This is a genomic window from Shewanella violacea DSS12 (assembly GCF_000091325.1).
In the GTDB taxonomy this organism is placed as follows: Bacteria; Pseudomonadota; Gammaproteobacteria; order Enterobacterales; family Shewanellaceae; genus Shewanella; species Shewanella violacea.
The window spans coordinates 634,388-692,058 of the sequence record NC_014012.1 but is presented as its reverse complement, the minus strand read 5'-3'; the positions used below and the strand labels follow the sequence as shown (position 1 = coordinate 692,058).

General features: G+C 44.9%; 40 protein-coding genes and 1 pseudogene (2 of these 41 running past the window's edge). 23 read left to right on the top strand and 18 right to left on the bottom strand.

All coding sequences use genetic code 11. The annotated features are described in order from the left end of the window. The 7 genes and pseudogenes from SVI_RS02765 to SVI_RS02745 all read right to left on the bottom strand — a co-directional run. Positions 1-832: the start of a hypothetical protein gene (locus tag SVI_RS02765; RefSeq protein ID WP_013049864.1), read on the bottom strand. It extends 914 nt beyond the left edge of the window; only the first 832 of its 1,746 coding nucleotides appear in the window; the start codon lies at positions 830-832; its stop codon lies beyond the left edge, outside the window. Between the two features lie 246 nt (positions 833-1,078). Then, the gene (locus SVI_RS02760) at positions 1,079-2,056 is read right to left on the bottom strand and encodes a Gfo/Idh/MocA family protein (RefSeq protein ID WP_013049863.1); all 978 of its coding nucleotides are present in this window, start codon (positions 2,054-2,056) and stop codon (positions 1,079-1,081) included. 820 nt (positions 2,057-2,876) lie between these two features. After that, a pseudogene (locus SVI_RS21790) lies at positions 2,877-2,990 on the bottom strand (phosphoadenosine phosphosulfate reductase); the annotation flags it as partial. Positions 2,991-3,007: 17 nt separating this feature from the next. Beyond that, positions 3,008-3,163, bottom strand: coding sequence for a hypothetical protein (locus SVI_RS21335; protein ID WP_408005164.1), 156 nt, complete (start codon positions 3,161-3,163; stop codon positions 3,008-3,010). After that, a complete protein-coding gene (locus SVI_RS02755) occupies positions 3,139-3,909 on the bottom strand; it encodes a phosphoadenylyl-sulfate reductase (RefSeq protein WP_041419608.1) in 771 nt (256 codons plus the stop codon). Before SVI_RS02755 ends, SVI_RS21335 begins: the two co-directional genes overlap by 25 nt. Continuing rightward, the gene (gene cysI, locus SVI_RS02750; RefSeq protein ID WP_013049861.1) at positions 3,902-5,635 is read right to left on the bottom strand and encodes an assimilatory sulfite reductase (NADPH) hemoprotein subunit; all 1,734 of its coding nucleotides are present in this window, start codon (positions 5,633-5,635) and stop codon (positions 3,902-3,904) included. The genes SVI_RS02755 and cysI overlap by 8 nt, the downstream gene beginning before the upstream one ends. 115 nt (positions 5,636-5,750) lie before the next feature. After that, positions 5,751-7,553: an assimilatory sulfite reductase (NADPH) flavoprotein subunit gene (locus tag SVI_RS02745; RefSeq protein ID WP_013049860.1), complete on the bottom strand. Its 1,803-nt coding sequence runs from the start codon at positions 7,551-7,553 to the stop codon at positions 5,751-5,753. A 144-nt stretch (positions 7,554-7,697) separates the two neighbouring features. Here SVI_RS02745 and SVI_RS02740 point away from each other — a divergent pair, with 144 nt between their 5' ends. Beyond that, positions 7,698-9,206 (top strand): MipA/OmpV family protein, encoded by a 1,509-nt coding sequence (locus tag SVI_RS02740; protein WP_231847764.1) that lies wholly within the window; start codon positions 7,698-7,700, stop codon positions 9,204-9,206. Positions 9,207-9,346: 140 nt separating this feature from the next. Here the strand turns inward: SVI_RS02740 and SVI_RS02735 are convergent, their stop codons facing one another. The 3 genes from SVI_RS02735 to SVI_RS02725 form a co-directional block, all read right to left on the bottom strand. Further along, positions 9,347-10,912 (bottom strand): flavin monoamine oxidase family protein, encoded by a 1,566-nt coding sequence (locus SVI_RS02735; RefSeq protein ID WP_013049858.1) that lies wholly within the window; start codon positions 10,910-10,912, stop codon positions 9,347-9,349. 223 nt (positions 10,913-11,135) lie between these two features. Beyond that, positions 11,136-12,218, bottom strand: a complete 1,083-nt coding sequence (locus tag SVI_RS02730) for a rhomboid family intramembrane serine protease (protein ID WP_041419607.1) — start codon at positions 12,216-12,218, stop codon at positions 11,136-11,138. 12 nt (positions 12,219-12,230) lie between these two features. Beyond that, entirely contained in the window at positions 12,231-12,818 is a 588-nt protein-coding gene (locus tag SVI_RS02725; protein ID WP_013049856.1) for a hypothetical protein, read from the bottom strand. A gap of 333 nt (positions 12,819-13,151) precedes the next feature. Here SVI_RS02725 and SVI_RS02720 point away from each other — a divergent pair, with 333 nt between their 5' ends. After that, positions 13,152-13,415: a hypothetical protein gene (locus tag SVI_RS02720; RefSeq protein WP_013049855.1), complete on the top strand. Its 264-nt coding sequence runs from the start codon at positions 13,152-13,154 to the stop codon at positions 13,413-13,415. Positions 13,416-13,485: 70 nt separating this feature from the next. On the opposite strand, the gene SVI_RS02715 is transcribed toward SVI_RS02720, so the two are convergent. After that, a complete protein-coding gene (locus SVI_RS02715; RefSeq protein ID WP_041419606.1) occupies positions 13,486-13,971 on the bottom strand; it encodes a TetR family transcriptional regulator in 486 nt (161 codons plus the stop codon). A 433-nt stretch (positions 13,972-14,404) separates the two neighbouring features. Beyond that, on the bottom strand, positions 14,405-15,229 hold the full coding sequence (locus SVI_RS02710; protein ID WP_013049853.1) for a hypothetical protein: 825 nt from the start codon (positions 15,227-15,229) through the stop codon (positions 14,405-14,407). A 243-nt stretch (positions 15,230-15,472) separates the two neighbouring features. Here SVI_RS02710 and SVI_RS02705 point away from each other — a divergent pair, with 243 nt between their 5' ends. The 15 genes from SVI_RS02705 to SVI_RS02635 all read left to right on the top strand — a co-directional run bounded on the left by SVI_RS02705 (position 15,473) and on the right by SVI_RS02635 (position 36,785). Further along, positions 15,473-16,399, top strand: coding sequence for an LpxL/LpxP family Kdo(2)-lipid IV(A) lauroyl/palmitoleoyl acyltransferase (locus tag SVI_RS02705; protein ID WP_013049852.1), 927 nt, complete (start codon positions 15,473-15,475; stop codon positions 16,397-16,399). Between the two features lie 176 nt (positions 16,400-16,575). Continuing rightward, entirely contained in the window at positions 16,576-18,015 is a 1,440-nt protein-coding gene (locus SVI_RS02700) for a M16 family metallopeptidase (protein ID WP_013049851.1), read from the top strand. Beyond that, positions 18,012-19,685, top strand: coding sequence for an insulinase family protein (locus tag SVI_RS02695; protein WP_041419605.1), 1,674 nt, complete (start codon positions 18,012-18,014; stop codon positions 19,683-19,685). Before SVI_RS02700 ends, SVI_RS02695 begins: the two co-directional genes overlap by 4 nt. 345 nt (positions 19,686-20,030) lie before the next feature. Continuing rightward, positions 20,031-20,660, top strand: coding sequence for a response regulator transcription factor (locus tag SVI_RS02690; RefSeq protein WP_013049849.1), 630 nt, complete (start codon positions 20,031-20,033; stop codon positions 20,658-20,660). Between the two features lie 350 nt (positions 20,661-21,010). Continuing rightward, on the top strand, positions 21,011-21,313 hold the full coding sequence (locus SVI_RS02685) for a hypothetical protein (protein ID WP_013049847.1): 303 nt from the start codon (positions 21,011-21,013) through the stop codon (positions 21,311-21,313). A 197-nt stretch (positions 21,314-21,510) separates the two neighbouring features. Further along, entirely contained in the window at positions 21,511-21,828 is a 318-nt protein-coding gene (locus SVI_RS02680) for a DUF192 domain-containing protein (RefSeq protein ID WP_041419604.1), read from the top strand. 112 nt (positions 21,829-21,940) lie between these two features. Continuing rightward, positions 21,941-22,447 carry a hypothetical protein gene (locus SVI_RS02675; RefSeq protein ID WP_013049845.1) on the top strand — a complete coding sequence of 169 codons (507 nt, stop codon included), beginning with the start codon at positions 21,941-21,943 and terminating at the stop codon, positions 22,445-22,447. Positions 22,448-22,489: 42 nt separating this feature from the next. Beyond that, positions 22,490-23,170 (top strand): hypothetical protein, encoded by a 681-nt coding sequence (locus tag SVI_RS02670; RefSeq protein WP_041419603.1) that lies wholly within the window; start codon positions 22,490-22,492, stop codon positions 23,168-23,170. 180 nt (positions 23,171-23,350) lie between these two features. Then, the gene (locus SVI_RS02665; protein ID WP_013049843.1) at positions 23,351-24,898 is read left to right on the top strand and encodes a hypothetical protein; all 1,548 of its coding nucleotides are present in this window, start codon (positions 23,351-23,353) and stop codon (positions 24,896-24,898) included. A gap of 207 nt (positions 24,899-25,105) precedes the next feature. Further along, positions 25,106-26,986 carry a hypothetical protein gene (locus SVI_RS02660; RefSeq protein WP_013049842.1) on the top strand — a complete coding sequence of 627 codons (1,881 nt, stop codon included), beginning with the start codon at positions 25,106-25,108 and terminating at the stop codon, positions 26,984-26,986. A gap of 57 nt (positions 26,987-27,043) precedes the next feature. After that, positions 27,044-28,486: an OmpA family protein gene (locus SVI_RS02655; RefSeq protein ID WP_041419601.1), complete on the top strand. Its 1,443-nt coding sequence runs from the start codon at positions 27,044-27,046 to the stop codon at positions 28,484-28,486. A gap of 92 nt (positions 28,487-28,578) precedes the next feature. Further along, positions 28,579-29,721 (top strand): cell division protein ZapE, encoded by a 1,143-nt coding sequence (gene zapE, locus SVI_RS02650; RefSeq protein WP_013049840.1) that lies wholly within the window; start codon positions 28,579-28,581, stop codon positions 29,719-29,721. 140 nt (positions 29,722-29,861) lie between these two features. Next, the gene (locus SVI_RS02645; protein WP_013049839.1) at positions 29,862-31,949 is read left to right on the top strand and encodes a methyl-accepting chemotaxis protein; all 2,088 of its coding nucleotides are present in this window, start codon (positions 29,862-29,864) and stop codon (positions 31,947-31,949) included. 1,452 nt (positions 31,950-33,401) lie between these two features. Continuing rightward, positions 33,402-35,645 carry a DUF6351 family protein gene (locus tag SVI_RS02640; RefSeq protein WP_013049837.1) on the top strand — a complete coding sequence of 748 codons (2,244 nt, stop codon included), beginning with the start codon at positions 33,402-33,404 and terminating at the stop codon, positions 35,643-35,645. A 348-nt stretch (positions 35,646-35,993) separates the two neighbouring features. After that, entirely contained in the window at positions 35,994-36,785 is a 792-nt protein-coding gene (locus SVI_RS02635; RefSeq protein ID WP_013049835.1) for an ABC transporter permease, read from the top strand. 67 nt (positions 36,786-36,852) lie between these two features. On the opposite strand, the gene SVI_RS02630 is transcribed toward SVI_RS02635, so the two are convergent. Together SVI_RS02630 and SVI_RS02625 are read right to left on the bottom strand one after the other, a co-directional pair. Continuing rightward, positions 36,853-37,470 (bottom strand): isochorismatase family protein, encoded by a 618-nt coding sequence (locus SVI_RS02630; protein WP_013049834.1) that lies wholly within the window; start codon positions 37,468-37,470, stop codon positions 36,853-36,855. A gap of 85 nt (positions 37,471-37,555) precedes the next feature. Beyond that, positions 37,556-38,230 carry a pirin family protein gene (locus tag SVI_RS02625; protein ID WP_013049833.1) on the bottom strand — a complete coding sequence of 225 codons (675 nt, stop codon included), beginning with the start codon at positions 38,228-38,230 and terminating at the stop codon, positions 37,556-37,558. Between the two features lie 154 nt (positions 38,231-38,384). On the opposite strand from SVI_RS02625, the gene SVI_RS02620 reads away from it, so the two are divergent. Next, positions 38,385-39,272 carry a LysR substrate-binding domain-containing protein gene (locus SVI_RS02620; protein ID WP_013049832.1) on the top strand — a complete coding sequence of 296 codons (888 nt, stop codon included), beginning with the start codon at positions 38,385-38,387 and terminating at the stop codon, positions 39,270-39,272. A gap of 202 nt (positions 39,273-39,474) precedes the next feature. Here SVI_RS02620 and SVI_RS02615 read toward each other — a convergent pair whose 3' ends face one another. The 4 genes from SVI_RS02615 to glnE form a co-directional block, all read right to left on the bottom strand. After that, positions 39,475-40,293 (bottom strand): porin family protein, encoded by an 819-nt coding sequence (locus tag SVI_RS02615; RefSeq protein WP_041419600.1) that lies wholly within the window; start codon positions 40,291-40,293, stop codon positions 39,475-39,477. 243 nt (positions 40,294-40,536) lie between these two features. Then, positions 40,537-41,292: a DUF4347 domain-containing protein gene (locus SVI_RS02610; protein ID WP_013049829.1), complete on the bottom strand. Its 756-nt coding sequence runs from the start codon at positions 41,290-41,292 to the stop codon at positions 40,537-40,539. 202 nt (positions 41,293-41,494) lie between these two features. Further along, on the bottom strand, positions 41,495-49,915 hold the full coding sequence (locus SVI_RS02605) for an Ig-like domain-containing protein (RefSeq protein ID WP_013049828.1): 8,421 nt from the start codon (positions 49,913-49,915) through the stop codon (positions 41,495-41,497). A gap of 178 nt (positions 49,916-50,093) precedes the next feature. Further along, positions 50,094-52,958 carry a bifunctional [glutamate--ammonia ligase]-adenylyl-L-tyrosine phosphorylase/[glutamate--ammonia-ligase] adenylyltransferase gene (gene glnE, locus SVI_RS02600; RefSeq protein WP_408005163.1) on the bottom strand — a complete coding sequence of 955 codons (2,865 nt, stop codon included), beginning with the start codon at positions 52,956-52,958 and terminating at the stop codon, positions 50,094-50,096. Positions 52,959-53,226: 268 nt separating this feature from the next. Between glnE and SVI_RS02595 the strand changes: the two genes are divergently transcribed. The 5 genes from SVI_RS02595 to SVI_RS02575 all read left to right on the top strand — a co-directional run. Continuing rightward, positions 53,227-54,186 carry a hypothetical protein gene (locus SVI_RS02595; protein WP_013049826.1) on the top strand — a complete coding sequence of 320 codons (960 nt, stop codon included), beginning with the start codon at positions 53,227-53,229 and terminating at the stop codon, positions 54,184-54,186. 13 nt (positions 54,187-54,199) lie between these two features. Further along, positions 54,200-55,099, top strand: a complete 900-nt coding sequence (locus SVI_RS02590) for a DUF350 domain-containing protein (protein ID WP_013049825.1) — start codon at positions 54,200-54,202, stop codon at positions 55,097-55,099. Between the two features lie 67 nt (positions 55,100-55,166). Continuing rightward, complete coding sequence (locus SVI_RS02585) at positions 55,167-56,915, top strand: polyamine aminopropyltransferase (RefSeq protein WP_041419599.1); 1,749 nt, start codon at positions 55,167-55,169, stop codon at positions 56,913-56,915. A 58-nt stretch (positions 56,916-56,973) separates the two neighbouring features. Further along, on the top strand, positions 56,974-57,387 hold the full coding sequence (locus SVI_RS02580; protein ID WP_041419598.1) for a YjfI family protein: 414 nt from the start codon (positions 56,974-56,976) through the stop codon (positions 57,385-57,387). An 83-nt stretch (positions 57,388-57,470) separates the two neighbouring features. Continuing rightward, positions 57,471-57,671, top strand: the start of a protein-coding gene (locus SVI_RS02575; protein WP_013049822.1) for a PspA/IM30 family protein. Its footprint extends 486 nt past the window's final position; only the first 201 of its 687 coding nucleotides appear in the window; its start codon is at positions 57,471-57,473; the stop codon falls past the right edge of the window.

Here is a 57,671-nt window from a genome sequence, read left to right as displayed (position 1 = left end):
ACTCAGGAGTACGAAGCTCCAACAGTGGGTCTTCTCCCACTTGAGCGAAAATAGCCGTCACCTGGCGCGCCAGTAAATTACCATCTTGGGTGGTGATGGCTTTAACTAACTCTTGGTGATTGACGAAGCCAACGGCTTCATTGCTAAAACCATGGGCTTTAATGATATCTTGTAATACCTTTGAATCCGCAAGGGAAGGCGTCACAGGATTGATGCCAAGAGCCGTTTCAAGCGTCTCTTCGGCAAGCATAGATGCATTCAAGGTGATCGTTAACAAGCCATTTTGCTGTGAAACAAGTAACTCGATTGGCTCGGCATCACCTGCATCGGTTAAGGTATATGAACGATAAGAGAGACCCTTCAAGGTCTTCATCTGGTGACTGAAGCCACTGTCCTTTTCCGCCTTATCCAACAGGGCCCATATGGCCTCAGGCTTCTGGACATCGAGTTTGAGTACAGGTAACAAGCCTAAAGTGTAGAAATAGCTTTTGATATCATCGGCTAAACCAAAAGTAGTCACGAACTTTTGACCGCTATCCAGACTATCCATATAGGCCTTACTCAAGCTGACAAAAAACTTGGCCTTAGCATCATCAGACTGCTCTAACTCGGCAAACATCTCCTTTGGATAGGTCTTGTAACTTTGACTCATTGAGTTGATATAAGACTTGATAGGGAAAGGCTTTAGCTGTCCCGAAAAAATAGGCGTGTCTGCGGGTACCGAAGCCAATACTTCATTAGACTGACTTACTCCCTCTTCAGACTGCTGATTAAACCAATACCCGCCAGCACCGACGGCAACGACAGCCGCTGCGATTAGTATTTTTTTCATTCATTAAACTCCATTTTATAGACCGAAATTAGTATTTGCTGGATGTTGAAAACGCCCTGACATTAAAGTACCTAATATACTATATCTGTAGGAAAAAAGGTGTTCAAAACTCACAAGACAGGCTATCGCTTCGCACACGGCTACGCCTATTCGACAGGCTTAGCCGTGATAGCACAGCGTCATCCTCTCTATACGAGGGGGTTGAGCCCCGGTTAAAGCCGGCCCAACAACTAACACAAGCGGCCTTTAGCAGCTTGAATTTAAGGTCTGTTCCACGACAACTTGAACGGCTAAAGCCTCCCTGAAACTAGCCAGTTTATGAGGTTTCCCCCTCATCATCTTAGCAACTTCATCCAACTGTAATAAAACTGAGCTCCCCACTTGACCTATGTCTACATCCCACCAAGATTCCTGAGTTCCCATGCTCAATTTATTCCAATCTGAGTATCGAATGGCGCGCCTGTCAGTGAATAAGGTCCACTCGTTAGTGTCCGGTGCGACTCCACCAATACCACCACAGACTCTGACGGGAAGAGAGCCACAAAGATATTGGGCCATCACATAAGTTTCGCAGCCCCCAGCGGCAAAAGAGATCTGACAATTCGTCAGCTTCATCTCACCAAATAGGCGATGCTGTAAAAATACAAAATGAGAGAACACCTCACGAAGAAAGCCGCCCTGCTCCCTGGAACTTAACCAGCTGGCTGCGCCAACCTGCCAATGCCTCGGCCACTCACTATAGTGAAACCTCATCTCTACTTGCTGAGCTGCGCCATGCTCTTCTTCCATTGTGAGTGACACTAGTTTATCTAAAATTGGGCTGCTGGCTAATGACAGATTCACGGCAGACACGAGTCCAGAAGCCTCAAGCTCTTCGACTAACTTCTTAGCAGCCATAAGATCGACACTTAGGGGCTTCTCACACCATATAGCCTTCCTCTGAGCCAGGGCCAGACGACAATATTCGATGTGTGTTGCAGGAGGTGTAGCGATATAAACCAGATCAACTTGTTGGTATGCAACCAGTTCATTAGCCGAGGCCATCAAGCTTATGTGTCTATATTTTTCTGCGGACATAAACTCAGCAGATACAGATAATAAGCTGGGGTCAAAGATAGCGACCACCTCAAACTCATTGTGTGCCAGCGCACCATCTACTACATATTTACCTATAGTACCAAAGCCAATCACTCCGATACGTATTCTCTTATTATCGACAGCCAAAAATTACTCTCCATGTATAGCAACAGGTCCTTGAACCTAGTCTTTGGAATAGATTAACAAATATAGGCCTAACAAACAGATGAGATGTTTAGGGCAAGATCTAGATATGGGCTGTGGTGATTTTTATCGTTGGCAAGCTAAGCCTGAATAGCCGCATCGGGCTATTCAGGGGAAACAGCTTTTGATTAAGCAGGCGCTAACAAGCCAACCAAAACTACATATCGCCTCCAATAAGACAGGAAACGAGAGTTGAACAGGCTCTGAGGCCGTCTGCGACTTGAGTATCATCACAAGGGTGACAACAAGCTCAAGCAAGATCTAAAAGTCATTGAGTCCAAGAATTATTGGATAACCCTAACAATAGACACTTATACAGAACGACATTCCAAAACCATCTACGGGAACTCCTGACTATAGACTAGTTCCTTTGCCTGTGCATAAGTTTGTGCGTAAACTTGTATTAATCTTTATAAAATACTACCTAAGTATAATGTTCGGCTTGTTTTCCTCATTATATTAGATAGATAAAATCAGCGGCTATGATGCAGAAGCTAGAAAGCAATATTGACGCAGCAGAACATAAATATGGACAAACTGATCAGTCACCTTGAAAAAAGCAGACATAATAAGAACCAGATCATCTGGCCCTCATTCTGTTACCGACTAAAGTTAGCACTAGAGCCTCTGGCCTATATCTCGAAATGCAGGCCACACTCACGCTTAAGAGCATTGAAACGAGTATCTTCTTCACTCATACCTAGCTCTAATGGCTTACTGGAATGCGTATCGCCGCTAACGAAACCAATGCATAACCTAGCTGCTATATCTCGAAATGCAGGCTACATTCACGCTTAAGGCCGTTGAAACGAGTATCTTCTTCACTCATACCTAGCTCTAATGGCTTACTGGAATGCGTATCGCCGCTAACGAAACCAATGCATAACCTAGCTGCTATATCTCAAAATGCAGGCTACATTCACGTTTAAGGCCGTTGAAACGAGTATCTTCTTCACTCATACCTAGCTCTAATGGCTTGCTGGAATGCGTATCGCCGCTAACGAAACCAATGCATAACCTTGCTGCTATATCTCGAAATGCAGGCCACATTCGCGTTTGAGGCCGTTGAAACGCGTTTCCTCTTCACTCATACCTAGCTCTAATGGCTTGCTGGAATGCGTATCACCAACAGATACATAGCCCTTCTCCCAAAGTGGGTGATAAGGCAGATCATGCTCAGTTAAGTATTCATGCACATGCTTATTACTCCAATCCAAAATTGGTAAGATTTTATAGCGTGATCCATGAATCGCTAAGATAGGCAGAGCCTCTCGGGTACTTGATTGACTGCGACGCAAGCCCGCAAACCAGGTACCAACATCCAGCTCATCCAGAGCTCGCTGCATTGGCTCGACCTTGTTCATACGATTATATTGGTCTAAACCCTCTAGACCTTTGTCCCATAACTGGCCAAAACGCGCCTCCTGCCAGGCAGGGGTCATAGGTGAGGCAAATATCTTAAGGTTTAACGACAAACGCTCACTCAGCTCATCGATAAACCGATAGGTTTCCGGAAAAAGGTAACCGGTATCGGTCAAGATCACCGGGATATCCGGCTTCTCAGTGCTAACCAGATTCAACATCACCGCGCCTTGAATACCAAAGCTCGATGATAATGCGTGGTTACCAGGGAGATACTTCAACCCCCAGGCCACTCTTTGCCTAGGAGTCAGTTCTTCGAGGAAGCCATTGATACGCTCAAGCTCGCTTTTCTGCTCGACTGCCGGCGCGCTTAACAGGGCTAACAGCTCTTGTGCAGATACCACCGATTCAACCTGAGTGTTTAATTCAGGCATTACTACTCTGTCCATGAAAATCCTTAGCGGCATCAATTACCGCTGCCACGACGCCTATGCGTACCGTGAAATTACCAAAGGTTTCGCCCTCTTCCCGTTCACCCACATATCTGGCGAACAAGGTATCAAGCTCAGATAAGATCTCTGCTTCTTGAATATTCTCGCGATAGAGTTTATTTAAACGTGTACCTTCGAAGCTCGCGCCCAGATATAGGTTATAGCGACCCGGCGCCTTACCTACTAGGCCAATTTCGGCCGCGAAAGGTCTGGCACAACCGTTAGGACAACCTGTCATACGGATGACAATGCCTTGATTCAAGAAGCCATGCTTCTCTTGCAATGACTCTACTTTCGTCAGGAAGTCCGGGAAATAACGCTCGGCTTCAGCCATGGCGAGGGCACAAGTTGGCAGTGCAACACAAGCAATTGAGCGGCCTCTTGTTTCTGTGATCAATTTCCCCATCAGACCATGGCTACGGGCTAAGGCTTCTATCTCGGCCTTATCCTCTGCAGCAACACGGGCTATGATCAGGTTTTGATTAGAGGTCATGCGGAAATCGCCCTTATGTATCTTGGCAATCTCCCTTAATCCGGTTTGTAACGGCTGACCGGGTAAATCCTTGATGCGCCCGCCTTCGATAAATAGCGTCAGGTGCCACTGATTATCTACACCTTTTATCCAGCCATAACGATCACCGCGATCGCCGATGACCACATCACGTTTGGGCTCAAATTTAACCCCGGCACGCTTCTCTACTTCGGCCTTAAATACCTCATAGCCATATTTGACTATGGTGTACTTTAGTCTCGAAAGTTTACGATTAGAGCGGTTACCCCAGTCACGCTGAACTTTTAATATGGCCTCGGCAAACTTCAATGTATCTTCGGCCTTAATATAGCCAAAATCATCGGCTAGACGTGGAAAAGTCTGCACTTCACCATGGGTTGAGCCCATACCGCCACCAGCCACCAAGTTAAAGCCGATAAGCTCGCCCTCTTCCGCTACCGCGATAAAACCCAGATCATTGGTGTATACGTCTACATCATTATCTGGCGGTACGGCAACGGCCATCTTAAACTTACGCGGCAGATACGTCTTACCATATACAGGCTCGACATCATCACCTTCACTGGTGGCAAGCTTGTCATCTCCAAGCCAAATCTCTGCATAAGCCTTAGTGCGTGGCAAATAGTTATCCGACAATTTCTTGGCCCAGTAGAACGCCTGCTCGTGTAAGCGAGACTCTACTGGGTTTGGATTACACATGACATTACGGTTGACGTCACCACAGGCGGCAATCGAATCCAGCGCCTTACTGTCCAGACTCTGGATCAAGGCTCTTAGGTTACGCTTAGAGATGCCGTGATACTGAAATGTCTGACGTGTGGTCAAGCGTATGCTGTTAGAGCTGGTCAAGGTTGACGCTATTTCATCGACACCCAGCCACTGATCCGGAGTACACACACCACCGGCAACACGTGCCCGTAGCATAAAGCTATAAAGCGGCTCTAGTTTCTGTTCTTTACGCTCATTTCTTAGATCGCGATCATCTTGCTGGTAAAAACCATGGAATTTGATCAACTGCTGATCGCCTTCACTAAAAGATCCTGTAACAGCCGTATCTAAGCCTTCCTGAATCGTGCCTCTCAGAAAATTACTGTCGGTTTTAAGATGCTCATTAATTGATAATGGCTCTGCTTGTTCTGCATTTTTATTTTCTGACATGGCTATCGCCTCACTCATCTCTCGTGCGACGCTCTAAATAGGCATCGCATCTTATATTAGGTTTAAACAGAAGATCTCATTACCGGATATTCAGATCCGGCAAGGCTTCTAAATATCAATAAACGTCTTTCTGATAACGCTTGTCACTGCGTAATTGCTCAAAGTAGGCCTCGGCCTCCTCCTCGGTTTTACCGCCAAACTTCACCGCAATATCCAACAAGGCCTGATGCACATCTTTCGCCATACGCTCGGCATCACCACAGATGTAGAAATGCGCGCCTGATTCGAGCCATTTCCATAACTCTTCACCTTGCTCGGCAATTCTGTGCTGCACATAGATTTTATGGGCTTGGTCTCTTGAGAAAGCTAAATCTATGCGCGACAGGGAGCCATCTTTCAGATATTGCTGCCACTCTGTTTGATAGAGGAAATCCTGCTCAAAATGTGGATTACCGAAGATAAGCCAGCTATTGCCTTCGATGCCTTGAGCTGCACGCTCCTGCATAAAGGCTCTAAACGGTGCAATACCTGTACCCGGCCCTACCATGATCACGGCAGTCTCTGGATTTTCAGGTAGTCTGAAATGCTTGTTAGGTTCGACGTAAACCTTAACTTCAGCGCCCTCTTGCGCTTGAGACAGGAACTGTGAAGCGCCACCAAATCTTGCGCCTCCTTCTCTTTCATCCTCGACTAAAGCAACGGTCAAGTGTACCTCGGACTCGACCTCTGACTGACTCGATGCTATGGAATACAAACGAGGTGTAATAGGTCGAAGCATGGCTAACAGCTGGGTAGAGGTTACTTCTGCGCTGTAATTTGTGACTAGATCAGCTAGCTGATGATTCAGTACAAACTGACGAGTCAGGGCTTTGTCATCGCTGATGCTCAGCAGCTCGGCATTACCGCTAAGTGCGGCCCAATCTTTAACCAGACCGGGATAAAGCTGAGTCAGCTCTTTCTTCTCGATTAACGCTTGCTTGAGAGACAAGGTATCCTTGCCCACGGTTACGGCTTCATCGCCGTCCAGGGATAATTTAGTCAATAACTCTTCGACTAAGGTTTCTGTATTGGTAAACCATACCCCCAGAGCATCACCGGCTTGATAGCTCAGTCCTGACTCACCTAAGTCGATTTCGACATGGCGTACATCACGATCCGATTCACGACCGGTTAACTTCTGACTCACGAGAAGTTCGGCAGTGTAAGGTTTCTGCTTAGTGAACTCACTCGCTGCAGCGCCAGGAATACCGGAACCGGACAGTGAAACGACACTCGCACCTGAGGTTTCGATGAGCGGCTTAACGGCTTCTAACACGCTCTCTTGCCACAATTCAACGGCAGATTCATAGTCGACATCACACTCAACCAGAGTCTGGAGTGGTTTAGCGCCTAATGCAGATAGGCGATCATCGAAGTCTTTACCTGTCTGACAGAAGAATTCATAACTCGAATCCCCCAGAGCCAACACCGAATAGTTTAAGTTTTCTAATTTAGGCGCTCGCTTAGATGCCAGGAATTTATGCAATTCGATAGCATCATCGGGCGCTTCGCCTTCACCGTGAGTACTCACGACAGCCAGTAATATGGTTTCTTGCTTCAGTTGACGGACCTTGTAATCCCCCATAGAAGCTAGGTTAACGGCGTACCCTTGAGCTTGGGCCTTAGCGGCTAATTCGCTTGCTACTCCTCGACCGTTACCAGTTTGGCTACCGTATAGAATTGTAATGGTCTGTGCCGGATCGCTTTGAGCTGCGGTTTCGCTACCAAGAAGATTGGTCCCTTGCTCGGCAGTAGCAGATAAATATCCACTTACCCACGCAAGTTGCACGGCACTCAGCTCAGCGGTGAGCTGCTTTAACTTATCCACCTGCCCTGACGACAGTGGCGAAGCGAATGATGAAAGCTCTTTTAACAACATGGGTACGGCCCTATATCAGTGTAATGTCAGTTAGCTTAGCGCCTATAAAGAAAAGCAAAAAAGAATAAAATCTGATTTTTAATACCTTTTTGGAATATAGAGCGGTTTTTATTTGAACACAGAGACTAGAAAATAGATTAAACAGTGATTGCATTCAGCACAGATACAGATAAGTTAAGAGAGAATATTTTTTTTACTTTCTGTTTTCATTTTGATGCTAGCCAGATAAAGACCTCTAAAAAATCTATGAATAATCATTGTTTACTCCTATCGTCTTCACCTATGCGTTCTCAGCCTCTGGCCTTATTTCTCGCGCTGTTTAGCGGACTGGCACAATCATCCCAGAGCATTGACCCAGAAGCGATTCAGCCAGATGCCCCCCAGCCTAAGATCTATGCCACACAATTCCAGAGCGAAAATTGGGGGCTGGGAATTGGTGTAAGAAAAGGCGATATTCCTTATGCTGTAGACGATGACGAAGTGTACGATGTGCTACCACTGATAAAATACCGTAACGATTATGTCTTCATCAATGGGATGGAAGCTGGGGTACATCTTTGGAACAATGATGAGCATCAGGTTAACCTCTATACTCGCTTTCGTTTCGTCGACATACCTCAGGAGCTACAGAATAAATCTCAATCTCAGGCTTTCGACTTTGGCATCCAGTATAGATTCCTCCATGACGCCTGGGAGTTTGATACCGCCTTCATGTCTGACTCGAATAAACGTAGCTATGGCTATACCCGAACTCAATATCATTGGGAGACCAGAGACTGGTATCTTAATCCCTATGTTGAGTTGCATTGGAAGAGCGCCGATTTTAGCCAACACTATTACGGCTTAGATCAATATGAGGTCGGTGCAGGTATTGAATTTAATATGGGAGTTAAAGCTAGGTATCACCTCTATAGCAACCTGTATCTACTTGGACAGTTTAATCTAGGCCGCATCGATAACGAAACAGCTAACCTGCCGACCTTAGATACTCAATATCAATTTGAATCCTTTCTCGGTTTAGGTTTCTTTCCTGACTTCAGTAATAAAAGCATTAAGAATAAGACGACTAAGTCCGAATCAAGAGCCTCTGATGCTAGCGATGGTGAGTTTATACAGCTTGCACATGGCTGGGCCACGCCTTCGAACCTGAGCGCGATCTTCTCTTGGCAGACCCAGACAGATCCTTACAATAATCAACTCACCTCAGTTTTCTACGGTACCCGTCTCACCGACAGCCTATTTAACTTTCCCATAGAGCTCTACTTCACTCCTGGCTTAGTGTGGCACCACGACTCTCAAGTACAGAATAATTTGGCCGAAGGTGTTGTTGCCATTAAGGCCTTCTATACCTTTGAATTAGGCCCAAGATGGCGTCTGGGCGTAGCTGAGGGTCTATCCTATACTTCTAGTGTCACCTATATAGAAGGCTCTGAGCTGGAAGAGAAAGGTTATAGGCCATCCAAACTACTCAACTATCTGAATTTTTCCTTAGATGTGAATATGGGTGACCTGTTTAATCGCCGCGCCATGGACAAGATGTGGATGGGTTACAGCATACACCACAGATCTGGCATCTATGAGAAGAGCTCAGCCTTTGGCCGAATCGGTGGCGGCAGTAACTATCAGGCCTTATACCTACAGTGGCACTTCTAATAGTTGCTAATAGATAGTCATAACTGATTGAAACGAAAAAGAGCTAGTGCGATTTTATCGCCCTAGCTCTTTTTCGACATCTAACTCATGACACTATAAACACTTATTCAAGGCAACGAACCTCAAACCAAGTGAAACATTTATGCCTCGAGTAGATCATCAATAACCAGGTGGACTGAGTTCAGGGCACCTTCCACAAATCCGTGATAATCGGAATATGCCTCACCACAAATATGAACGTTATTGCGGCCCGAGCCAAGAGAGAAGCTTTTTAGCGTTTGCTGGACCTTCCATGACTGCACATTAGGTTTCCAACCATGATTCGCTGCACCAAAAGGCTCACAAGCCCAGTCATGAATACCATAGGTAATAATCGAGCGACGAATCATCTCAGCCGCCTCATCCAATGTTGCATTGGAGAAAAGCTCTATGGCATAAGGTGTCAGATTCAGTGGCTTGCCACTGTCATCAGAGGTGAGTTCATGCTTAACATCCCGAGCAATAAATTTAGCAAACTCATTGACCAGTTCGTTATTCTTGTCCATTTCTGCGCGATCATGATTATTTTGATCGACCACATAATGTCGCCAAAACTCGGTCGCTGGCCTGTCGGTGTAAAGCATAACCATACCGTAACCATCGCTTTCTTCTGCGTTGTCACGGCGATAATAATGCAACTCTCGAGTGGGCATTCTATTAGAGTATTGTTGTGGTTTTTGGTCGTAATTCCACCAAGGGGTGTCGGTGACAAAAAAGATTTTCAGCATGGCAAAACCATTTACGGTATCAAGCAAGTCCTCGACATGTGGCGGAAGTGAGCGACCCAGTTTTTTCAATGGCAGTTGCGGCAAGGCCAAGATCAACCTATCTGCGTAAGCCTTCACTTTTTCCCGGCGGTGGTTAAAAAACAGTTCAATATATTGCTGCTGTTCATGACATTCATTAAATGAAAGCAGCTCATATCCTTGAAATATATCAACATTAGGCATGGCTTGTAGCTTAGACAACAAGGTATCGGTTATTTTTGCTGTGCCGCCTTTTATACTGACTAGGTCTTGGCCCACAGTTTTCAATGCACGCATCCACCAAATTATCCATTCTATTGCATTGAGATTTTCCGGGATCATATGGTAGAAAGTGCCCGTGTCTCTCACCTTCATTAGCGCCTGATGGCTGAGTACCCCATCGGCACTTAATGCATTCCAAAAGCCCATTTGCCATAAATTCCGGCCTTTTAATTTCTGATGTTTTCTCCAGCGTCGATAATCGTCTTCCGTTTGCTTATCTATCCAATCCTGATCGTTTGGCTCTTGCCCCATGATAAGCATGATGCCTCTTTTTAAAAGTGTCAGGGCGTCCATGTCACTTTCTTCCGGGAGTACGTCGTACTTAGGAAACTCCATTTTTTCAGCTGTTGGGCCAACAAAGTCTATATATTCGATATCCAGAGACTTAATCAGGTTATCAAAGGTAGGTTGCAATGTGGGCTCGAAACGCATTGGACCAAATTCGGCGGTAAACCCTTCCAACTCTATGGTTTCAATTCTTCCTCCAATGCGGTCAGGAGAAGCTTCCACTAATACAACTCTCTTACCTGCTGCTCCTAATTTCCATGCGGCATAGAGGCCGGAAACACCACCACCAACAATCACAGTAATAGGCTCTTCTGCACTCTTTTGCGACCAGAGGCATTCTTTCATATCCATATTTTTTGCATACCTTTATAAGACTATGGCTCGTTGCTTATCAGCATAAACAAGCTCTTTAATCAAAACTCAACCGGAAAAATAATCGGGAATTCAATCAGAAAATCACTATTAAAGTAACTGTCCATAGTGGCAGTGTAAAAACAAGACTCGAAACCAGTAATAGAAAAGGCTGCAACTGCAGCCTTTTCTATTACTTAGAGTGTCCCGTCCTGAAATATGTTTATCTGGTCACTTTAACTTCAGGTTCGTTGAGCATGGCCAAGATAGGATTAGTCTCCATAACCTTATGTTTCATCAGTAAGCCTATGACAAGCCCGGCAGCAAAACCGCCGATATGCGCCCAATAGGCCACGCCTTCTCCAGCCATCAGCATACCGAGAATGTTAAAGGCTAGCCAAATGGTAAAAAATGCCATGGGACTCAATTTCTTCTGATAGATAACAAACATGAAAGTCAGGCTGGCATGACGGAACCACAGTAGATACATGCCAAATAAACCAGCGATAGCCCCGCTTGCACCTACCATATAGATACCCGAAGTCGGATCAGCCATAATCTGGGCTGCCGCAGCGGCAAAACCACATAAGAGATAAAGCCCTAAGAATCGCATACGGCCTAAAGAATCCTCTAAGTTGTCACCCACCACATAAAGAAAATACATGTTGCCAGCCAGATGCATCAAGTCACCATGGAGGAACATATGACTCAACAAGGTCCAGACATGATTACCGTCGACAATATCGCTGGCTCGCATGGCAAAGTTATCGAATACGCGATCTGTCATCTCATAATTGAAGCCATAGGCGGCAAAAATCATGATATTCAAGGCAAGTAAAAGGTAAGTTATTACTGGGCGGCGCTTAGGTTTAATATTAAATTCAACCGGCATCTGCGAAAGAAACTGAAACAGCCAGGTCTTAGTGCTAATTTTTGCATCCAACTCGGATAATAGGGCTTTCACTCTGGGTGATTGCACCACTTTAGTTCTTTCAGCCTCATCAATCCAAACACCGCTACAGCTGTGACAAACATCGACCTCTATCTGATATCCATCCATTAGGTAGTAACGCGCCATGGCACTGTCACATTGATCACATTGACGATTAGAGCCGCCTAAATGTTGGCCTAAAGTTTCTTCGACACGGACACTGTCGTCACCATTATCAGCCTTAGATAGGGCACGGTTAAGCTCTCCATTTTCAAACCAAATACCACCACAGTCTTGACAGCTATCGACCTCCTCACCATGAAAGTCATACACTTTCATTTGGGTAGCACTGCACCCAGGGCATTTCATACTCATCTTAAAATCCTTTTATTCGACGATGATTTTTGCTTGTTTCAGTTCTAGCGCTAGTGCTAAATAGTTCTCTTTCAATGACGGCAACGTCTGCTCCGATACCTTAATAGTCAGCTTCTTAAGCTGTTCGGCACCAAATTTAGCCCCATAGAAGCGCGTCTCAACCTTAGTGATAATCTCATCAGCCCCCATATAGAAGCGCCTAGTTTCAGACAATATCTTGGTTGGAGTTTCTAAGGTATAGGCAGAAAATCGCATGTTATCCCAGATAAAGGTGGCCATGCTTGGATGTACGGCCTTGATGTCATGGGGGGATGTCTCCGATATCAAGTCAGCATAATCATTGATGATATTAACGTTATCACTGACTTCATCGTAAAGTGCATGACGCAAGTAATAGTTATTCTGTTTATTGGTCAAATTATCAAAGGCCAGCGCTTGAGACAGACCTTCTTGGGCCGCGAGATAGACACCGACTATAGTCGCGATAATCATAAAGACCTGGCTAATCCAAAAGCTGGTTTTTACCAGTTCACGATTATCTAATTGCGGGAAACGTTTTAGCGGTTCGTTAGCCGGTTGAGGCTTAGGTTTGATCTCCATATTCTGTAACACTCCTTATTTGTAACATTCGCTCAGTAAATACATAGCCCATCGCACTTATTGAGTCGATTGGACTAAAACTCACGGGAGGATAGCTGAGCTGCCACATATCTACTAGGCCTACACCCTAAGCTTTACAAATGAAACCATAATAGAGACCATGATTAACCAACTGAAATAAATGTGAAAAAGGCTCCTTTCTGATAATAGAACATTGTGTTCTCCGTCCATCGACCAAAAAACCACAAACCAACTTGCATAAAATATCGCCAACTGGTTATATTGAGTCTGCATTCAGGGATGCCCATGAGTGAATAACAAGGAGTTGTTAATATGCAAACATCTGCCATCAGTTCTTTCACTGACTTCGATGATAGAAGGATAGCTCAGGCTCATATAGACCAACATTGGCATAAGCTATCTACGGCCCAAAGATTTGCGTTTTATACCTTGGCAAAACTTGGCTACCAACTGTTATTCGTAAGACAATCTAAGAATGAAAACACCGCAGTGGCGAGACAAGATGGTCTGCTGGTTACCATAGACAGTGAGGGTCATATAAACTTTAACCCTAGCTTGGTGCTACGTAACCATTGATAATGCGAGATGACCTGAGTCGAAGCATTAAATAAAAAAGGTGCAACTAGCACCTTTTATGTCTAACTAGCTATGCAGCCTCTACCTCAATACCATAGTCTCTGGAGAGCAATACCACGGCACTCCTCCCCAGCAGATCATTGAATACACCCTCACCTTTTAAGCCCAAGCTTGATATAGCCTTATCTCTGGCGATATCGATCGCCTTAAACAGACTGGTATCTTTACCGGAATAACCACACAAACTAAAAAATAGACGTAGGATGGCGCAAAAACGATGATTTTTCAGCGCCTTCATCCAAGAGCCCTCTAATGCCGCGGGTGTCGAAAAATCCAACTCATGAATAAAGAGTCCCACTATATCGGCATCTAATCGTATCAAGAACTCAAGTTTACGAGGAAAATGATGGCTGATGCCTGTGCGACTGATACCGGTCGCCTCTGACAAGGTGGTATAAGACATAGACTCATAGCCGATGGATAAAACTTGCTGTAACGCCTCATCCAAAATCTGCTTTATTGTTAGCTCTGTTTGCGCTTTCGAACGTTTAGCCATGACAGCTCCCCTAATCTTAGTTTGGTACCTTATAGCCCAAATAGATGCTATCAAACCAGTTAGGTTAATACCTGAGTAACTAAGCTTATTAATGAGATATCGAATACTTATTCAGCTAAGGTTCAGCTTGAAAATCCGTGTCCACTTTACCGGGGTCATATCAAATCTGTAACTAGATACCTAGCTCGATTAACCAGATGCTATTAGGCAAGAGAAGCAAGAAGAATAGATAACTTATCCTGAATATCTCAAACCACTTATTCGAATTAAGGCATTCAGCTTAAACATCCCTGCTTACTGAGTAAGTAACATACTTAGTTATTGAGTCATATACCGATTTGAGAAGTAGGAGAAGTAGGAGAAGTAGGAGAACCCATACAGACTATCTAGAATCACTTATTCGACTTAAAAACATTCAGCTTAAAAATCCCGCTTACAGGCTTTTATCTTTAAGCCAAAGGTTAGCGCCATCTCTTCCAAGCAAGCTCACTAAGCTGGGCTCGAAATAACGTCGCAGGGCAGGTTTACGCCAATAGATATAACTGGGAAGATGTAAGGATGCCTGAGTACTGAAACTTCTATGTATTAAGCTGGAAAACTCATCCAGAGTATCTTGGTTTGCTTGTTTTACTTGTGGCAAGAAATCACTCATCAAAGCTGCGAATGTTTCAAACTGATTTAACTCCTCTAGGCTATAACGGCTTAACAGCTGAGATAACACAGGCACAGTCCAATGAGACATAAAAGACACATCTTTCATCACATCGATATTTCTTCTGTGATATTGCTGCCAGGCTAAATCCAAGCCTTGCTTTTCTCTCGCCGAGCGCCAGACCAGATAGCAGTCAGCCACCCATTCATGTTGATAATCGCTAAGCTCCCCCATCAATCCCTTATCTACTAAATCTCCCCCTTGCAGATGACCGAGTTCATGCCATAGAGTCAATTTTGGCTGCTCAACTAAGGGGAAAGAATGCAGTTTCCCTGAGAGTTCCACTAATATCGAATCTGGGATCTGAGAAGGTGAGATGAGTATCAGGCCCGATATATCTGTATCTACCAGAGGTAACACCATGGCCCCTCTTCGAGCCATTGCATGATTAAGGCTATCGATAGTTGGCGGCAATTGTTGCCTGACTTTAGCAGGCAAGTGAGTCAGGCATGATTCCAACTCTGTCACCTGACACACAAGTGCTTGCTTAGAGCCAACATCACTCCAATAAAAGCTGGAGCTAAAAACCAGTGCCAGTAAAATCACAATTCAACCTTATTGTCGCTGATGACTTCAATGCTCAAATAGCCCCTACCAAGCATGAATTTAGATTTTGCAAATACACCCAGAGAAACCTTCATAACACGCGTATCTTAATCTGTAGAATTAATCCTCGATTGTACCTAATTTTATTGACCAGTATCAGTGGCAATATTCGGCAAGTTTTCAACTTTTACCAGATTAATTACGTTAGAATGAGCGCTAATTTTTTTAATTTTAGAGTTTTCCGTGGTAGAAAAAGCCCAATTTTCGACTCATCTATTTCACCCCAAATATTGGCTACTCTGGTTCGGTGTGGGTTTGATGCGCCTGACACAGCTGCTGCCCCTATCGATACAGATGAAACTAGGTAGCCTCATAGGGCGCTTAGCGAAAGCCGTCATGGGCAGTCGAGTCAATACTGCCAAGCGTAATTTGGAACTTTGCTTCCCCGAGATGAGCGCAAGTGAACGACAAGACTTGCTGAACCGTAATTTTGAAGAGACCGGTAAGGCCATCTTCGATACCATCAATGCCTGGTGGTGGTCCGATGCCAAAGTGCAAAGCCACATGAGCATCAAAGGCCAGCAACATGTCGAAAACACACTCTCTGACGGCCATGGCGTTATCCTGTTCGCCGTACATTGCCTGCCCCTAGAGATGGGCGCGAGAGTATTTGGCCAGTTTCAACCCGGCGTAGGTGTCTATCGCCCCCATAACAATGCTGTGATGGAATACCTACAGGTCAAGGGACGTCTGCGTTCCAATAAGGCTCTGGTATCTAAACGGGATCTGCGGCAGATGATACGTTGCCTTCGCAGTCCGGATGTTATCTGGTACACGGCAGATCAAGATTTTGGCCGCTCTAGTGCCACATTTATTCCCTTCTTCGCCATGCAAGAAGCGGCGACGATCACAGGTGCCACCACCTTGGCACGCTTGGGCAAGGCTAAGGTATTACCCTTCAGTGTGGTCCGTAACGCCGATGATAAAGGCTACACCATAGAGATCATGCCAGCCCTAGATAACTTCCCTGGTGAAAATGAGGTTATAGATGCTAAGCGAGGCAATAAGATCATCGAAGGCATCATCAATCGCAGTCCCAGCCAGTATATGTGGCTACACCGTCGCTTCAAGACACGTCCTAATCAGGATGATCCATCGCTATATAAATAATTTGCACTAGATAGCGGGAGATAGCCAACTCCCGCGAGCCTAAACCTGCCCCCAGATGCTCGCCCCTAAATTAACAAATTGAGACTTAAATAAACGCTAGTTGAGCCTAGAAGGCTAACCCTACTAGATAAAAAGCTGTTATAAAATAGCCTATAACTGCCAGATTAAGCGATAAAATGAAAACGGAATTCAGTCTAAAATATTGCCTGCTAACCTGCTGTTGGTGCCTATGCGCTTTTATAAGCCCAAACACCTTAGCTGATGAGTTGAACCTAAATCAGCTGGCAGCGCCTCTTTACCATCTAGAGCAAAAGATAAACTACCAGACCTTAGACAACGGGCTGCAGATCAGATTACTTGCCTTAGAAAACACCTTGAGCGTGTCTATTGCCAGCCAGTTCAGTGTAGGCTCCAGAGATGAAGTGTCGGGACAAACCGGTTATGCGCACCTTTTTGAACACATGTTGTTTAAGGGAAGTAAAAATGCCCCCGGCGATAGCTATGCCCAGACAATGAGCTCACTCAGCGGTCAATTTAATGCCTCCACCTTCTTCGATTTCACCAACTACTATCTGACTATTCCATCCGAAGCACTCGAACTTGCCCTATGGCTGGAGGCCGACCGCTTCATTCGCCCCGCCTTAACTCAAGAGACAGTCACCAACCAGCAGGCAACCGTGTTAGAGGAGATGGCTAGCACCATAGATAATCAGCCCTATGTGCGTCAGGCGATGGAGTTTCTCTTAAAGCAAGTGCAAGGCACCCCCTATCAACACGCCGTTATTGGCTCTAAGCAAGATATAGCGCAATCGACTCCAGCGAGCCTAAACCGGTTCCATCAAAATCATTATCGCCCCGACGCAATGCAGCTCAGCATAGTCGGCGGCCTTCCGGCGCAGACCACAGACTGGGTTCAATCGCAGTTTGGTGACTGGGTTAAACCTGTCAGCCCCATTAAGGCCCACCAGGAATACATTTTCGACAATAAATCTGCTCGCGCCGAGATTGTCGATAGCCGAGGTCCCTGGCCCGCATTATTACTTGCCTGGCATACGGTAGGACAAGTCCATCCCGATGCTGCTGCCGTCAGCTTACTCGAAGGCTACCTGTTTCAAAATCGAAATAGCATCATCAAGCAGAGTGGGCTACAGGACCCAGAGCAACTACTCACTTACTCGATACCCTTGTCTATGGAACTGATGGGGGTTACCAACCTAGTCATGGTCCCCAGGGCCAAGATCTCCCTAGACAGACTGGCCAAGAATATTGAGCAGATGATAAATCAGCTAAGCAGCCAAGCAATAAGTGAGGCTGAATTAACCCAGCTGAAGGCTCAATGGCTCAACCTGAAGCTCAGGCAAGTCGATAGCCCTTCAGCATTAGCCAGACTTCTATCGGCAACATTAACCCAAGACAGCCAAACTCCTCTTAGTGGCCCGTGGGAGCGCATAAATGCGGTGACAGCTGCCGATATACAGAGGGTAGCCAGTCGCTACTTTAATCATGGCTATGTCAGGCTAGACTTATTACCCCCTTGGTATATCAGGTGGGGAAAAACCTTACTGGAATGGCTTCCCCATGGGCTAACCGACAGCTTAGAGGATGGTGTCTTATGATCTGCTTTAACAAGTATCGACTTAACTCAGTAGGATACCTGCTTAGCCTCTTACTACTACTGCAGCTTCTCGGCTGCCAGCAGACAAAGTTAGTGTTCACCGACGAGCAAGCCCCTATCACGCCAAGTTTTAACCAGCTTGAAGGCGCGCCACAGCTACATAAATCACAACCAATAAAACGACAACCTCAGCTTCCACAGTCTCAAAGCCTAGAATCTCATCCAGCTCAAGCTCAATTGAACCAAGGGATTGGAACATGGGCTCCGCAAATTCATTCACTAAATACTGATTTTACCCTGCACCTCTTCCCGGCTAGCCCCTCTGAGCTTAATTATATCGAGCTGGTATTGATTAATTCGGACCGCCCCTTTAACAACATAGACATTCTCAATACTGCACTCAATGAACGCGCACTCTGGCTAGCGAGTCAGCATTCACTCTCATGTATCGACAGCCTTCGAATTAGCGCAAGAATGCATAGCATTAGCATAAAAATGGCCTGTCCAAGTCAAGAGGTCCCCCAATCCCTGAGCATACTCAATGATAGCTGGAAGAGGTCTGCATTTGAGCACATTGATATAGATAATATTCGACGTAAGCTAAAGCTTAATAAGCACATTAATGCCTATAGCGGTGCGGAAATAGATAAAGTGTGGGCGAAAATAATATTGGGGGATAAGCATCCTTATAATCAGGCTCTCAACAATCAAACACTTCAGGATGAGCTAACCCTAGACACGCTAGCTGAACTCCAGCAGAAGATGCGAGCAGGCGCTAAATGGCACCTGTTTATGTCACTGCCATCGAATCATCCAGTCTCAGAACCAGTCCAAGCCACTATTCTTACTCAGGAAGACTTAATAGAAGAGGCTGAGCGGCTTGCTAAGCGGTTAACTAGGTCTGCTAGTGTCACGGCTAAAGAAGAGCGCGAAGCAAGAGAAGACGCTAGGGCTTTAGTCAAAGAAGCCCGAGAAACAGATATAGCTGCTGAGGCTTTTATCAACAAGGCTAAGGTCCTCTACCTGATAGATGCACCTAGCGCAGTGCAGACCCAGGTGAGAGTGGGATATAGGTTGCCACTTTTAGCTTCGAGTTCTGCCTCTAATTCTGATACCTGGAAGAATGAGTTTTCATCTAGCCATCCCTTAAGCTGCCAGCTGCTCGCCGATTGGTTGGGTCGCAGTTTTTCCGGTCGCCTCTACTATGATTTAAGAGAAAAACGAGGACTCACCTATGGCATCTATGGCCGCTGTTTCGATAACCCTCAGTCACGTACGCTCAAATATTATGGCAGCACACAAGTGCAACACACAGGTGCATTTGTAGCGGGTATTTTAGCCCACCAGGGGCTCACCACAGAGCAAGGTATAGGCAGCGCCGAACTCTCAGCATTGAAGACCTATGAAAGAAGTAAGTACACGCTAACAATCCAGTCTCAACACGCTATGAAGCTAGAATATATTAAACAACTGACACTCAAACGCAGCAGTGAAGATTTAGCTCATAATCAAATGATGATAAAACAATTGACCGACAAGGAGCTAATGCAGATATCTCAGTCTATTTTCGCCTCGCCTCCCTACATTTTACTCAGAGGCGATGCAAATAAAATCCGCCAAGACCTAACAGATAAACTGCCAGACTGGCGCATACAAATGATTAAACCTTGATACCTAATCTTATAGAACCCGTCAGTTTTACTATTATTACAAACCAAGCCCCTATGAAAACATTGTATCAATAGATTTTAAATCACTGACAAATATAAAGTTATCGACAAAATACCAAGCGAAAAACCATTAAATTAATATGAGATTAATAATATATTAAAGACATTTAAGTTATATCAACACAAATATCAAATCTAATACTTATGTCCATAAATAAATAATAAAGTCACAACATTAATAAGTTTCAATATATAATCCACAACCATAAGATTATAATAAAAATAAAATAGCACATTTATACTAGTACAAAGGAACTACATCGCACAGATGTCATAAGGAAATAAAATGTATGATGGTGAGTTATTTACCCATAATCAATCAAGCAAAAATTTAATTATTGTAAGAAGTGCTGCCGGACTACTAAACCTGAGCGTAAATAATGATAAAAACCTCACTCAAGCCTGGTTTAACACAACATCTAATACGAAAATATTAATACACTTCATTGACTGTATATCAAGTCATCTACAACAAGTAGAATATAGTTTATTTAAATCTGGAACGCATATTGCTATTTGCTCCAAATTAACCGTAGAAGATGAATTGTTACTCATTGAATATGGATTTAATGCAGCCTTGCCTTCAAATGAAAGCTCTTACAACTTACTAAAAAAACTGACAAACGTAATTGAGGGAAACTTGTGTTTCAGTAATGAAGCATTTTCACGTTTCATATTAAGCACAAACAGAGCTCCATTAAAAAAAGAGCGACTTAGCCTTATCTCCTCGACAACGAGAAAAGAGCAAGAAGTCATTAATCTTGTTTGCAATGGTATGAGTAATGAGCAGGTCGCCAACAAACTACATGTGTCGATAAACACCATAAAAATGCATTTACAAAACATATATAAAAAGGCACACATTAATAATCGAGGCCAGCTCCTATTAACTTACGGTCAAGGCTACCTAAATTAACTAGTCCCCACTCTTAAGGGTAGGTATGACTGAATATATGATTATCGTGGCACTAATGGCAATTACAGCTAATGAAGGCGGTTTAGATAAGTATAACGCAACTGCTGGCTCATCAATTAAGCAGTAATAGAAAATTAATTTCATTATTACAGTGCGGGGTTTAACCGCACTATTTAACTTTATAATCAGGACTTTAACATGTCAAGCAAGTGCTTTTATAATCTCAAATATACTTTAGTGATAACGTCACTATTTTTTTGCGATCAAACTAGCGCCACAGAAAAAAACTGAAGCCATGGCATTTTGACAGCAATATTTATAGCGAGCTACTAGACAAGAGTAACGATGAAATGCTGCTAAATAAATACACCCAATGGGATGAATGCTCAAGGATAGCCCCCTCAGCTGATCGAATGGCTTTAGGAGTTCAATTAAACAAAGAGCTACCTGGTTTTATGCGTGAGATTATTCGCGATATTTACCCGGTTGATAATGATAGTTTCCGAGATGTGATTAATCAAAAGGTAATGGATCTGGCCTTTGAAATGGCTGATCTAGTTGACGGTGATGAAACTAGTGATGAGTCCCCTGTGACCCAAGCTTTCTGGGATTGGTGCATTGCACAAGACCCGCAAGATTTTGCTGATTTTTAACCCATATAACTATCAATAATAAAGATATCAATTATAAAGACATATATGGACGCTCTCGTAGTGTCAAGACATGTCTTGGTTGTTTCTGTTAGGAAGAAAGGCTAATCGTCGAGCGGAAATTACGCGACTATAATCGGTCGATTATAAATAAACCACAAGGATATATCGATGTATTTTATTATTTATAGGGTGATAATATTTTTTATCACCTCACTGAAGTATTTCTTGCAACCACTCCCTGGTTACGACTCAGAGGCTTACTCGGACGAAAACCTCTCACCACAGAACAAGCCATGTTGATCTCGCCGTGTAACTCAGTGCATACCATAGGCATGAGATACCCGATTGATATTGTCTACCTCAATAATAAAAATAAGGTGCTAAAAATCCAAAGGAACCTACAACCCTGGCGCAGCAGTGCCTGTAGAGGAGCCACTCAAGTATTAGAACTGGCAGCAGGCAATACAGATAATAAGAATATAAACCAAGGAGATACTTTGTCATGGCAAGACTAATACTGATAAACCTATTTATGCTTAGTGAAGTGGCATAGTTAATTTGGTCACCAAATTTATTTGACCACTTCAGACAGGGGTAAACGATGCAAAAAATTAAAAGGACTTATTTATGGTTAAGTATTTAGTGTTAATTCCACTCTTGTTTATAACCAGCTCAGCTTGGGCAGCTGCGGGTGAAGCAGACTATGCTAGATGGAGTAAAGCAGCTAAAAAAATCGAACTTTCACAGCCCTATTTATTGTGTGAGCAAGCGGAAAAGGTGGTAACAAACCAGGATGTTACGCTTTTTAGAGAAATATTTATTGAAACGCCTGCAACGGATGATCAAGTAAAAGCATATTTAGCAGAAGTGCATCACAAATACTTTAAGAAGAAATACTTAGGCATTAATAATTACCGAATAGAAAAAGGTAGGGAACTTGCCTTTGAAAATGCAAGAAATAGTCTTAATTACACTGTAAGTAGTTCTTCTGAAAAATTTGGACATAACTTAGAGCTTTGGGTTAAGTATAAATTCGATACCTTTGATGCAAGGAATAACAATGCCCATATCGCCGGCGGCCTGTGTAAGCTAGCTTACTTACAAGACAAGTGGCAGGTTATTTCTTTGCTCTAAATGCGGTTAAAAGTATAAATAAATGGAAATACTCATAGCGATATGGCTAAAATAATAGAGTTAGACAGTGAGTCTTGGTTTTTTGATCTGTATATAAAAGGGATGCGTAACTTTAATTCACAAAGTGACGTCAGCTTATATGTAACGAATGTGTTTTACCCTTTATCAATTGGTATTTCATTACTACTTTTTATTGTAATGATAGGGCTAGCAGTATCCCCATTAAGCTTTGCTGATACAGAACTCGCTAGAACCATGGTACTTATTAATATTGGGCTATTACCTGTTTATTTAATTGTTCGATATATATTAATCAGGTTACGTTACTCAATTAAAGGCACATTACGTTGTTACGTCAGTCAGCAACGCTTATCCATTCCAGCGAACGCGATCATTAAAAAGCCAGCAGAACAGCTGGAACTCTACCGCGATCAAATCGAACGTATTACCGTTCAATATAAATCAAAAATGCATCGTTTACATGTACGTAATCATATTATTTCTTGTAACCTAGAGTTAAAAACTGGGGAAGTTATCTCGCTTAATGCAATGTATTTCCCGCTTAAGCGCATTGTTTATTTGCTGCGATTTTTTGACTACCCATTGTTCACGCAGCACGGTCAGTGGTCATGGAGCAATATCCCCAGCATTATAGCGGTTACATTCCCTGTCTTGGTTAACATTACAGTCAATGGTTTATTGTTTAAGCAGTATTTTTTATAGTGCTAATGGTAAGAGAGTTTTAAACAAAAATTATAAAGACCCCCATAATTATTTCAGTGCTCACTTCTACTTTGAACAAGGGTTGTTTATCTGTCGATTACTATTATGGGGGTCTTAGTTGTTTTGTTAGGATTAAAGTTGTAAATATTCAACTGATTTTTTACACACAAGGAATACACAGTGGCCAACTCAAAATATTCATGTACACGAATATACCCAGCACTTATTGGATTGCTATTAGCTGGTTCTGTTACCGCAAGCGAAGTCAGTGACAGTTCAGATACCAGGTTGCAAGATACCCAAGAGGCGATTGAAACCTTTCAAAACAGTACTAAAGCACTGTTAGATAATGCACATCAACTCAATGACCAGCACGCTGTGCAAATGCAACAACTAACTGATGTCTTGCAGCAGACTGAAAGTGCCAAAGCCGTATTACAAAGCAATCTTATCGGAGATATCGAACACAACTCCACCAAGATGTTAGTGCTTGCCAACCAGTATGTCAGTCACTATCGAACCTTCATCAATTCGATTAGGCATGAATCGACTTGCTATCAGCCTAAGCAAGTGGGCGAATTTGAACAGACCATTGCAGAACTCGAAGAGTATGTCGGTAGCATTCAACAGCTAGCAGCGACCCAAGATAGCACTGAAGCATTCGCGGCTCTGATGGAGATAAATATCAATCAAGCCCGAGTCTCTATGGTGGTTAACCTATTTGAGATGTTTAAGCTGTGCTATCTAACTGAAGCTATAGGCCCTCTCGGCCAAGAGTTCGAAGCACTATCAAAGGTACTTGAGCAAGAAGCGGCAAAGCTAGGCTATGTGCAAGACACTGATGCACGAGAACAAGCGGATACCAGTGAGCTAACAGATGCTAATTCTCACCCTAAAATAACAGCAAAGTATCGCGATAATATTGTGCAGATATACCAATTTAAAGCCGATGCAGTACCACATTTTAATGAGCTAACTTATCTGTATATTGATAATATCGCTCAGCTCAAAGGTCTTACATTTTCTAATGGGTTATCGGTTAATGATGACTTATCACTCAAACTTCCGGCCAGTGCACAGGCTAATATCAACCAGAACTACCAAGCTAAAATTAACGGAACCATTGAGACTGACGCTGAGATTGTCACGCTGGATATCACTGTAGAGCGTGCAGCAACATCTCTTATTGGTGATATTCAATTTATCGATAAACAAGTCAAAAACTGTGTGAACCAAGCTGCACAGCTGAATAAAATGACTTATAGCCACCAGCTCACCCAGCTTAATTGCACGTTCATCCAAGCTGGTATCATACGATTCGATGATCTGACCCAGTTTAAACAACTTAATATGCTCAGCGTTAAAGGGGGAGCTCTCGATTCGTTAGCCCCTTTAGCATCGTTATCCTCTTTAAACACTCTTTACTTAAGCCAATTAGCGGTAAATCAGTTTGATGGCGTTAGCCAATTTACCGGTTCTTTGAATTTTAGTAATGTCAGCAGCAGTGATTGGGCAAAGTTGGCACTATCTAACGCTGATTCAATCAACATTAACCAACTCGATAACTGTCAATCGCTTCAACCATTAACCAATGCAAGCAATGTGGCTGTTATGTATAAAGGTCTCGACGCCAACGAGTTAATGGCTGCTATGGGCCAGATTGATAATGGCACTAAGTCTGTGATGGTGATGACTAACTGTACCAAGATTCAAGTTAATTCACTTTAGCCCTATATCACATCTTTATGGAGGGATTTATTGACTACATAATACGTATCCTTCCCCCACTATTAACGAGACTAGGGTAATAAAAAAGTATTACCCCCTATTGAACATACATCCGAATGGATAATGGTAAGTTAAAGAGAACAATGGATAATATCGCGGTTAAATTATCTTTGATTTATCTTTATTTATATTTGTAAGGACACAAATATGTTCGTAAAAAAATTAGGCCTTTTACTTTTATCATCAAGCTTGCTAACAGCATGTGGCGGTTCAGACTCTGACGATACAAGACTTGCAGATGTTCCTCCACTAGTCACAGACACACCAGAACCGACTGAGTATAATCATCAGGTTCAAGGCCTAGTTGCATACCAAGGCGCTGTTACTGGCGCCGATGTTTGTATTGACCTAAATATGAATAAGCTTTGTGATGCTAATGAGCCTGCATCGACAACCGACGGTGATGGCCTATACCAAATTGACTGGGCGGGCACCACAGAATTGCCGACTTACTACTTGATTGCTAACTGGACCGATACCAGCAATAGCAATAGCAATAGCAATAGCAATAGCAATAGCGATAAAGTACAGCCGACATTATTATCCAGCAAGTTTAAAGCCAGAAAACTTAAACAAGTATCGGTTATTGAATCCTCTTCAGAGAATACATTAAGCCATTCAACTTATGCCGACGTTATTAACAATGGTGATGCGCAACTTATTTCAATGAGTGGTCATCAAGGTGCGATTAACGCCCTTACTCATATTGAATTTCAACGCTACGAGCAGATGATAAATCAAGAACTATCAGCTGAAGCCATTCAAGCACTGCTCCAACAGTTATCAATTATACTCGATGCCTTGTACGCGCCATTAACTGGCCAGGCTTATCAAGTCACTGCTGACATATCGGCTTCTGATGCATTTCTCAATACCTATTTTAGTCATCAATATATTACGGCTCTCATTGGCGATAGATTAATGGCTACACTCGCCATCGATGAAGTGATGGCAGCAAGTAAAGCCTCAATGGAGTATTTAGCCCTGCAAACTGGTATGACAATCGGTGACTACTTAGCAAGTGACCCTATAGATGTTCGCTTTATTGTTAACGATACGCTTATCGCTCAAGGATATATTGTCACGCCTTTTGATAATAAAATCATGACTGATGCAGATTGGCTGATACTACAAAGCAATTTACTCAGCGATGATATAACCTCTCACGGATTTACCTTAGCCCCCACACATCTCAACAACTTCTACTCTTTAGAGTATGGAAATACAGCCCAAAGTTTATCCGGCTTTATCTCAAATAACACGCTATCTGGCTCAGTGATAGATACCGGGGACACCCAAGCCCTTGCTATGACTTGCTGGAATGAGCAGCTTGGAAAATGGATAAACCCAGATCGCAACGATCAAGGTTATCAGCCTATCGCCGCTGAATATGCGAACAACACAATCAATACACACTACCAAGGCACTTCGGTTGCTATCAATATAAAGATAGAAAAATATAACACCAATAGTGAAACTTGGAGAGCCATCTTAAACTCTCAACCTGAGCAGCTAAAACTAACTGAACTAGAATGGCCTGAATACGTTTACCGCTACCATATAGAGCAAATATACGACGTCATCTGCCACACTGAATCAAACGTTAGTATCTGGGATATGCCGCTACACAATTCAGCAGAGATGTTAACCACGGCAGATATCGCCAGATTATTCTGGGCGGAATTTTACCCTAATGATGTTGTCATCGATGAAGATAATCAGCAGCTGTCAGTAGAGTACACCACAGGCGTTACTAGCACGTTCGAATGGCAACTTAATATCAGCCCTATTGGATTACCCTTGATTCGAACCATAGAAGTTAATTTACCTGTAGCCAGCTCAGGAAGTTCAATTTTCGGTGAGTACCTTGTCGATGACACTAAAATTATTGAAGTAGAAGTGCATCAGGCGATTAGCTTTGAAGATATGAACGATTTCCTGCTACTCAGTTACGACGGTGAAACAAATAACTTTAGTCAACGATTTTTAGAGCATCTATCAAGGCTGTTACCAACGTCACAGCCTTAATGCTTGACTGACATATTTACCGGGGAGCATTGCTCCCCTTATTCATGGAGTAGAATTATGGCCTTACGAACTGGGATAGCATTCTTGCTAACCATCTATATATTTCTTAGTTGGCAAGCAGTGGCGGATGAAACTCTGTTTACGCCTCTAGATGAAGCTAAGGTACACGAGGAGGCTAACCGTCACTTTTCTCCATTCACCATTATTTCGGCTATCACAAAATCCAAGATAAACACCCAAGAAGTGCAAGGTAAACTCACCCGTATCAACTATAAAGTCCCTGTCAGTTTCGAACCCAGCCATATCATCAATAATTACAAGCAGCAGATAATGGCTCTGGGTGGCAGCATCTTGTTTGAATGTCATAAAACAGCATGTGGGAATATAAATAAGCTGATTAAGCAGATTAAACCACTTTATAATATTGGCAAAGAGTCTCCGGCCCTCTTATCGGCTAAGATACAATTAGAAAAAAAACTGCTATATGTTTCGATTTTATCGACTAACTGGAAGTTAGGTGTGACCTTGCAAGTGGATATTATCGAGGTCATTCCAGAGCCACTCGACTTGATTGATGTCAACTTGGCTTATCTCGATGCTGAGGTAGTGCAGAAAACCTTCGAAGATATGAGTCACAAAGACACAGACAACTCGAGTGATCACCCTATGATTGCTAGGCTACCTGGTGCTTATATTCAAAACTACCAACAGTTTGATTTCGGTCAGACCACAGTGTTCACCTCGGTAAAGAATGGCCAGCACAAGGTTGAACAACTGGAAGGTAAGATTACCGATATCAACTATAAACTGCCACGCACCTATTCCGAATTTGAGGTCAATGCCAATTATAAGGCCGCACTGCTAAAGCTTGGTTTTGTTCAGGGCTTTAACTGCCAAGGGCTTGAATGTGGAAAATCCCGGCATATCCAAAAAAGAATCAAGACCTTAGCCTATATTGGTTTTGATGAGCAGCAATTTTATAGCTTGTATACCCTCAAACGTCCAGAGGGAAATGTGCACGCAATGACCTATATTACCGGCTTCGTAGGCGGCTTGTGGGCTGAGCTCAAGCTCGTTGAGGAAACTAGCTTAGTCGATGATAGGGTGAGCATAGATCTCCATGGTCTCACGGACAAAATTGCCCAAACCGGCCATGTGGCACTCGAAGGCTTACTGTTTAAATTTGATAGTGATGAAATGCTGTTAGAAGCGACACCTGTGGTAGAGGTGGTGGCGACTTATCTTAAATCTCATCCCAAGCAGAGTTTCTATGTTATCGGCCACACCGACGATTTAGGCAAGCAAAGTTATAATCAGGTGCTATCGAATAAACGGGCTAAAGCTGTGGTGAAGCAACTCCTTTCTGTTTATAAAGTGCCTAAGAGCCAGCTGGAAGCTAAGGGCATTGGCGAGTACTCCCCTGTCGCTAATAACAGCAATGATGCAGGTCAGAAGCTTAATCGACGGGTCGAGCTGGTACTAAGATCAGATAATATATAAGAACCAAACATTAGCTAAATTAGGCTATACCAGCTTTCAAACGGTACAACTGATATACTCGCTGGCATTCCCAATCGATATATCCAGTCAATATGAGCCTCTCTCCTCTCGTTAAATATCGACAGAAACTCACTCAGCCAGATTTTAGCTTAGATCCTAAGCAAGAGCAGGCCATGGTATTACTCGATACTCTGTTTGAGGAGATCACCGCCTCACCTCGAGGCATAAATCCGTCAGGCTCAGTTAAAGGACTCTATCTCTGGGGGGATGTGGGCCGGGGTAAGACCATGTTGATGGATCTTTTCTGTGATGCACTGGACGATAAACTAACACTCAGGCTGCACTTCCATCGATTTATGGCACGGATCCATAAAGAGATGTTGGCCGAATCCGGTAAAAGGGATCCCTTAGTTCGCATCGCTAAAAGAATTGCCGATGAGTGCCAGGTTATCTGTTTCGATGAGTTTTTCGTTGCTGATATAGGTGATGCCATGATCCTCGGCACCCTGTTTGAGGCGCTGTTCAAGCAGGGCGTGCTCTTAGTCGCCACCTCCAACATACCTATCCCACGTCTGTATGAATCAGGGCTGCAAAGGGACCGTTTCCTGTCGACTATCACTTTGCTGCAGAACCACTGCACCGAATTTCACTTAGATGGTAAAGAAGATCATCGACTGCGATCCCTAGAGTTCCAGCAGATCTACTTCTTGGATCAGCAGGCCGACTTTAATGAGTTCTTTGGCCTGAAAGCTGATGAAAAGACGTCTAGCAATGGATCGATAAAGATCTTAGGTCGCGATATTCCTGTCATCAAGGTCAGTGATGATCAGGCCTGGTTTAGCTTCGATGCGCTTTGCGACGGGCCAAGATCTCAGCTTGACTATATTGAGCTAGCCGCTCGCTTTGACACCCTGTTCGTCAGCGACATTCCCGTGCTCGGCGGACGCCCTAAATCCTGGATCCGCGCCAGAGGCACGGAAGATGGCGCAATAGCCACCGAGACGGGCGAACGCCAGCTATCTTATGCTGTGGGTGACGACCCTGCCAGACGCTTTATTGCACTAATTGACGAGCTTTACGATCAACGAGTCAATCTCTATCTGTCAGCCGAAGTGCCCCTGGAAGAGCTCTATAGCGAAGGTGCGCTAAGCTTCGAATTTAGACGAACCTTCAGCCGCTTACAAGAGATGCAATCCAAACAATATGCCGGCAGTTCGAAACGTAGAGCCGCTTAATACCTGTGCCTCTGCCCCTTATGTTAGCGCCCAAGTAAACAAGGTAAACCTGTTGGTTTTACACTATTACTCCTTCTAGCCCCCCTGAACTCAAGATAGTGAACTAATATTTAAAAAGTAGATTTTAGTCAGGGGGCACAATGATTCAATTTTCCAGTATCCGACACCAAATTTTACTCTTCGGTACCGCGAGTCTACTCGCGGTAACCCTTGCAATTATCGGCTATGGCTATTTTTCCAATCAAGCTTTACGTCATGAAGTGCATACTAGTGTGCTCGTTCAGGCACAAGAGCAAGTGATTGAAAATATTAATTTAGCAGCCCAACATGAAGCCCTAAAAATAAAGACTGCCTTCGATCATGCCATGGATATTGCCACCTCAGTGGCTGGAAGCCTGTTTCCCGAAGCCCCTGGTCTGACTCGTATCCAGATCAACAGCATGCTAAAGAATTTGGTGGAAAATAATCACGATATATTAGGTATCTATACCGGTTGGGAAGCCGATAAGTTCGACGGCTCAGATGCTGAGAATACGGATAATAAGTATTCACAGTCCGATGGTAAGTTTGCCCCATACTGGACTCGCTCTGCCTCGGGTAAGATAGATATCCAAGCCTTGAGTGACTTCTACACCGAGAAATTAACCCCAACAGGAGTAAGAAACTCCGAGTGGTATCTATGCCCAATGGAGAGTCGTTCCCCCTGTGTGGTCGACCCTGCCTCCTACAAGGTTCAAGGGGTCGATACCCTGCTAAGTTCATTTGTTGCCCCTATCATTCGTAAAAATTCCTATGTAGGCATGGTGGGGGTCGATTACTCACTCAACTTCCTCCAGCAACTTGCCATCAAAGCCGCCGGAAATCTTTATGGCGGCGCAGCCAGGGTGATCATTCTCAGCCCTAGAGGGCTAGTCAGTGCCGATAGCACAAATAAGGCCAACATTAGTAAGGTCGCCACGAGCACAGACATTACCAGCCTGATATCGGCCAGACAGAAACAGCAAACCGTCATTAATGATACTAGTATCATTACCAGTAAAACATTTGCGGTGACAGGGACCGATGCCAGCTGGGAAATTTTAATCAAGGTGCCAAAAAATATGGCACTCGCCAAGGCCAGTGCCATAGTCGAACAGCTAGAAAGCGGTTTTGCCTCTAACCTTAACGGCCAACTCATAGTGAGCTTTATCGCCGCTTTTTTTGGCATGCTACTCATCTGGTTTATGTCTGGATCTATCTATCGACCCATTCGAGAATTGGTCGATGTGGTCGCCAACTTGACCCAATCCGGTGGCGACCTAACCCAGGAGATCAAGATTAAGCGCAGCGACGAGACTGGCCAACTTGCCACTCATCTCAATACCTTCATAGCCAATGTGCGCTCTATAGTCTCAGATGTTGCCAATAGCATGGGAGAACTCACCCTGAGCGCAGAGCGTAATGCCGCCTTATCTGAGTCTGGCAGAGATAAAATAAGCCAACAGCAGATGGAAATAGAGCAAGTCGTTACCGCAACCAATGAGATGTCCTCTACCGCCCACAGCGTATCTGATAACGCCCAGGTAACGGCAGATTCTGTATCCACAACTCAGGAATCTGTATCCAGAGGCCAGGAGGTCGTTCAGGCCAATGCCGAAGGTCTGCAATCACTATCGGAACAAATGGAGCATGCATCGAATGAGATCATAGAGTTGGAAAAGCAGACCGAGAGTATCGGCTCCATCTTAGATGTGATCCGTAACATATCAGAACAAACCAACCTATTGGCACTCAACGCCGCAATCGAAGCCGCACGAGCCGGAGAGCAAGGGCGGGGATTTGCCGTGGTCGCCGACGAAGTTAGGGTATTAGCCACCCGAACCGCAGACTCTACCGATGAGATCCAACAGATGATAGATGCCCTGCGCAATAAGAGTAAGCAAGCGGTGAATACCATGTCACAGAGCAAAGATCTCAGCCAGACCTGTCTGACTCATGCTAAGCAGGCCGTAATTGAGCTAGATGAAGTCAATAAGCAGAGTAGCAAAATTCAGGATATGGCCCATCAAATTGCCAGCGCCGCCGAGGAGCAAGCTGCGGTAACCGAAGAGGTCAATCGCAACATAGTGGCCATCAATGATGCGGCAGAGTCTCTGGCACAAGGAGCTGTATCGGCTCAGGAGGAAAGTAAGAGTTCTGCTAGTTTGGTGGATGAGGTCAACGAGAAAATAAACCATTTCCGCTACTGATGGCTAAAAGTATTCTGCCTAACTCCGGCCACTAAAGGGCTCTCCATAGTAGCCTGAACATTACAAAATGCGGCAGAGTCTCTGGCACAAGGCACTGTATCGGCTCAGGAGGAAAGCAAGTGTTCTGCTAGTTCAGCTAGATGAGGTCAACGAGAAAATAAACCATTTCCGCTACTGACAGCTAAAAGTATTCCGCCTAACTCCGGCCACCAAAGGGCTCACTATAGTTAGTAGCCTGAACATTACAAAATACGGCAGAGTCTCTGGCATTAGGCCCTGTATCGGCCAAGAGGAGAACAAGAGTTCTGCTAGTTTGGTGGATGAGGTCAACGAGAAAATAAACCATTTCCGCTACTGATGGCTAAAAGTATTCTGCCTAACTCCGGCCACCAAAGGGCTCACTATAGTTAGTAGCCTAAACATTACAAAATGCGGCTGAGTCTCTGGCATTAGGCGCTGTATCGGCTCAGGAGGAGAGCAAGTGTTCTGCTAGTTTGGTGCATGAGGTCAACTAGAAAATAAACCATTTCCGCTACTGATGGCTAAAAGTATTCCGCCTAACTCCAGCCACCAAAGGGCTCACCATAGTAGCCTGTACATTACAAAATGCGGCTGAGTCTCTGGCATTAGGCGCGGTATCGGCTCAGGAGGAGAGCAAGAGTTCTGCTAGTTTGGTGGATGAGGTCAAGGAGAAAATAAACCATTTCCGCTACTAACGGCTAAAAGTATTCCGCCTAACTCCGGCCACCAAAGGGCTCGTTATACATAGAGAGCCTAAACATTACAAAATGCTGCTGTGTCTCTGGCATTAGGCGCTGTATCGGCTCAGGAGGAAAGTAAGAGTTCTGCTAGTTTGGTGGATGAGGTCAACGAGAAAATAAACCATTTCCGCTACTAACGGCTAAAAGTATTCCGCCTCACTCCGGCCACCAAAGGGCTCACTATAGTTAGTAGCCTGAATATTACAAAATGCTGCTAAGTCTCTGGCACAAGGCGCTGTATCGGCTCAGGAGGAAAGTAAGAGTTCTGCTAGTTTGGTGGATGAGGTCAACGAGAAAATAAACCATTTCCGCTACTGACAGCTAAAAGTATTCCGCCTAACTCCGGCCACTAAAGGGCTCGTTATACATAGGGAGCCTGAATATTACAAAATGCTGCTGAGTCTCTGGCACAAGAAGCTGTATCGGCCAAGAGGAGAGCAAGAGTTCTGCTAGTTTGGTGGATGAGGTCAACGAGAAAATAAACCATTTCCGCTACTGACAGCTAAAAGTATTCCGCCTAACTCCGGCCACTAAAGGGCTCATCATGGGAGTTTAAATATTACAAATAGATGATGTTCATACACATTAGGCTTTGATGTTTTCTTGAGAAAGTTTTTCTACATATTTGTTTGCTTTTTTATCGAATAGAACAAGACTTAAGAAGAGAACAACAAAAAACTGGAGGTAGAAAATGGGCAGAAAACTCTTAGTATCATTATTACTTTTGTGCACTTTTTTAATCGCCTGTGAAGAGGACCCTTTGGTAAAGCGCCAGGTGAAATCTATTGCACCTATGGATCAAGATAATCTATTATTACAGATAGATAGGCATATAAGCCTCACCCCAAGACCCAAAGATACTTATCCTTTCCCAATTGAACTCGGTGGCGTAGGCCCCGCGGATAGCCTCTATTCGGGTAAACGCCAATACCCCTTCTACTGCATGACAATTGACGCTGGTTTAGGTCAGCCCTTAGTCGATAATCAAGAGGGCTATGGCGTCACAGTATATGATAAGAATGACAAGGTCATAGGCTACAGTAAAGACTGTATGACCACCTCTAGAATCGACTACTTTTATACCTTAACAGGCACAGATAAAATACGTGCTTATGATCTCAGCAGCCCACCAGCAAAAGCAGAGATAGCAACCACAGAGATCCAAGGTAAGTCAGTTCCAGAGATCTATCGGTTAGAGAGGGGGAGTATCAACCGCTACATCTATTACATTGCCATGTTGGTCCCCGAAGAGGGGCTTGGACAACGCCAAGATAAACGATATTGGAATAACAAACTTATCTATCAGTTTAAAGGTGGCGCCAGCATTGGCTTTCGACAAGGCCAGATGGGCGCAAGCCGATTGATTAATCGACGACACACCTTGCTCAGGCAAGGATATGCAGTCATAGCCTCCAGCGGCAATAATACCAGCTACAGCTACAACATGCTGCTCGCCGAAGATACAGCCAGAAGGGTCAAGGCCCAGTTCACCTCCCTCTATGGCGATCCCCTCTATACCTTGGGCATTGGTGGCTCAGGCGGCGGGCTTGCTCAATACCTTATTGCCCAGAACAGCACCGGAGTTTTAGATGGGATAATGCCGATTTATAGCTATCCAGATATGGTCTCCCAATCGATATTTTTACTCGATTGCGACCTGCTACAGCACTATTTTAACGTCACAGATAACGGCAATAGTAAATGGAAAGATTGGGAGCAGAGAGAAAATATCGAAGGCATGAATGGCATTAATGGTTTCGACCATCCCTATACCTTTCTCATCCCCCTCAATCAACTATTTGCAGGCGCCTGGCCCTCTATGCCAAATGGCAGCAGTGAATGTGTCTACTCTTGGTTTATCGCCGCGACCTTCTTCTACAACCCTAAGCAAGGCTTCGTCAAACCTTACTTCTCCGATGAAGTTAAAGAGCAAGTTAACTGGACATACTGGCAAGACCTAGCCCAGATTTACGGTACTGATAGTAACGGATTTGCTCTCACGACTTGGGGCAATGAAGGCGTTCAATACGGACTAAGAGCGATGCAACGAGGAGATATCAGCATAGATGAGTTTATTCACCTCAATCAATATATCGGCTCATGGGTTCCCCAGAATAAGATGCGTAAAGAGAGTGCGCTGACACCGTTTGGCATGAAATTCCCTATCTGGTTGAGCCTCTGGAGTCGCAATAACATCACAGAACCTGAGCCTGATATCGCCAAGCGTAAACCCTCAGATCCTCAAGCGATCGTTAACGGCTATAAATATGGGCAGATATTCATCGGCAAGGCCGAGCTGCCGATCTTGGAGATCCGTCACTATCTGGAAGACGATCTCAATATGCACCACACCTTAGCCTCCTTCGAGACTCGGTTAAGGATCCAGGAATATCAGGGACATCATGATAATCAGGTGGTATGGATATCCCATAAAGATCATATTCCGATCGATAAGGGCATGGAGTATCTTGACCAGTGGCTGATGGCCATAAGAGCATCGGAAGATAAAGACCCAGTTACCAGCAAACCCACAGACTTAGTCGATACCTGCATAGATCATCTGGGTCAGGTGCAATTTGCAGGAGAGCATGTGTGGGATGGAGAATGGAACAAGCGGCCGGTGGGGAAATGCAGCAAAATTTACCCCATATATAGCAATATACGCGTACAAGCCGGCGGTCCTTGGGCCGGGAGTATCTTCAAATGCGGCAGAATTCCGGTAGGAGATGCAATAAAGGCCGGCTTGTATGGTAAAACACCGATACACGCCTATCAGCAAAGACTGGAAAACATATTTCCCGATGGTGTCTGTGACTACACTCAAGGGGATATAAGTAAGCCGGATCTAGGTTTAACACCGAGTCTGCAGGCTAGAAAGAACAAGCAAGTTAGCCCAGTTTCGGCTGTAGGCGTAATACAAAGCTTAGAAAAATGAGTCTAGATTAAGGTACTAGCATATGGGCGACCTAGCTAAAAATATGACAGAGTACTTGGCTATAGTTCTTGGCGAGCGCGTCTAGTCACGGGTCAGTTAATCCACAGGCCGATGAGAATAGTCTGGATTACCAGGATTAGGGCCAAGATAGTAGCTATATCTAAACAATGTCGGTCGAGTTAGCCATTGGTACCGAATAACACTAAGACGGTAGGACTCTATGTATTTGGCTGGAATATGCGGATTATGCTTCCGGATAAATTTATCTGATGCAAGAAACTCCTTGCCCTGTATGTCGACTTGGAAGATATTAATCTTCTTAACCACCAATAAGCCCTAACTTTACATATGCAGTCGACGATTGATGTATCTTGGCCCGAGCTTGCCCTATTTATGCTGGTATTAGTCATTCCTTTCTCCATCGACCGATACCTCAAACTCGATCTGGGCAAAGAGATCATCACAGCGGTTTTTCGCATGACGGCTCAGCTCATTCTCGTCGGCCTGTATTTGCAGTTTCTGTTCGAACTGAACAGTTTATTGCTTAACCTGCTTTGGCTTACCATGATGTTACTCATCGGGGCGAGTGCCATTATAGGGAGTGCTAAGCTGCCTAAACGACGCCTCTACCTCCCCATAATTACCGGGCTCGTGGTGGGAATTACTCCTTTAATCGCTATTCTACTTCTGGCTCTGTTAAAACCAGCGCCTCTATATAGCGCCCAATATATGATCCCCATGGCTGGCATGTTACTGGGTAATTGTTTAAGCGGGAATATTGTCGCGCTACAGAGACTATTTTCCGCCTTCGATGAGCAGAAAGATCAATATGAAGGTGCGCTGGCATTGGGGGCGAGCCCCTATCAGGCCAGCTTTCCCTTTATGCAGTCGGCATTGAAGCAATCATTCGCCCCCATCCTCGCCTCGATGACCACCACAGGCTTAGTGACATTGCCGGGTATGATGACGGGGCAAATATTGGGCGGTATCGACCCCATGGTGGCGATAAAATATCAACTGATCATATTAGTCGCCATATTCGTCATGCTAACTGTCTCTGTCACTCTATCTTTAATACTAACGATTAAATCTTGCATCGAACCCAGTGGATTAATTAGAGTCGTTATAAGGAAAAAATGATCTATCAAACTAGAGCCCTACAGATTTATGCAAGAGATCAGGACATATTGAGCGACTTAAACTAGGACTAGCTTCTTGCAAAGTAACTATTCATCACATAGTTATATGAGGTCGTATGGTCTGCTAATACCTGTCCTAACTCCATGCCCTTGTCACTGCGCCAATCAGACATTATCTCAGCCAGTACTGATGCCCAGGTTGTCACTTTTACGCCCGCCTGGGTCAATCTATGAATAGAAGCTTGCTGTACCGTCTTATTCCAGGTGGCCGATGCATCGATAACGGCATAGACATCATAGCCTTCCTCTACTGCACTCAGTGCCGGAAACATCAGACAGACATCGGTCACAATCCCCGCCATGATGATCTTCTTGCGACCCGTGGCCTCGATAGCCGATTTAAACTCTGAGCTGTGCCAGGCGTTGATCTCACCCTCACGATTAATCACCTTATCACCTAATATTTTGGTGATCTCGGGCATAATAGGACCGTTAGGTCCGTCGGCCAAACTCGCCGTCACCACAGAAGGCAGGCCTAAGGTTTTGGCCATATTACACAAACCCTGAATATTATTTTTAACCACTAGTGGATGCTCATCTGCACAACTAACCAGTAATCCTGTCTGGTGATCTATCATGGCAAGCACGGCATTATCCGGTGTTAACACTTCTGAAAATTTACTCATTTCTATGTCCTTCCCTGTTCAAAAAATCTATTATTTATTGTTTTAATCATTTATCTAGTGCCAATATAAACTCGACACTTAGAGGCTAGCTTTCATGGATCACTATGACTTGAGCACAGGTTAACGCCACTAGCGTAAACCCATGACTTCGCACCAGAGTACCAGCCTCAATACGTGCTCCGTCAATCTCAACCTCGCCATCACTGACATAGACTAAACTTGCTGTAGCTTGTTCGACACTATGACCCGTTTCCAGATTGGCGACACTTATCAGCGTATGGCTATCGAAGGTTTGATCTTGTTCAATCTCCCCGCCGTAGATCCGTGTCAGCTCACCGATTTTAGGGCTATATAACTTATAGCCGGCTTTTTCTCCCTGGCGATCGGGAAGAACCCAAAGCTGGATCATCTGGTTCTCTTCACTATCAGGATTGACCTCATTGTGTGAAAAACCTTCCCCGCCCGCTCTCTGTACCTGAGCCTGCTTGGCATTCATCATCTGACCATGCTCAAGAGAGCCTTCATGGTTGATGCGCCCTCTTACCATCACAGAGATCACATCCACCTCTTTATGGCCGTGCATTCTTGTCTCACCCTTGGGCATAAACCTCGCGTCGGCCAAGTAAACAAAATTTCCTAAACCATCCCATGCTTGTGGATTACGATTTGGACCGAAGGCTTTCTTGTCCATCACAAACTGATGTTCTTTTAATCCCGCAAAACCACCTTCTCTGAGATCTGATTTTGTTAAAATTTCCATCTTGTGACTCCTTAACCTTGTCAATGCAGCCCTGAGTGGCTGGTGATGTATTAATCATAGTCATCAAAACAAATGGGATAAACACCACAAAATAGAAACAATAGTTCTATTTATGGTTACAATTGAATTTAACTAGTTAGGGAGAGTGATAGAAGTGCAAAACATTAACGATATGTTGGTATTCGCCGAGGTGATTAAGGCAGGTAGCTTTACCAAGGCCGCCGAAGTACTGGATCTGCCTAAATCGAATATCAGTCGCAAGCTCACCCGATTAGAAACACATCTGGGCGTACGACTGATCGAACGCACCACTCGCAGTATTCACCTTACCGAAGTGGGTCAAATATACCTGCAACACTGCCAGCGCATTCAGGAAGAAGTTGAGTCGGCTGAGCTTTGTGTCGATCATCTGGTTGAAAGCCCCAGAGGCCAGCTAAAAATCTGCGTCTCTGTCACCATGGGGCAACAGATAATCAGTAGGAATTTGTGTCGATTTATCGCCCTCTACCCAGATATTGATGTGACACTGGAACTCACCAATCGACGTATCGATCTCATTGAAGAAGGATTCGATCTGGCAATTCGAATTGGAAAGTTAGAAGATTCGAGCCTGATAGCCAAATATTTAGGCCAGATAGAAAGAAAGTTATGTGCTAGTCCCGCTTTGTTTAACCTGTATGCACTCCCATCGATACCAGCCGAATTATCCTTGCTACCTAGCCTGTTTATGACCAGTGGCATGCCTAAGAATCAATGGCTATTAAGCCGAGAAGATCTAGTAGAATCTGTACACTTGGCTCCTAAGATACAAGTGAACGATTTTCTCTCCCTCAGCCAGCTGTGTATTTCCGGATGCGGCATTACCATGCTACCCGCTTATCTGTGTGATGAGGCCATTATTGAGGGAAGCTTGTTACATATACTGCCAGAGTGGCAATGTGAGCAGTCGAACGTTTATGCCCTCTATCCAAGTCATAAGAGCGTCACACCTAAGGTGCGTGCTATGCTGAACTTTCTAGAAGAGGTGTTTGAAAATGATTAGCCTAGATATCGGATAAATAGAATAATAACTCGACCAAAGGATCTAGCTATTTTTAAGTTTTTAGCCAAAGTTTAGGTACAAGTATAATACAAGCGCATCGGCACCAGTGAATAGGTTAACCCCGAGGCATTTAATCAAGAGGCATTTAACCAATAGACATTTAACCCTTAGGCATTTGTATCTTAGTTTTCAACAAGTCATATTAAAACTGATATTGAAACTTGATCCCAACTTGATCATAAGTATCTCCCTGTAGACTAAAATGATCCCAATCCAGTCTAAGGTTCACTTCATCCGACAAACGGTACCTGACACCAAGCCCTCCATAGGGGGATACTCCCTTCGAAGAAGCATGTTTATCTATTGCTGAAAAAACGAGCTCTTCTTGCTGCCAATGGTAAGCACCAAGATAGACTTGAGTGGAGAGTTTATCGGTTAACTCAAATATACGGCTCACACTCGCCCCCCAAGCTTCATATAATCTAAGGCCATATAGACTAGAAGCATATAAGCCCGTCGAATCGTTATATCTATCAAAATTAAGATAACCCTGGTTAGAATGATATACATTAGCGCCGGGAAATACCCCTGCACCTAGCTGCAGAGATTCGAAAGACACTTGCCAAGCAGGACTAAAATGGTACTCCAGCTCTAATAAATTCCCACTAGAATTGAGCTTGAGGTTAAATCTCAAGCTCCTCTGTTGGTTTGGGCTTAATGGGATATCTGACTGACTTATCTCCGCCATATATTGATAGTCATAAACATCGAAAAAATCACTTTCTAAATCCATGTTATCGGCTTCTCCAGCAACGCTCGCCTGTACGATGAAGAGGCAACATAAGATCCCAATCCAGGCATAAGGAAAAGTAGATCTGGATTTTTTTCTCTTGTTTCTGATATCTTTTTTTGGGGGAAGAGCCCTGGAATGTAACCTTTCACCTGTACTGATAAGACTCAGTACAGGCAGACCTCGAGCCAACTTATTATTACTATTCATTCTCGAAACTGCCAATTTCATAATGCACCTCAAAATCACATGCCTTAAGAAATACTAAGCAATAGACGAGCCAGCTAATTTCATGATTTAAGCTTTTCAATACCTTAGTTCAAGAATAAAATAATAAAGGCAAAATCTTGTCACGGCTTATGCTGGACCCTATGACCAATCAAAATGAACAGCGAGAAATCAAATATGATTCTCGCCCCGGCATTAACTCAATATTCATACTCAAAATGCTTCATCAAGAGCTGCTATATCTGACTATGGCTGATGGACAGATTTAGTCATCCCTATATTAAATTGAGACGCGACCTCCATATCTCTCACTCGATATCCCAGCTCCCAATTACGCCCCTCACTCAGCTCACCGGTTATATCTATAGAAGCTGCAACGTCTAAGGAAGTCAATTTAGCTAATATATCGACAAAGCTCCTTTCTAAGCGTCCAGAAGCTTGATTACATCCATACAAATTAAGGTCTGTGCCTGATTGCAATAAGTCACCAATCTCCAGCATCAAGGTTTTTCTAGCCGAAATATACTCTTTATCAACCCACCTTTCAGACAGGAACAGCGCACCGTTGGATGCATGGGACACTATGGAAACATGTGAAATATTTGCTGTAGCCTCTATGGCATTCTTTATTTGTAACAGGGGCTCCTTATTGGGCTTAAGGAAAAATATTTTAGTGTTATTAGCATGACCAGCATGCTGTTTAAACTTAGTATTGAGTGCTTCCACCAGCATTTTGGGGTCATGAACCGACAGATCCATGATGATCAGTTCCCTACTAACTTGGACCTGCATTGTCAGCTCTGCATGTGCTAGGGGACTCACTAACAAGCTAGCTAGCACTATCCCCGCACAATTGAAGAACTTAATATCTTTGATGGTTAGAAAACGCGAATACGATACTCGTCTGCTAACTTGGGTCACTAATTGACCAAACAAATCAGACACTGTCTGTATACCAGAGGGAACCCAGCCTCTGCCTAAGTGACAGAATAAAGGTTTCATAGCCAACTCCAATTTTATCTTGTTATCTACTCACCTAATAAATGCATAGAACGTACCAAGCTTTAACCATCTTACTATCAACATCTTAATGATTTACTCATCTTTTTAATCTGCGAATTGACCGCAATGTGCTGCGCAAAACGCGATTAACCAAGCTGAAGTCTAAATTTGAGGGGCTTTATTCCAAGATATTCAACACCCGCTAAAACTGATATTGAACTCCAACACCAATCAAATCACGGCTCTGCTCATCTAAACTAAAATGACTCCATTGCACTGAGAAACGGATATTTTGCGTTAATGCGTACTCAACACCTATCCCTCCATACAATGAATTACCATCATCTTCGCTGGTCGCTACCTGCTGAGTATCTATATCATAAGAGGTGAAGTCGGCTTGCCAATGAAACAGGCCTAGATGAAGTAAGGCGCTTACATCGGTTATAAATTGATAGCGATAGCCCAGGTTCAATCCTAGCCCCTTTGCTGAGTCCGGATGAAACTGGCTCGCTGTAGCATAAAAAGCCTCAGGGTCGTCCGTCACTCCTTTTATTCTTACGCTCACCTCCCCTAGATCTATATATTCCAGAGCCACAGACCAGCTTGGTGTAAAGGCATAACCGGCACCGAGTTTCCACCCAGAAGTCGAATCATCTATTTCGAACACTTGAGCATTTAATCCAGCATCCACTAGAAATTGGTTGATATCCCCCGTGTTATCCGAGCCCTGAGACCGAGCAAAGAGCCCAGAAATAAAGAAGCCAGTCTGGCTTACATCTTCAGGTATCACTTGCGGGGCGGAATCGGCTTTGACCTGAGTCGTCAGTGAAACAAAAATAATAGTGACTAATAATGATAAACGGTGAACTTGGCATCTATGGCGTAGACTTTTAAGCCGTCTATTGTTTAACAGTCCATTTCTAAACAGTCCGTTTCTAAACAATCCATTTCTCAAGAAGCCATTTCTAAAGAAGGCAATAATAGCCAATAGGTACAAGATGAAGATTTGCATACTAGCTCCAGATGAGGCACCACCTCCCTCAGTTAAAATTTCCACCTCGACAGTTTCACTACCGGGCTGTACTAGCTCCTCTTGGATCAAGCAGCCGGTAATATTGACCGCACCATTCACCATTTCATCGGCATCATTGATACCGCCATCCTTAATCACAAGCTGTAGGCACCAATCCCCTTGATTGAGCCCATCTGTATACTCATCAGAGCCAGGTGGAGGACAATAACCTGCGGCGCCTGGTGCCGACATTAGTTGGTTATCCGCATTAACTGAAAATATAAACCAGCCTTTATCATGAATGAAGTGACGATAGCCAGCATTCTCAGGAATAGGGTTACGCTGTGGAATAACGATATTAACGGCCTGGTTTTGCTCGGATAAATCCAGTGCCTCTATGTTAAATACACCACCCACATCGACAAAATCACCAGGCATGATGCCTTGCAGATTGGCATGAATATCTGAGCCTGCTACTTGGGCTCCCATATACACACCAGACATAGCATATTGTCCCAAACGACACTTAACCCCAGATTCACACTCCACCAAATAAGATTCAGTATTGACGATTCTCTCGGGTAGCACGTTTGCTGCAACAATAGGGTCTAAGTAATCGGGAATACCATCGCCATCAGAATCGACTAAGCCCTCCTCAATATCTGCAATGCCGTCGCCATCGGTATCAGCCATGGTTAGCAGGGGTAAATGTTCCGATACTCGTACTCTTAACTCACTGAAGTGACTTAAATTAGGCTCACCATCATCAGTGACCTTAGCCCTAATGGTATAGACACCTTCGGCTAATCCACTGGGGTCGAACAACCAGGTCTGCAACTTGATATTATTGACTCCCAGGCTGGAGACCTTTTGCATCACCTCTTGCCCTTCAGGGAGCTGAACCTCTTGTAGTTCACTGTCGGTCAAACTCCAATCCAGAGTAAGGCTATTTTGAATATTGGGATCACTATAGCTGGCCTGTACTTCTACAACCCCATTGACCTGTGCAACCCAGGTACGTAACTCTTCAGATTGGTAAGAGGAGACTTGTACCTCAGGAGCCAGATTATCTAAGGTGATAGTGACGTAGTGATCTTTCTTACTGCCAAGATTTAATTGGTCATCCAGATGAATGGACACCAGCTCATCCTGTAACGCGTCCACCTCAATATCCAAGGCGGTAAACTCAATCCTTGCCACGACTTGTCCAGGCTCGAACGTCACCACTGCGCTAGTGAGATCATGGTGTAGCCCTTCAACGGCACTGCCAGCCACGCTGTAAGCTACCGAAAGAGGATACTCAGGAGATGGCCCGTTAAGATAAACAGAAACTAACACCCGATTACCCCGAGAGACGATTTGATCTTGCGGTAGAGAGATGAGCGGACGCACAAAGATATTTTGGATTAACTCACTGACATTCCCGGCAGCATCTACAGCGGTCCATGTCACCTGATGTGTTCCAGGAGGTAACTCAGGCTGGTCACTTACCATGGTGTTACTTAAGTCTTCACAGCAAATCTGCCTGACACCATCGACATAATCATAGGCTTGGGCTTGCCCTATGCTCACACCTGTAAATAAGCCGGTGGCATCAATCCAGATATCATCAGGAATAATAAGCTCAGGTGCGACATCATCTAGGTAGAGGTTGCTTCCCCCTAACCATTCATCCAAGTTACTAAGGCCATCACCATCGGCATCTTGCCCGGCATCATAGGCATCGAATGGATCTAAGCCTAGTTCAATCTCAATAGTATCTGGGATACTGTCACCATCAGAATCAAGCACCTCAACTTGGATATAGAATGCCTCCAACTCAACCTCTATAACCCCGTCAGACACTGAAATAACCATAGGGCCATAGCTAGCGACATTTTCATAAGCGGCAATACCACTCAAGGTTCCAGTAAGCCCATCAAAACTCGCCCATATCGGTAAGCCTGTGATAGAAAATATCAAAGTATCATTGTCGATATCTAGGCTAGAGGGAGTGAATTGATAGGACTCACCCTCGATGAGAGTCTCAGGTGCATTCCCCGAAATTTGCGGTGCATCATTGACTGAGATTACATCTAAACTGACAAATGCAATTTCAGAGCTGCCCCCCCCATCATCGCTGACTTGGTAGCTAAAGCTGTCACTGCCGTTGAAGTTAGCATCTGGTATATAAAGCAGGCTGCCATCAGAATTTACTTCCACTATTCCTGAGGTCGGCGCATTAATGATGATCACACTGCTTACATCTAAGGCTCCATCTAAGTCGGTGTCATTGGCCAAAATATCGAGTGTTATTAGGCTATCTTCATCTAGCACAGCGCCATCATCTTGGGCCATGGGTCGATCGTTGATGCTATCTATGGTGATTTGAACATTAGCTTCACTCGTCACGCCATCATTGTCGTTAATCGAGTAACTAAAGCTGTCCGCTCCATAGTAGTTATCATCCGGGGTGTACCTAAGCAATCCACTCGCCAATATTGAGACTGTGCCGTGCTCCGGCATAACCGTCACCATCAGGCTAGCTAAAACGAGCTCACCATCAATATCTAGGTCATTACCCAGCACATTGATGTCATTGACGCCATCCTCCATGAGTTGAGCCATATCATCATCCAGCCTTGGGGCATCGTTGATAGACGCTAGGCTCACACTCACAGTACCAGGCAAGGACACTGCCCCTTCAGCGTCCTTGACCGTGTAGCTGAAGCTGTCATCACCAAAATAATCGGCATTGGGCGTGTAAGTAAGCTCTCCCGTTGCTGAAATACTCACCACTCCATGAGTTGGGGCGCTAAATATGCTCACCGATTCAGGCGCTAGTTGGGAGTCTATGTCGGTGTCATTCGTGGTCACATTGAAGCTTATGCCCAGGTCCTCATCGCTGGTAAAGCTGTCGCTCACAGCAACGGGGGCATCATTGATGCCTTGCACGTTTAAGGTGACCAGACTGGCCTGGCTCACAGCCCCTATCATGTCTGCCACGGTATAACTGAAACTGTCAGAGCCAACATAATTACTATCTGGATGGTAACTTAAGACACCGTCAACATTGGTTAACTGGCCATGAAGCGGCGCTTGTACTACCACCACGGAATGAATATCCAAAGATGACTCACCGCTATCATCGATATCTATGTCATTGGCCAAAACTTCGATGTCTGAGGTGATATCTTCATCGACACTGACAAAATCTGGCTCGGGCCGCGGCGCATCATTCACAGCTGCCACTTCTATGGTTACAACTGCAATATTGGAGGCTTTACCCTCGCCATCTGATACTCGATAAGTCAGGCTGTCACTGCCATTAAAGTCAGCATCGGGCGTTAAAGTCACCACACCATTTACCACTCTGACACTCATATGCTGTGGCAGATCTAGCAACTCGGCACTAGCAGGGTTGAGAGAAAACTCGACGTCTGTGTCATTAAGTAATAAGTCAAAATTCAGTGACGTATCTTCCTCCATGCTAATAAGATCGACTTCGGCCACGGGGGCATCATTGACCGCTGTGACGTTGAGATAAATGACTGCCTGAGCTTCACCGCCTTGGCCATCACTCACGCTATATTGAACGCTATCACTGCCATTAAAATTGGCATCAGGTGTATAGCTAACACTGCCATCATTATGATTAATTGTACTGCCATTACTGGCGGCATTTAAGGTTAGGGTTAGCACATCGTTATCAACATCTGTGTCGTTACTCAACACAGAGAAAGTCACAGAGCCATCCTCGGTGACATAGGCATAATCATCCACTGCCACGGGCAGATCATTAACGGCATTAACTGTGATAGTGAGCAGAGCCTGAGCCGTGCCTCCATGACCGTCATCGATTGAATAAGTCACACTGTCGACACCATTAAAGTCCTGCTCTGGCATGTAGCTAATACTGCCATCTAGCCCAACGGTGACATCACCATGACTCGCAGATTGAGCCGTGACCACCAGCAAGTCGTTATCGAGATCGCTGTCATTTGCCAGCACATGTACCCTTATACTGGTGTCTTCATCTAGACTCGCCGTATCATTCATGGCAAGCGGTTGATCATTAACGCTGCTCACAAAAATAGAGAGTACGGCGCTAGCACTGCCGCCATTACCGTCCTCAATGGTGTACGTGAGACTATCGGCCCCATTGAAATTCGCATTCGGCGTGTACAGCACTAAACCTAGCGCCGTAACTGACGCCGTGCCATTGACTGAAGATTGCACGGTTACCGTCAAGCTATCGCCATCGACATCACTGTCGTTAGCTAGCACGGGGACAGTAACACTCGCGTCTTCATCCAGAGTGACACTGTCATCGACCGCTATAGGTTCATCATTGACGCCATTAACCGTCACGCTAAACAAGGCCGAGTCTTGTCCCCCATGACCATCGTCTATGGTGTAGATAACGCTATCACTGCCATTGAAGTCGGGATCGGGTACATAGGTGATGCTGCCATTCGCTTCTACATTGGCTTGACCATGGCTAGACTGAGCAACAGAAACCGTTAAAGCATGATTTTCAACATCGGTATCGTTATCTAGCACAGCATATGTAAGCGTACCGTCCTCATCGACAGAGGCTGTATCTGCATTGGCCTTGGGGGCATCGTTAACCTGAGTAACACTCACTGAAATCACGGCGGCAGACTGCAGGCCTGAAGGGTCAGAAATAAGATAATTAATCTGTACATTACCTTGGAAATTTTCTGCTGGGGTGTACAGCACGCTCATATCTGCATTAACCGTCACCAGTCCACTGGAAGCCACAACAGAAACATAAGAGAGAAGATCCCCCTCTACGTCCACATCATTGCTAAGAGGAGTCAAAAGCACACTGGTATCTTCAGCAAGTGTCGCCACATCATCAATTGCAACGGGCGCATCATTGATAGGCGTAACTGTCACTGCCACGGTAGCCGTCGACTCACCGCCATTACCATCGCTAATGGTGTAAGTGATCTGATCTGGGCCAAAATAATTTAATGCAGGCACATAGGTTAGGCTCTGGTCTAAATTCACCGATGTAGTTCCATGTAGTGACTGGTGAGCAGTCACAGACAGAGGATCATTTTCAGGATCGCTATCATTTGCCAGTACTGAAATAGCAATACTCTGATCTTCATCTATTTCAGCTAAGTCATTATTCGCAACAGGCAGATCATTGATACTCACCACAGTCACAGTCACGCTGGCAGTATCGCTGCCACCTAGCCCATCACTAATGGTGTAGCTAAATGTATCTGTTCCATAAAATTGGCCATTGGGTGTATAGGTGACCAAGTTATTAACCAGACTCAGCTGACCAAAACTCGCCGATGTGAGAGTTATATTTAACGTATCAGCGTCAGGCTCACTATCGTTAGCCAGCACATCCAGCACTGAGCTTGTATCTTCATTGATAGTGAAAAGGTCATCTTGAGCAATTGGCTTGCCATTAACCGTGACTAAGATATTGGCACTTGCCACAGAGCCGATACCGTCAGAAATAACATAGGAGATAATTTCTAAACCACTGAAATTCGCATCCGGCGTATAAGAGATGGTGTTATCTGGATTTAGCACCACAGTGCCATTCGGAGCATTGAACTGAGTAATGGTTAAGGGATCACCGTCTGGGTCTGAATCATTCGCCAACACATCGACTATCACCATCTGACCTTGCTGAGTGAAGGCCGAGTCATCTTGTGCAATCGGTGCTTCATTAACGATAACTAAGTTAACCGCGGCTTCGGAGGTGATGCCATTGCTATCTTTGGCACTAAAGATCACCGCATATGCCTTACCTAACATGTCATCGGAAGGGGAGAATGTCACTTCAATCACGCTAGTCCCGGTTGTTGGGTCTTGGCTTATGGTACTGGTGCTCCATATTGCCGTATCCGTGGAAGGCGGGTTTAACACGCTGATGCTGGGTACATCTGGATCGCCATTCTCATCGACATCAGTCGCCGTGATAGTAAAAGTGGTTGTTTGATGCAGCTGGATATATTGGGTTGCGGTGATCTCGGGGGCGGGATTGAAACCTGGCGAGGCATTATCTGGATCGCTGATAATAAACACGAAATCCAATGGCGCCTTAGACTTTACCACACCATTAATGTCCAGATCTTCCAGAACTATGGCTGCCTGCCAACGATTACTGGTTACTGTGCTGGGATTGGCATTGTCGGTATAAGTAATCAGATCTCCATTAGCCAGATCCGCTGCCAGATCCCAGGTAATTAAACCTTCGGCAGAAAGCTGCATCCCAGTAGGTTTTTTTACCTCATTATTACTATTACCCGAGTAAAACTCTTTCTGCTTGCCCCAGCGATAGCGTATTTGATCGCCATTTTGATCAACCCCAGATATTTGCATGGTAAAGGGGTGATCGTCTCTGACATATACCAGAGCCGATACCGCGGTTACTGGCGAGGCATTAGTAATTTCACCGTTAACCACTGAAGTACTTGCCTCTGCGCGCCAGTATGCGTTGTCCTGGCTCATGGCGGGACTTCTGGCATAAGAGGACCAAGAGAGCGTGTAGTTACCATCTGCTTGATATTGATGCACTAGGCCAGGCTCATAGCCATTGGCTCCAATACTCACCACCTCGACAAGGGCATCATTGGTGGCAGTGTCTTTCGAAAGCAGCTGTACACAAATACCTCCCTGTCCTTGTCCATCTCCCCACGAGAAACTCTGTAGGTAAGGCATCTGACAATTTACCGTGCCCACCGGCGAGTTAACCAACTGAGTCATGATGTAGTGATTCAAAGTATAGCCAATCTGCACCTTGAGCCTTACCTTGCCACTCTCCCCAGTAATGGGCTCAACCGCCATGGTACCGTACCGAAAGTGATTCAGTGTGGAGGAGTAAGAAGTGGGCAGTGCTTCAGAAAACAGCGAGCGAGAATTTATGCTCCCCACCTTATACTCCAGCTCCCAGTTATGGCCTTGCTTTGCTCCACCAGTCGTATCGGTAGAGGCGGCCACATCCAGCTGAGTTAACTCAGCCACCCTGTTGACGAAACGTTTACCCGATAAGCCAGCAGCTAGATTACAGCCATACAACTTGAGATCCGCCCCCTTTTTCAGGCTAGAGCCAATCTCACTCATCATAGCTTTATGCTGATTAATATAATCTTTATCTATCCATTTTCCTGCCAGAAAGATAGCGCCGTTAGACGCATGGGAAATGATAGATAGCTGAGATAGGTTAGGCTTGTCTTTGATCGCAATGAGTATCTGCTGCAAGGGCTCAAGTTCTGGCCTGAGGAAGACGATTTGAGTTTTACTGTTCTGGCCTAGATGCTGTCTAAACTTGGCGTTTAACGCTTGGTAAAGCATGTAAGGATCATGAACCGCTGGATCTATGATGATCAGCTCAGTTTCAGTGATATCAGCTGATAAAGACTCAAGCTCATGCTCAACCGCTTTCGCCTGCTGCACAGCCAGAAAACAGGTGATAAGTAACAGAAGACCACTCAGATGAGTGACATTATCTCCTTCTCGGGAGACAAGTTTCGAAATGAGTTTAGAAAGATGATGTCCGCCAGAGAGTAGCGATGAAATGAATCTGCTAACCCATCGAGTTAGCAGGAGAAAGCATGTATATATAAGATCAAGTTTCATCGCTCACCCCAAGTTGAAAAGTATACAATTCAACTTGGATGCATAGAGCAGGCCAGTTATTTTCTAGTTGTGTTTCAGACTATTAGCACTGTTAAAAATTAGAGTTTGCTTCGATTTCGACAAACTGCATGGCAAAATGCAAATTTAAAACATGATAAAATTCAGCCTATTTAATGCATTATGATTGCAAGACCCGACGATAGATATCCATCACCCTATGGGCATGTTCCTCAACCTTATTTTTGAGTATTTGAGCAGGAAGATGTTGTAAGGCAAGTCTATGGCTCTCATCACGTAGAAAGAAGTAAGCTTGAATGAGGGACTGAACATCGATTAGAGGCAAGAGTTCCAGTTCTCCTAAGGCTTCAAAAATCCTCAGATTATCAGACCAGGTAGACAGCTCATCGTGGTCATGGGCATAGGCTAACACCAGAAATTGGGCGATAAACTCGATATCGGCAATGCCACCCTCACTCTGCTTAAGATCGAACATGTCTGGTGCAGACTTTAACAGATGATCACGCATCTTGAGCCGCATACCTCTTACCTCTTTGGCCAAGGTATGCTTATCCCGCTCCAATTCGATAACCTGAGATCGTATCTGACTAAAGCGACTCGATAGCTCATTTGCACCAAACATAAACCTGGCTCTAACCAAAGCCTGATGCTCCCAGGTCCAGGCTTCCTCTTTCTGATACTGACCAAAATTTTCTATTTCGCTTACTAGCAAGCCCGATGAGCCTGATGGTCGTAAACGCATATCCACTTCATAGAGTTCACCTGATGTGGTACGGGTAGAAAACAGGTGTAAGATCCGCTGAGCTAGCTTGAGATAAAAATGCCCAATTTCTATGGGACGATCGCCATCGGTCTCTCTGTGCTCTGGATAGATCTCACGAGAATAGTTGTGCAAAAACACCAGATCGAGATCCGATCCATACCCAAGCTCTAGCCCACCAGCTTTACCATAACCAATAACAGCAAAGCCCATATCACCGTCTTCGAGGTGACCCGGAACCCCGTGACGACTGATAATTTGCAGCCAGGCCTGAGTGACCACTTGATCGATAACAGCCTCGGCCAGTAAAGTAAGATGCTCGCTAACCTCACTCACAGGTAAAACTCCGGTGACATCTGCAGCAGCTATTTTTAACTGCTGTGATAACTTAAATTGCCTAAGAACTTCCATCTGCTGTTCCATATCCTCCTCAGGCACACGCAGCAAATATTGCCTCAGCTCGCTACCATAATCATCGAGAGAAGTGGTGTCATATAGCTGAGTCGGATCGATAAGTTCATCGAGCAACATGGGAAACTTAGCCAACTGCTCTGCAATCCAGGGGCTAGCCTGGCACAGGCTCACCAATTGCTGTCGAGCTCCAGGATTCTCATAGAGGAGCTCGAGATAGGTAGTACGAGTCAAGATCTGATCCAACACCTTAGAAACTGCCGCAAAAGCCTTTGAAGGTGAATCGAAGTTAATCAGCTCACGCAATAGCCAAGGCATAAGCTTATCTAAAGTGTCCCGTCCACGGGGGCCTATGCTACGTTTAGCTATGGTGTCACGCCATTGTTTAAGCAAGGGCCAGAGGTCGGGATCTTCTATGGCTTGCTCGCCTATCAGGCTTTGAGCATGGTCATCTTCCTGAACATTCCAAAGATCTTGGGTCCAAAGATCTGTGATCTCATCTTGATCATGCCCGCCAACAGTATCCTTGAAGTGACGGTGGATCTTACTCATGGCCGACTCGATATGAGTCCTGAGTTCGGCTTCCGAAGCCATGCCCATGGCATGACATAATCGATACCAGTCCAAGCCATTATCCGGCAAGGTTTGGGTCTGTTTATCGCCTATGGCCTGTAGCAGGTTCTCCACACGCCTTAACAATAGATAACTCTGCTTAAGCTCATCCACCACCAGATATTCGAGTTGGCCAAGGCTATAAAGGGTATCTATCGCCGCAAACAGGCTCTGCTGACGCAGCGAAGGCTCACGGCCGCCACGAATGAGTTGAAAACTCTGAATGACAAACTCAACTTCGCGGATGCCACCAGCGCCTAACTTAATATTGTCGGTGAGCTGTCTGCGTCTCACCTCCTGAGTGATAAGTTGCTTCATCTTGCGCAGAGATTCGATGGCAGAGAAATCAATATAGCGACGATAGACGAAAGGTCTTAGCATGGAGTGGAGTTCATCTGAGTACGCCGTCCAAGGACCTAGCGCCCTGGCCTTGACCATGGCATATCTCTCCCAGTCCCGACCCTGCTCCTGGTAATAATCCTCCAGGCCACTAAAACTCACCACCAAGGGGCCACTCTCGCCATAGGGGCGCAGGCGCATATCGACGCGATAGACGAAACCATCGACCGTGACTTGATGTAGCAGGTTAACTAGACGTTGACCCATGCGAATGAAGAACTGCTGGTTGGCTATGCTTCTGCGTCCTCCCTGAGTCTCGCCATGCTCTGGAAAGGTAAAAATAAGATCGATATCGGAAGAGAAGTTAAGCTCACGCCCGCCTAGCTTACCCATACCTAACACGAGTAAAGGCTGAGGATTACCGTCACTATCACAGGGGGTGCCGAGTTGCTTGCACATATCTGTATATAGCCAGTCTCGCCCGGCTATCACTAATGCTTCAGACAGGGCCGACAGATCTAACAATGAGTCTTCGAGACTGACATAACCAAAAAAATCCCGCCAAGCTAAGCGCACCATCTGTTGATTTCGATAACGTCGAAGGTGAAGCTTAACTTCATCTTCACTGGTGCAGGCCTCAAGCAGCTCATGAACCTCTTTATCTAAGCTTTGACGTTCCAAATTATCGAGCAGTCCATTAAAAAGCGGAGAGATCCAATCCGGATGACGACATAATTGCTCTGCAACAAAATCACTGAGTCCCATGATACGATACAGCTCGTCGCTCTGCTGCTGGCTAAGTGTGCTGGGGAGCTCAGGCCAGGCTTCATTCAGCCTTTGCCAGTAACGATCTGCAACTTTAACTATGATGGCAGATAAGGGCTTGTTACTGATATTTTCCATGGTGATCATAATCCTTAACAATTTTGGCTGTCGACATATTATGTCTTTGGTGATATAGATATGTCTTAAATGATCTGCTTATGTCCCGAATGATATATATTAGTCATCATCTTGCATTAAGATGAACAGCTAACTGATATCTTAGATAAAACGACTATTTATAAACTCAGTTGAAAGGTTACTATACCCTAAGCAAGCACTATCTTGGGTAGTGAAATCTTGCGCTGAAAATAAAATTCAGTCACCACCAAATAATAATGGAGAAAACATGGCAGCAATGCTTATGCGTATTCTCACTGTTACATTGCTATTCACCTTAGTTGGTTGTGGCGATGACAGACCCGACAAGATTGCTCAATTTCAGCAACTCGCCGGCCAGAGAATCGATACCTTGGGCCAGATGCTCAATGACGGCCAGATCCGTAATGCAATGTTACTCAAGCAGTACACGAGTATTATGCAGCAGCAGAAACCGGAAATGGCACCACTATTTGGTGAACTCGCCAAAGATGCGACCACCAAGGGCCCCATGTACACCTCTTTGATGAGTCGATATCGAGATCTCGGTAACGCCAGCAAGTATGTGGATCTCGATCAGCAGTTGTCCGAAGCTGAAAATGTCTATTATGCCGCCGATCCTAGCCTGTATAACGATATGATCTCAGATCCTCTCAATGTGGTCGCCGACATGTCTGATGGCGCCCTAGCCAGAGTGAACTCCATTAGCCGTGAGGCCTCAGCCCTGGCTAACGGAGCCGATAATTTCGGTGCTGGTAGTCAACTTGTGGGTAACCCAGGTTATGGCAGCTGGCAAACAGGTTCTAGCGGCACGTCCTTCTGGGCCTGGTACGGTATGTATTCCATGTTCTCCAACGTGATGCGCGGACCTATCGGCTACGATCGTTGGTCAGGTCGAAGAAACTACAGCTATTACAACGATGTGGGGCGTTCCCGCTATACCTCCCCCAAACAAGCCAGCGCACAGAATAAGACCTTCGAGCGCACCAAGAAACAATTCAGCTCACAAGGGAAGAAGTTCGATAGCCCCTATGCTAAGTCACGCTCAGGCTCTACCAGCCTATCGAGACAAAGCACAAGTACACCTAAGGCGAGCACCACAGGCACTCGCAGTAAAAGTAGCAGTAAGTTCCGTTCTAATTACTCTAAGAACAGTAACTTCCGCAATTCTAACAGTCGCACGACTCGCGGTGTACGCCGAGGCAAATAGGTAAGGAAATCACATGACAATATTTCAACACTTTGGCATAACAACGGATCTGGCGATCATATTAGTGATCGATCTGACTATCGCCATTATTCTGCTTACCTTGATGCGTTATCTTCAAGGCTGGACGGCTAAGGTCGATAGTCGAGTCGAACTGGCAGAAAGAGATAACTTTGCCTTCGGCATCAGCACTGCTGGCGCCATAGCGGGCCTTGGTATTGTGCTTACCGGAGCCATCTCGGGTGAGGCTGCCAGCTCTTATGCTGCCGAAGCAATAGGCATGAGTGCCTACGGTTTATTTGGTCTGATACTGATCAAGTTAGGTCGATATCTTCACGATAAGATCGCACTCAATGAGTTCAATAAGGGTGAACAGATCCTTAAAGGCAATATCTCAGTTGCCATCGTCGATGCCTGCGCTGCGATAGCCACGGCGATTATCATCCGCTCTGTACTTATCTGGGCCGAAGATCTGACTGTCGATACCTTCATCGCCATCTTCAGTGCCTTCGCCATTTCTCAACTCATGTTAGTACTACTGACACGTTTTCGTGAGCACAGATATGCCAAACGTAACCAAGATGCTTCCATGCAAGATGCCCTAGTTCAGGGTCATACTGCCGTGGCGATTCGTCATAGCGGATATATGCTTGCCATGGCACTGAGCTTCAACGCCGCGAGTCATTTCATTATCTATAACCCACAGGCCTACATAGCAAACCTGATAGGTTGGCTAATCTTCTCGGTCATCATGTTAGTAGCACTCACTGTGCTGATAAAGATAGTGAAGAAGTTAGTACTTTCTAACATTAACTTGGCCCAGGAAGTGGAACAGCAACACAACATAGGTATAGCTACCGTAGAGTTAGCCATCAGTGTCGCCGTGGCTCTCATACTTACCAGCTTGATGTATTAAATTAATTAACGTTCCCAAAATACGGTTAATCATCTGATTAGCCGTTTTATTTTCCTTAACGCAAGAGATGCAAGTGACTGAATCAGCGCTTAATACCGGCTCGACAAACCAAGAAAGAAAACTCAGCTGGTTCGACGATACCTTATTGCTAGGCATCATGGCCGTACTCGCTGGCTGTGGTTTAATTTATGAATATCTACTCTCTCATTATGCCGGTCGAATCCTAGGAGCCTTAGAGGCCGCCATCTATACCATGATAGGCCTGATGATCGTCTCCATGGGAGTCGGGGCATTCGCTGCCAGAAAGATACGCTGTGCCTACACAGGTTTTGCCGTACTCGAACTCAGCGTTGCCCTGTGTGGCTCACTGGCCATCTTGATCACAGCTGCCGTTATCGGCTTCGGTCAACAGCTACCTCTGATCATAGCTAGCACATTAGGCTTACCACCAGATCAACTCCCCGAAGGTGGTTTCATCGGCCTACTACAGCATCTGAGTGAGTATTTACCTTATTTCTGGGGCATATTACTCGGCTTGATGATTGGCATGGAGATCCCCCTCATAGCTCGTGTGCGCCAGTCTCTATGTGATGAGCATTTGATGCATAATGCCGGCACCATTTATGGCGCCGACTACATAGGTGCAGGTATAGGAGCCGCCATCTGGGTGACCTTTATGCTAGCCATAGATATTCAGCTTGCGGCTGCCTTGACTGCCAGCTTTAACTTATTGGCAGGCTTTATCTTCATCTGGCGCTTCTGGGATCGCATCAAGTTCGTCAAAGTCTTGCTGGTTGGCCATTTTATCGCATCGGGTATCTTACTTCTGTTGGCCTGGCACGGTCCCGGCTGGGAGCAAAATTTCAATAATTTGCTCTATAAAGATCAGGTTATCTATGCCAAATCGACCCGTTTTCAGCAGCTCACCTTTACCGAGAGGCTCAGAGGCAGTGGCATAGATCCTGTCTATTCTCTGTATATCAATGGCAGGTTACAATTCTCCAGTATTGACGAGCATATCTATCATGCATTTCTGGTCCATCCGACCATGGAAGCGGCAGCTCGCCATGACAAGGTGTTGATCATAGGCGGCGGCGATGGATTAGGGCTAAAACAGGTTTTGAAGTGGCAGCCTAAACACGTCACCTTGATGGATCTCGATAAAGATCTGCTAGCCCTGTTCACCTCTCACGACGCCGATATGCCGAAGCGTTTGAGCCAAACCTTGCTCAAACTCAATGGTGATTCCCTCAACGACCCTAGGGTCGAAGTCTTGGTGGACGACGCCTTCAATGGCGTAGATAAACTACTGAAGAAAGGCGAAAAATATGATGTCATCATAGTCGACCTACCGGACCCCAGCCATCCGGATCTCAACAAGCTATACTCAGATCTTTTTTATAAGAAATTAAAAGAACTCTTGAGTGCCGACGGCGCCCTAACAGTACAGTCGACATCCCCCTATCATGCACCTAAGGCCTTTATTTCTGTTGGAAAAACCTTAGCACTTGCGGGCTTCGATGTTAGCCAGTACCACCACAATGTACCGAGTTTCGGCGAGTGGGGCTGGAGCATAGCCACTGCATCGGGCAAGAATGCCAAGGCAAGACTGAGTAATATCAAACAGCTGTCCATAACAGATGACTGGTTGACGCCTGGGCTTATCAAGGGCGCCTTCGAATTCCCGGGGAATTTCTATAAAGATATAGACAAGATTCAAGCCAACAGAATTGGCTCGATGCAGTTATACCAGTATCACCAGCAGGCCTGGGATGAAAACCAGGGAGTTATGATTTTTTTCAAAAATAGCACTTGACATATTATGTCGCAGTGCTATCTTTAACCGCAGACATAATATGTCAAAGAGGACAAATATGAATATCCACAATATTGCTAACCACCTCAATGATCTTTGTGACAAGAGTCACACAGGCCTTCAATTCGATTGCTACCCAATCGATGGTGAAGTCGAAGTATTGCAGGTCAATATCGTAGGTCGTGAAGAGATACCCGTATTTGTATCGGTAACGGAAAACCAGGTTCTCTGTATCAGTTACCTTTGGGGTGAAGACGAAGTCAAACAGGAAACTCGCATGGCGATGTTTGAAACCATGTTAGAGCTTAACATCCCGATGCCATTGTCATCCTTCGCAAAAGTAGATGACAAATACGTTGTTTATGGTGCGCTGTCGGTGCACTCGGATATGCAGGAGATCGAACAGGAACTCTCAGTTCTATCTGATAACTGCCTGGAAGTCATCGATGAGATGAGCGACTTCCTCAAGTAATTTTTATCTAGTTAATTAACTGAATTTTTAAGTAATGGCACAAGTTGAAGTCAGTGTGATTACATAATTAAAGGAGCCACATCATGGGCATACTAAACAAGATTTTAACCGCTTTTCGTGGCGGCGCTACCGAAGTTGGTCAGACCATAGTCGATGCAAACTCGACCCGTATCTTCGAACAGGAGATCCGTGATGCAGAGAAGCACTTAACCAAGGCTAAGCGTGAACTGACTGATGTTATGGCCAAAGAGATGCAAGCCAGCCGTGAAATCGACCGCTTGAAG

Excerpts from the sequence above, each read along its gene's own strand:
- SVI_RS02745 (WP_013049860.1), bottom strand. The coding sequence starts at position 7,553 with ATGTTGTTAAAAGAGCTTTCATCATTCGCTTCGCCACTGTCGTCAGGG.
- SVI_RS02715 (WP_041419606.1), bottom strand. The coding sequence starts at position 13,971 with ATGGCTAAACGTTCGAAAGCGCAAACAGAGCTAACAATAAAGCAGATT.
- SVI_RS02585 (WP_041419599.1), top strand. The coding sequence starts at position 55,167 with ATGCAAGTGACTGAATCAGCGCTTAATACCGGCTCGACAAACCAAGAA.
- SVI_RS02725 (WP_013049856.1), bottom strand. The coding sequence starts at position 12,818 with ATGGAGATCAAACCTAAGCCTCAACCGGCTAACGAACCGCTAAAACGT.
- SVI_RS02610 (WP_013049829.1), bottom strand. The coding sequence starts at position 41,292 with ATGAAACCTTTATTCTGTCACTTAGGCAGAGGCTGGGTTCCCTCTGGT.
- glnE (WP_408005163.1), bottom strand. The coding sequence starts at position 52,958 with ATGGAAAATATCAGTAACAAGCCCTTATCTGCCATCATAGTTAAAGTT.
- SVI_RS02675 (WP_013049845.1), top strand. The coding sequence starts at position 21,941 with ATGGTTAAGTATTTAGTGTTAATTCCACTCTTGTTTATAACCAGCTCA.
- SVI_RS02655 (WP_041419601.1), top strand. The coding sequence starts at position 27,044 with ATGGCCTTACGAACTGGGATAGCATTCTTGCTAACCATCTATATATTT.
- SVI_RS02670 (WP_041419603.1), top strand. The coding sequence starts at position 22,490 with ATGGCTAAAATAATAGAGTTAGACAGTGAGTCTTGGTTTTTTGATCTG.
- SVI_RS02635 (WP_013049835.1), top strand. The coding sequence starts at position 35,994 with ATGCAGTCGACGATTGATGTATCTTGGCCCGAGCTTGCCCTATTTATG.
- SVI_RS02700 (WP_013049851.1), top strand. The coding sequence starts at position 16,576 with ATGAAAACGGAATTCAGTCTAAAATATTGCCTGCTAACCTGCTGTTGG.
- SVI_RS02605 (WP_013049828.1), bottom strand. The coding sequence starts at position 49,915 with ATGAAACTTGATCTTATATATACATGCTTTCTCCTGCTAACTCGATGG.
- SVI_RS02755 (WP_041419608.1), bottom strand. The coding sequence starts at position 3,909 with ATGCCTGAATTAAACACTCAGGTTGAATCGGTGGTATCTGCACAAGAG.
- SVI_RS02720 (WP_013049855.1), top strand. The coding sequence starts at position 13,152 with ATGCAAACATCTGCCATCAGTTCTTTCACTGACTTCGATGATAGAAGG.
- SVI_RS02640 (WP_013049837.1), top strand. The coding sequence starts at position 33,402 with ATGGGCAGAAAACTCTTAGTATCATTATTACTTTTGTGCACTTTTTTA.
- SVI_RS02735 (WP_013049858.1), bottom strand. The coding sequence starts at position 10,912 with ATGGATATGAAAGAATGCCTCTGGTCGCAAAAGAGTGCAGAAGAGCCT.
- SVI_RS02615 (WP_041419600.1), bottom strand. The coding sequence starts at position 40,293 with ATGAAATTGGCAGTTTCGAGAATGAATAGTAATAATAAGTTGGCTCGA.
- SVI_RS02595 (WP_013049826.1), top strand. The coding sequence starts at position 53,227 with ATGGCAGCAATGCTTATGCGTATTCTCACTGTTACATTGCTATTCACC.
- SVI_RS02580 (WP_041419598.1), top strand. The coding sequence starts at position 56,974 with ATGAATATCCACAATATTGCTAACCACCTCAATGATCTTTGTGACAAG.
- SVI_RS02625 (WP_013049833.1), bottom strand. The coding sequence starts at position 38,230 with ATGGAAATTTTAACAAAATCAGATCTCAGAGAAGGTGGTTTTGCGGGA.
- SVI_RS02660 (WP_013049842.1), top strand. The coding sequence starts at position 25,106 with ATGTTCGTAAAAAAATTAGGCCTTTTACTTTTATCATCAAGCTTGCTA.
- SVI_RS02645 (WP_013049839.1), top strand. The coding sequence starts at position 29,862 with ATGATTCAATTTTCCAGTATCCGACACCAAATTTTACTCTTCGGTACC.
- SVI_RS02590 (WP_013049825.1), top strand. The coding sequence starts at position 54,200 with ATGACAATATTTCAACACTTTGGCATAACAACGGATCTGGCGATCATA.
- cysI (WP_013049861.1), bottom strand. The coding sequence starts at position 5,635 with ATGTCAGAAAATAAAAATGCAGAACAAGCAGAGCCATTATCAATTAAT.
- SVI_RS02690 (WP_013049849.1), top strand. The coding sequence starts at position 20,031 with ATGTATGATGGTGAGTTATTTACCCATAATCAATCAAGCAAAAATTTA.
- SVI_RS02685 (WP_013049847.1), top strand. The coding sequence starts at position 21,011 with ATGCTGCTAAATAAATACACCCAATGGGATGAATGCTCAAGGATAGCC.
- SVI_RS02730 (WP_041419607.1), bottom strand. The coding sequence starts at position 12,218 with ATGAGTATGAAATGCCCTGGGTGCAGTGCTACCCAAATGAAAGTGTAT.
- zapE (WP_013049840.1), top strand. The coding sequence starts at position 28,579 with ATGAGCCTCTCTCCTCTCGTTAAATATCGACAGAAACTCACTCAGCCA.
- SVI_RS21335 (WP_408005164.1), bottom strand. The coding sequence starts at position 3,163 with ATGTGGCCTGCATTTCGAGATATAGCAGCAAGGTTATGCATTGGTTTC.
- SVI_RS02630 (WP_013049834.1), bottom strand. The coding sequence starts at position 37,470 with ATGAGTAAATTTTCAGAAGTGTTAACACCGGATAATGCCGTGCTTGCC.
- SVI_RS02695 (WP_041419605.1), top strand. The coding sequence starts at position 18,012 with ATGATCTGCTTTAACAAGTATCGACTTAACTCAGTAGGATACCTGCTT.